The organism is Loktanella sp. S4079, assembly GCF_000967725.1.
Classification (GTDB): Bacteria; Pseudomonadota; Alphaproteobacteria; order Rhodobacterales; family Rhodobacteraceae; genus Yoonia.
In genome coordinates this window covers 1-57,671 of sequence record NZ_JXYE01000003.1, presented here as the reverse complement: position 1 = coordinate 57,671, position 57,671 = coordinate 1, and the positions used below count along the sequence as shown (strand labels likewise).

Below are 57,671 nucleotides of genomic sequence, written 5' to 3'. Positions count from 1 at the left end.
TTGTCATCAGCGATGAGTTCTTCCAGTCGCTGACTGCTGCAGAGCAAGAAGTTGTGGCACGCGCTGCAATCGTTGCAGGTAACATGGGTCGTTCGATCCAACAGTGGACATCTGCACAAGGCGTTCTGGCTGTTCAAGAAGAAGGCATGCAGGTTTATTCCCCAACTGCTGACGAACTGGCAATGTTTGCTGAAAAAGCACAGCCTGCTGTTGTAGAATTCCTACGCGGTGAACTGGGCGACGACGCAGCTTGGATCGACCAACTGCAAGCCGCTGTCGCTGCTACGCAATAAGCAAATCCGACAATCTTGTGGGCCGCGTTTCGGCGCGGTCCACACCTTAAATACCCCGAATGAGGAGAGCCCCGATGGCAAAACTGAATTCAATTGTAAGCCGCATATTCGGTTGGGGGGCTGGCCTTTCGATGGGGTTAGTTTTCGCAATTATCTTCGTCAATTCGCTACGCCGCTACACCATTGGTGAATCCGTGCAATGGGGCGAAGAGCTGCCTGTCTATCTATCTGTCTACGGCGTCATGTTCGGTGTCGCTTTGGCTTATATGCAAGACCGGCACATCCGTTTCACCATCGTCATTGATTTCCTCAACGAGCGTCGCAAAACCATGATGTTTGTGGCTGGCGATATTCTGATGGCTGTGACTGGGGTGATGCTGGTGCTTTCGGCGCTTGCCTTTGTTGAACGTCGCGGTGGCACAATGTCTTCGGGGATGTTCGGTCTGTCGCGCTGGTTGGGTGACGTCACCGGGATCAAGGCATTGAACGCCTTGGGGACACTTGGACCATACCAATACGCGCTGGTTATCGGCGGCGCGATGATCACGCTTGCCGCTGTTCTAAAATTCATCGAGCGCGTGACTGCGCTGCGGGGACAATAATATGATCTATGTAATCCTGATTGCAGGGCTGTTAATTGGTGCGCCGATTGCCTTCGCTATTCTTGCTTCGCTGTCATACTTTATGGCGACGGGCGATGCGCCGTATAATCTTCGGATCGTCGCGACAGAGCTGTTCAACGGTCTCAACTCTTACCCACTGCTTGCGATTCCGCTGTTTGTTCTCGCCGGAGAGCTGATGAACGAAAGCGGTATCACGGGGCGGATCATCGCATTTGCAAACGTCCTTGTTGGGCGTATGCGTGCGGGCCTTGCGATGGTGAACATCTGGGCTTCTGTGATTTTCGCGGGGCTATCTGGTTCGGCGGTTGCGGATACCTCTGCCATTGGCCGCGTGTTTATCCCGGAAATGGAAAAGCACGGCTATGACCGCGCTTATTCTGCTGCACTAACCGCAGCCTCATCGGTGATTGGCCCGATCATTCCACCTTCTATCCCTGTGATTATCTATGCGTTGATCGTGACGGGCGTGTCTGTGCCTGCGCTGTTCATGGCGGGTATCATCCCCGGCCTGCTGTTGGCGGTATTCTTGTCTGTCTACGTCATGATGACTGTCGACATGGACAAAATTAACGCCGCATCTGCTGCTCTGAACGAAGAACCCGTTCCTGCACGTCAGGCGCTGCTCGGTGGCATCCTGCCGCTGTTGATGCCCGTGTTTGTTGTCGGTTCAATCTTGTTGGGCGTTGTCACCCCGACCGAAGCGGCCAGCTTTGCCGTGGCTTACGCGTTGGTCATCGGGGCGTTCGTTTATCGCAAGATTTCATTCGCGTCTTTGCCGCGTCTGTTCACCGATGCGATGCGCGATAGTGCTGTCATCATGATCATCATTGCTGCGGTGTCTGCTGCGAACTGGTTGCTGACATATAACCGCGTTCCAAACATGCTGACCGACTGGGTGCTGGGTAACGTGGATAGCAAGACGACCTTCTTGATTGCAGTGATCATCCTGTTCCTCTTTGTTGGCCTGTTCCTTGAAGGGATCGCCGCGATGTTGGTGCTGGTGCCAATTCTGCACCCCATCGCTGTCAGCCTAGGCGTTGATCCGGTGCATTTTGGTATCTTGGTCATCTTTAACCTGATGATCGGCCTGATCACGCCGCCGCTGGGCTTGTGTCTATTCGTGGCCGAAGGGATCGCCGGTGTCGGAATGGCACGGCTTACCAAAGCAATCCTGCCTTTTTTCCTTGTTGAAGTAGCCGTTCTGCTGGTGCTGACCTTTGTGCCGCAAACCGTCATCTGGCTGCCTACAGTCTTAGGATATTGATATGAAAACCTCGATCGCCACCGTTTCCATCTCTGGTAGCCTACCCGAAAAACTAGAGGCCATTCAAAAGGCCGGTTTCGATGGGATCGAGATTTTCGAACAAGACTTCATCGCGCATGACGGCAGTCCGCGCGATGTGGGCAATATGATCCGGGACATGGGGTTGGACATCACGTTGTTCCAACCCTTCCGAGACTTTGAAAGCCTGCCCGAACCTTTGCGCGCCAAGGCGTTTGATCGGGCCGAACGCAAATTCGACTTGATGCAGGAACTCGGCACCGATTTGGTGCTGATCTGTTCGTCGTGCCATCCCGAGGCAATCGGCGGCATTGATCGTGCCGCTGCCGATTTCCATGAGCTGGGCGAACGCGCTGCAAAACGCGGGTTGCGTGTCGGCTATGAGGCACTCGCCTGGGGGAAACACGTGAACGATCACCGCGATGCATGGGAAATCGTGCGCCGTGCGGATCATGAAAACGTTGGGCTGATCGTCGATAGCTTTCATACGCTTTCGCGCAAGTTGGACCCGAATTCGATCCGCAGCGTACCGGGTGACAAAATCTTTTTTGTCCAACTGGCGGATGCGCCGCTGATTGACATGGACCTGCTGTATTGGTCCCGCCATTTCCGCAACATGCCGGGTGAGGGCGATCTGGATGTGACTGGTTTCATGCAGGCCGTGATGGCGACCGGATATAGCGGGCCGATCAGCCTTGAGATTTTTAACGATCAATTCCGCGGCGGCAGCCCCTTTACCATTGCCAAAGATGGCCACCGTTCGCTGATCGCCCTGATGGATGATGTCCGTCGCGTGGAGCCGACCGTGTCAGTTGATATGCCGCCAATGCCAGCGCGGATCGGTGTTGATGGCGTGTCGTTTGTTGAATATGCATCACGCGGCGCCGAGGCAGAGCAGCTTGAGGCGATGTTGCAAACCCTTGGGTTTGAGCGCGCAGGCGATCACATTTCCAAGCAGGTCGCGTTGTGGACACAGGGCGATGTGCGTATTGTCATCAACCGCGAGACCGAAGGCTACGCAAGCAATGCCTACGCTGCACACGGCACGACCGTTTGTGATATCGGCCTGTCGGTTGATAATGCGGCTCAAACCGTTGCGCGGGCAACTGCGCTGGGTGCAAACCCGTTCAGTCAGCCCGTCGATCCGGGCGAGCTGGACATCCCCGCGATACGCGGGCTAAGCGGCTCTGTCATGCATTTTATCGACACTGATAGCGGTCTTTCGGATGTTTGGTCGGTCGAATTTACCCCAGCTGGCGACACCGGCCCGGGAGCGGGGATCACCCGGATTGATCACCTTGCACAGACCATGAGCTATGACGAGATGCTGAGCTGGTCGCTGTTTTATACGTCGTTGTTTGTGATGGATAAAACGCCGATGTTTGATGTGGTGGACCCTGATGGTCTGGTCCGCAGTCAGGCATTAGAGACCAAAGACGGCAGTTTCCGCATCACGCTCAACGGTGCGGAAACCCACCGGACAATGGCAGGGAATTTCCTTGCCGATAGCTTTGGTGCTTCGGTGCAGCATATCGCGTTGGCGACCGATGATATCTTTGCAACGCGCGATGCGATGGCCGCGCGCGGTTTCAAACCGCTGCCGATGTCGGACAACTATTATGCCGATTTGGCGGCCCGATTTACGCTCTCTGATGAAAAGCTGGCTAAGCTTAAGGCGGGTAGTATTCTTTATGACGAAGACGCCAATGGCGCATTCTATCAGTTCTATTCAGAACCCTACGCAGGCGGTATGTTCTTTGAAATTGTTCAGCGCAAAGGTGGCTACGCGGGATACGGCGCGCCCAACGCCCCGTTCCGCATCGCGGCACAAAAACGACTGATGCGCCCCAAAGGGATGCCAAAGGCCTAGAAATAACACGTCACTGGCAGTCAGGCTAAGAACCTGATTAATTGACGGAAACACTAGGGGGGCGAAATGACAAATCCTTGCATCATATGCGTGGCGATCACTGGGTCGCTGCCGACCAAGGAAAACAATCCTGCCGTGCCGATCAGCATCGCAGAGCAAATCGAAAGCACGCAAGAGGCCTTTGAGGCCGGGGCGAGCATTGCCCATTGCCACGTGCGTGATGACGACGGCAAACCCACATCCGACCCAGAACGGTTTGCACGTCTCAAAGAAGGGTTGGAAGAACACTGCCCCGGTATGATCGTGCAACTCTCGACAGGGGGGCGTTCTGGTGCAGGGCGCGATCGTGGGGGGATGTTGCCACTCCGCCCTGATATGGCTTCGCTGTCAGTGGGGTCGAATAACTTTCCGACGCGGGTTTATGAAAACAGCCCTGATCTGGTCGATTGGCTCGCGTCAGAAATGCAAACCTACGACATCAAACCCGAGATCGAAGCGTTTGACCTAAGCCACATCGTACAGGCCACACGCATGGCTGCAGATGGGCGGCTCAAATCGCCGCTTTATGTGCAGTTTGTCATGGGCGTTAAGAATGCGATGCCCGCAGATGAACAGATTTTCGATTTCTATATTGAAACGCTCAAACGCCTTGCGCCTGATGCACAGTGGTGTGCTGCGGGTATCGGGGCCGCACAGATTAAGATTAATGAATGGTCCATTGCCAAAGGTGGACATACCCGCACTGGCCTCGAGGACAACGTGCGGCTTGATCGCGATACGCTGGCTCCCTCGAATGCGGCCTTGGTCAATCGTGCTGTCGAAATTTGTGAAAAATATGAACGCCCCGTCGCAACGTGGCAGCAGGCCCGTGCGATCTTGGGGTTGCGTGATGTGAATATCTCTTAGAGGACGAAAAATGCCCTTTGCTACAGTAAACGACGTAACCCTGCATTACCGGTATCGGGCGGGCTCTGGCATGGCCGTCGTGTTTTTGAATTCGCTTGGTACCGACTTTCGGATCTGGGATGCGGTAATTGACGCGATGGATTCGCAAACCCCGGTGCTGTGCATGGACAAACGGGGGCATGGCCTAAGCGACGACGCAGAAATCTCGATGGATGCATTGGTCGCTGATGCAGGAGCGCTAATGGATCAGTTGGGGATCAAGAACGCCTTGATCTGTGGCGATTCTGTTGGCGGAATTATTGCCCAAGGGCTGGCATCTGCGCGCCCGGATTTGGTCGCTGGGCTGGTGCTGTGTTGCACTGGCGCCAAGATTGGTGACGCTGATGGCTGGAATGCCCGGATTGAAGCAGTGAAATCTGGCGGCATTGCCCCAATCGCCGATGCCGTGTTGGAGCGCTGGTTCTCACCAAACTATATCGCGACTGAATCCGCCGGGCTTGCCGGGTATCGCAATATGCTCGTGCGGACCTCGGCTGCGGGATATGCAGGTGTCTGTGCTGCAATCCGCGACACGGATTATCGTGACCAATCTGCTCAGTTGACTGTGCCGACCCATTGCGTTGCTGGCACTGCCGATCTGGCAACGCCAGTTCCTTTGCTGCAAGAGCTCGCCACGCTCATCAAAGGTGCCACGCTCGAAGTCATCGAAGATGTCGGACATTTGCCCTGCATCGAAGTACCCACACGGGTGGCAGCAACGGTTACAAACATGCGAGGCGCGCTAAATGACTGACGTATTTGAACACCCTTGGTTGTCTGGCCTGCTGGGGGATGAAACCGCACAAGAGATATTCTCGGCAGAGCGTCAGTTGGCGCATATGATGGCGTTCGAGGTTGCCTATACACGTGCGCTGGGTGCGGCGGGTATCGTCCCCGCAGAAACGGCCGAAACGGTTGCCGAACAATTGCGGGGTTTTCAACCGGATATTGCCGACCTGAAAATTGGTACAGGGCGTGACGGTTTGCCGGTTCCGGCGCTTGTCAAACAGCTCAAGGCATTGGCTGGCGACAATGCAAAAGCCGTCCATAGCGGTGCCACATCCCAAGACGTGATCGACACGGCGACGGTACTTTGTTTGCAAAGCTTTAGCGGATTGTTGGACGAACAGCTTGCGACGCTTGCAGGTGGTTTGGCGCAGTTGATTGAACAATTCGGCGATCAGCCCATGATGGGGCGGACGCGGATGCAAGCAGCCGTGCCGATTACTGTCGCAGATCGGGTGCAAACTTGGATGCTGCCGATCGCAGAACATCGAACGCGTTTGGCGCAAATACGGCCACGCGTCGAATGTCTACAGCTTGGTGGGGCTGCTGGAAACCGGGCAGCCTTGGGCGAAAATGCTACGGCTGTCGCTGCCTTTATGGCGGATGAACTGGGCCTTGGGAATCCGCCGCGCGCTTGGCATGCGATGCGGGATGGCATCGCGGAATATGCCGGGTTGCTATCACTAATCACGGGTACCGTGGGTAAGATGGGGCAGGATGTCTGCCTCATGGCGCAACAGGGCATAGGCGAGATTGGCATTGATGGCGGGGGCGGATCCTCTGCCATGCCTCACAAGCAGAACCCAGTTCTGGCCGAATTGCTGGTCACACTGGCGCGTTTCAACGCGACACAGCTATCTGGGATGCATGACGCCCTGATCCACGAACAAGAACGGTCTGGCGCTTCTTGGACTTTGGAGTGGATGATTCTACCGCAAATGGCGAAGGCGACAGCACGCAGTTTGTCGGCCGCAAATGCCCTTTCTGGGCAGGTCATTCGCATGGGTACCCCGGACTAAGCGGAATCATACCGACACATATGCGGCGAATGTTGATGCTTTCACCGCAATCTCGGGTTGCTGAATTTCCACATCTGACCGCTTTTCTGCACCTGCAGCGGGCATTGCTGCGGTGCAAAAATTATGTCTTGTGGAATGGTGATATTGTCGCTTAAGTTGTTTTTAGTAATAGTAAAATTTAGTATCGCGCTTTTAGGTTGTTACCCTCGCGCCGACGTGCATCGTGTTTCGAGTATAATTGTTCATTGACATAACAATTCGGATGATGAAGCTTTCCGGCAGGGAGGACGATAATGACATTACTGGACGGCTGTGCGGTGGTCACAGGCGCGGGCAGTGGCCTAGGCGCAGCGACGGCAAAGCGATTGGCGCAACTTGGCGCAAAAGTGGCCTGTGTTGACCTAAGCGCCGACGCAGCAAATCAAATTGCATCCCAAATTGATGGCAAGGGCTACGCGGCCGATGTGTCCGATAGCGCGGCGGTCGAAGCCACCTTTGACAAAATTGTCGCCGATTTGGGCACCCCACGTATCGTGGTGTCTTGTGCGGGCATCGGTACAGCCAGCCGTATTCTGCCACGTGACGGCAGCTTAACCATTGATAGCTTTGAAAAAACGCTGCGGGTGAACCTATTGGGCACCTATGCGGTGATGAATATCGCGGCGCGCGTGATGGCTGCTGCTGATCCGGTCGATGACGACAATCAACGTGGTGTGATCATCAATACGGCCTCTGTCGCCTTTGAAGATGGGCAAATCGGGCAGGCCGCCTATTCAGCGTCCAAAGGTGGGATTGCGTCGATGACATTGCCCGCCGCGCGTGAACTGGCGCGCTTTGGTATTCGCGTAATGACAATTGCGCCCGGGCTGTTTGAAACGTCAATGAGCGCAGGTTTGCCAGACGACGTGCGCAGCGAAATCCTAAAGGCTGTCCCGTTTCCATCACGGATGGGTGACGCCGATGAATACGCCCGACTGGTGCAAAGCATCGTCGAAAATCCCATGCTCAACGGTACGGTGATCCGCCTAGATGCCGCTGCGCGTATGCCGATTAAGTAAGGAAATACAGTGTCTAACACGCCGACTGAACCCGTTTTGCTAGTTGATGTAGAAGGCCCGATCGCCACATTGACGATGAACCGTCCGGCCAAGCGAAACGCGATGTGCGATGAGCTATTGGACGAGATTGACGCATTCTTTGCCAAGCCACCCGAAGGTGTGCGGGTCGTGATTATGGTTGGGACCGCCGGGCACTACTGTTCTGGTTTGGACTTGTCTGAACATGTGGCACGCGATGCCGAAGGCACCATGCGCCATTCGCGCAATTGGCATCGGGTCATGGACACCATCCAGTTTTCTGGCTTGCCCGTGGTTTCGGCCATGTTTGGCGCCGTAATCGGTGGTGGGCTGGAAATGGCGGCTTCAACGCATGTGCGGATTGCAGAGCCTTCGACTATTTTTCAGCTGCCCGAAGGGCGCCGTGGCATTTATGTCGGTGGCGGCGCATCGGTGCGGATTGGCCGTATTTTGGGCGCAGACCGCATGTGTGAAATGATGCTGACCGGGCGCAAATACAACACGGAAGAAGGTCTGGCGATGGGCCTTGCCCATTATGCCGTAGGCGAGGGCGAGGCGCTGCCATTGGCCCGTGAACTTGCTGGAAAGATCGCGCGGAACGCGCAGCTTTCTAACTATATGATGATCCAGGCGATTAGCCGGATTTCCGATATGTCTCGTAGTGATGGATTGTTTACCGAAAGCCTTGCTGCGGCGGTCTCTCAGACCAGCGCAGATGCCGAAGAAGGGCTCAAGGCATTCTTAGAAAAAAGAAAACCTGTTTTCCGGTGAACCGGGAGGCACGAATGCTATCTTTTCCAAAACAGGGGGAAATTTAAATGACAACTATGACACGCCGTGGTGCGCTGGCCTCTATGGGCGCGGCTCTTGCCACACCAGCGCTGGTTTCGAACTTGAACGCTGCAGAAGTAACGCTGCGTTTGCACCACTTCCTTCCGCCCGTTGCACCGATGCAAAAGCAGTTCTTTGAAGTTTGGGCTTCTGAGCTGTCCGAAGCAACAAATGGCGCGGTAGAGATCCAAATCTTCCCTGCTATGCAACTGGGTGGTAAGCCGCCTCAGCTGGCTGATCAGGTTCGTCAGGGTATTTGCGATATCGCATGGACGCTGCCTGTTTACACACCAGATCGTTTCCCAGTCGCTGAAACAATGTCATTGCCATTCATGGTCACCAACGCCGAGAAATCTTCGGTTGCGATGCACACATTGATGGATGAATTCGGCCAAGGCGAATACCGCGGGATCAAGCCGCTGGCGTTCCACACACATGATGGTGGTAAGCTGCACACACGCAACGCTCCTGTCCTAAGCAAAGCTGACCTGGACGGTCTGAAGCTGCGCGCGCCAAACCAAGCAACCGGTGACATGCTGAGCGCATTGGGTGCAGAAGTCGTGTTCTTCCCTGTGACAGACATGGTCGTTGGCCTGTCCAACGGTGTGATCGACGGATGCTGTTTGCCCTATGAGGTTGTTCCTGCATTCAAACTGCAAGAGCTGACATCCTACACTGCCGCACCAGCACCTGCATCGCGTGGCCTGTATTCGAACACCTTTGCCTTCATCATGAACGAAGCGAAATACGAGAGCCTTTCTGATGACGTTCGTGCAGCCGTTGACGCTGCATCCGGCATGGCACTGTCGCAGCGCCTAGGCGCACAGTTCGACGTCTTTGAAGCCGGCGGTAAAGCCGCAGTTGAGGCGCAAGGCAACACGATTGTCGAAATTCCAGCCGACGAGATCGCTTCTTGGCAGGAAGAAGCAGCGCCCGTCCACGAAGCTTGGATCGAAAAGCTGAATGGCATGGGCCACGACGGTGCCGCCATTATGGCGCGTGCGAACGAACTGCTGGACGCAGGCTGATCTGATCATGTCTGAGCCGATTGTTCACCAGACAGGAGAGAGTAATTCTCTCCTGTACCGGCTGTTGCATGCCGTTTGCATCTCTAGCGCTGCGATTGGCGGGCTGGTGATTTTCGGCGCAGCGTTTGTTGTTACCTATTCGGTGCTCTCCAGCACCCTTGGATTCGGCGCTGTACGCGGCGAATTCGAACTGGTGGAGCTGGCTTGCGCAGCAAGCGCATCTTTGTTCCTACCCTTATGTCAGTTGAACCGCGGCCATGTGATGGTTGACGTGTTCACGAGCAAAATACCCGGCAAAACGAATGAAATGGTCGATGCCGTCTGGACGCTGCTCTTTGCGGTTGGCTGGGCCTATATCGCGTGGCGTCTGTTTGTCGGTCTCGAAGAAATTCACAGCTATGGCGACAAAACGATGCTTCTGCGTGCTCCGGTCTGGTGGGTCTATGTCCCGGCAGTCTTTGGCACAGGGTTATCCGCGATCGTTGCCGCGCTGATGGGCCTGTCGGTATTCGCGCCACGCCTGTTCCCGATGGAGGCCAAATAATGGATCCCTTTACTCTCGCGATCCTGCTCGTCTTGGGGTTGTTTGTTCTGATCTTTATTCGAGTGCCGATTGCGCTTGCGATGGCGTTGGTCGGTGTGGTCGGATACGTTCAGCTCAGTTCGTGGATTGGTCTTAAGGCCTATCTCAGCACGGCTTGGGTCGACAAGTTCATGTCCTACGATCTGTCGGTTGTGCCGCTGTTTATCCTCATGGGGCATTTGGCGACAAATTCGGGCATCTCGGCATCCATCTTTAACGCTGCACGTGCGTGGATCGGCCATTTGCGGGGCGGATTGGCGATGGCTGCTGTTGCTGGCTGTGCTCTGTTCGGGTCAATCTCGGGCTCGTCTCTTGCGACGGCTTCGACGATGACGCGGGTTGCGATGCCCGAAATGCGCAAACACGGATTTTCTGGCGCGCTTTCGTCCGGATCGCTTGCCGCTGGTGGTACGCTGGGTATCCTGATCCCGCCATCTGTGGTGCTGATTATCTATGCCCTCCTGACCGAGCAAAACATTGTGAAACTGTTCCTCGCGGCGACCGTTCCCGGTGTACTTGCGGTTGTTGGTTTCATGATCGCCATTTCAGTCTACGTTCGCCTCTTCCCCGAAGAGGGCCCAACCAGCGAACGTTCCAACATGAAAGAGCGCCTGCGCGCCCTTGCTGATATCTGGCACGTTTTGGTGATCTTTATCGTCGTTCTGGGCGGGATCTATGGCGGGTTCTTTACGCCGGCGCAGGGTGCTGCGGTTGGTGTGGTCCTGACGCTTGTGCTGGGTACTCTCAAAGGCGGGCTAACACCCAAGACTATCTTGAACAGCTTGATTGATACGGCAGGTTCAACGGCGATGATCTTTGCCATCGTGTTTGGGGCTGATCTGTTTAACGTGGCGCTGGCACTAAGCCGTATGCCGATGGAAGTCGCTCAGTACTTTGCGACCTCTGACATCGCGCCGATGGTGATCTTGATGGGGATCGTTGTGTTCTATCTAGTGATGGGATGTCTGATGGATAGCCTGTCGATGATCCTCCTGACAGTGCCTGTGTTCTTTCCAACGGTGATGGCGCTTGATTTCGGGATGACCTTTGAACAGCAGGCGATGTGGTTTGGGATTATCTCGCTGGTCGTCGTTGAAATGGGGCTGATCACGCCGCCTGTCGGGATGAACCTGTTTGTTATCTCGGCAATGGCCAAGGACATTCCCATGACGCAAATCTTTCGTGGGACGATCCCCTTTATCATTGCCGAGTTTGTCCGGATCGCAATCCTGATTAGCTTCCCAGTATTAAGTTACTGGTTGGTTGATTTGGTCGCTAACTAGAGGTGGGACATGTCTGATAGACGCGATGATAATGTCTCTCGTGATACTGCTGCAGATCGTTTTCTGCAGCAGTTCACCGGATACCGGATCAAGCGTGCGTTGCTGGTCATTCACGAGGATATGACCGAACAGCTGGGGCCTCTGGGGCTTCGGGTTGGGACGTTTTCACCGCTCGCGGTGATTGCGGCTAATCCCGGCATTTCACAAACCCGGCTGTCCGATGTTTTGCATATTAAACGTTCGGGTGTTGTCGCCGTAGTTGATGAGCTGGAGCAGATGGGCGCAATTGAGCGCAAACCCGTCAAAGGGGACCGTCGGACGAACGCGTTATTTATGACGACTGCGGGTCGCAAGCTTTGGAAACAAGCCGAAGCAACTATTCAGGCGCACGAAGATCGCCTTTTTGCAGATTTGAATGATGAAGAAAATGAACGACTGCGTGATCTGATCACGCGTGTGACGCAAAGCGCCGTTCAGGCGAAGGAGTAAGTTCCAATGACTGATGCAACAACTGGCCTCAACTTGCGTGCACATGCAGTTGAGTTGACGAACGTGGGTAATGATCTGATCCTGACGTCGAAAATCCCACTTGATCCGGTTGTCGAACGAACCGCTGATTGGCTGCACAAATGGGCCCAAGATACCCCTGATGCCGTGTTTCTGGCCGAGCGCAAGGGCGACGGCTGGCGCGAGGTAACATTTGCACAGGCACTGAATGATGTACGCAATATCGCGACGTCTTTGGGGGCGCGTGGGTTGGGGCAAGATACCCCAATTGTCATCATGTCCGGGAACTCCATCGACCATGCGCTGCTGTCGTTTGGGGCGCAATACGCGGGCGTCCCGACTGTTCCATTGGCCGAGCAGTATTCCCTGATCCCAGAAGCGCACGGGCGCCTGATTTATGTCCTGAACAAGGTCAAACCAGCGATGGCATTTGTCGATGATGCCGGGCGCTATGCTGCTGCTTTGGCGTTGCCAGAACTCAGCGGTGTTGAAATCGTTGCCTCGACAACGGTTGGCGCACCGGGGAAGGTGACCGCCTTTGCCGACTTGCTTGCGGGTGATGTTACTCAGGATGCGGATGCCTTGCTGGCGGCAACTGGCCCCGACACTGTCGCGAAAATCCTGTTTACGTCAGGCTCTTCGTCTGACCCAAAAGGCGTACTGACGACGCAACGTATGATGTGTGCGAACCAGTCTCAGATGGCATCTGTACTGCCATTTCTCAAGGAACGCCGCCCAAGCATTTGTGACTGGCTGCCGTGGAACCATGTTTTTGGTGGATCGCATAACGTCAACATGATGCTGGCGCATGGTGGCACATTGACGATTGACGCGGGCAAGCCGACGAAAAAACTTTTTGCGGAAACGGCCAAGAGCATCATTGAGCGCCCCGGAACGTTGTCGTTCAATGTGCCTGTTGGGTTTGCCATGCTCGTTGCCGAGATGGAGACAAACCAAGCTTTGCGCGAAGCCTATTTCAAAGACCTCGATATGATCTTTTATGCGGGGGCCTCTCTTCCCCAAGATGTTTGGACCCGGCTCGAGGAAATGGCGCTAGAGGTTCGTGGCAAGCTGCCACTGATGATTTCAAGCTGGGGAATGACCGAAACCGCACCCGCAACGATTATGCTACACGAACCGATTGGGCGGTCTGGCGTTGTTGGTGTTCCATTGCCGGGCGCTACGGTAAAACTCATCCCCGATGATGAAAAACGCTGTGAACTGCGTGTCAAAGGGCCAAACATTATGCCCGGTTATTTTGCTGATGACATCAAAACAGCAGAGGCCTTCGATGCGGACGGTTTCCTTTTGACAGGGGATGCGATGCGCTTTGTTGACGATAATGATCCAGATCGCGGCCTGACCTTTGACGGGCGGGTGTCTGAGGACTTTAAGCTACTGACCGGTACTTGGGTTCAGGCGGGTAAACTGCGTGTCGAGGCGCTTGAGGGCTTGCGCGGACTCGTCCAAGATATCGTGATATGTGGTCATGATCGTGACGCGATTGGTCTATTTATCTTTCCGCGGCCCGACCAAGTGCACGGCGATAACGTATCTAATGGCGCGGTCATTGATCCAGCACTTCAGGCGCAAATCGAAGAGCGTTTGCGCGATATGGCCAAGGCCGCGACAGGCTCTGCGAAACGGATTAGTCGGGCGTTGATCTTGGCAGAGCCGCCATCGCTAAAGGACGCAGAAGTGACTGACAAAGGGTCGCTGAATGTCCGCAAGATCATCACCCGTCGGGCTGACCTGCTAGAACGCCTTTATGACAACGAAGACCCCGCGCTGATCCGCGTTTAAGGAGCAATAGAAATGGTAGATTTTTCCAAAGTTCGCGCGATTGATTTCCACACACATGCAGAAGAGGCCTGCGGTTGTCACGACGATGATGGCTATGATGAACTGCAATCGACGATGGCGAAATACTTTGGCGCCCCATGGGCCCACCCGCCGACGATTGATGAAACCGCCGCGCATTACCGTGAAAAGAACATCGCCGCAGTGATCTTTCCTGTCGATGCTGAGCGCGAAACTGGTTACCGCCGTTATGACAATTACGAGGTGGCAGATGCCTGCGCTAAGAATGACGATATCCTGATCCCATTTGCCTCTATTGACCCGGCAAAGGGTAAGATCGGCGCACGCGAGGCGCGTGATCTGGTTGAAAACCACGGCATTCAAGGGTTCAAATTTCACCCTACAATGCAGGGGTTCTATCCGAACGACCGCAGCGCCTATGTCCTGTACGAGGCGATCGCGGAATCCGGCAAGCCCGCATTGTTCCATACTGGGCAAACAGGTGTTGGTTCGGGAATGCGGGGCGGCAATGGGATGCGGCTGAAATACTCCAACCCGATGTATATGGATGATCTGGCAGTTGATTTTCCTGATATGCCCATCATCCTCGCGCATCCGTCATTCCCATGGCAGGAAGAGGCGCTGTCAGTCGCCACCCACAAACCCAATGTTTACATTGACTTGTCTGGATGGTCGCCGAAATATTTCCCGCCGATCCTCGTGCGCTATGCAAACAGTCTTTTGAAAAAGAAAATGCTGTTCGGTTCGGATTGGCCGATGATTGCCCCGGAAAAGTGGTTGGACGCTTTTGATAAGGCCGAGTTCAAAGACGAGGTGCGCCCGTTGATCCTCAAGGACAATGCGATGCGTTTGCTGGGCGTGTCACAATGATCCCGTTTGTTGCTCCTGTTGATGACATTATGTTTTCGTTGCGGGCAGTCGCCGGTGCGGCGGAACTTCCCAATTGGGATGATGAACTGGCCGAGGGTATCATCTCGCATTTTGGGTCATTTGCCGAAGGAGTGATCGCGCCACTCGACGAAACCGGCGATGCGCAAGGCTGCAGATTGCACGACGGTAAGGTCGCGATGCCGGACGGTTTCGCCGATGCATATGCTGCGTTGGCCGAAAGCGGTTGGCAGGGCCTCACCGCCCCCGAGGCATTTGGTGGCATGGGGCAGGGGCATTTGATCGCGGGTGCCGTGTCCGAGGTTTTCTCGGGCGCGAACCACGCCATGCAGATGGTCTGCAACCTGGTGCCCGGCGCGATTGCCACCTTGCTCAGGTTCGGCAGCGTGGCCCAACAAGAGGCATGGGTGCCCAAGCTTGCCTCTGGTCAGGCGCTTTCGACGATGTGTTTGACCGAACCGGGTGCTGGGTCAGATTTGTCTCGCATCCGGACCAAGGCGGTGCGCGATGACGCGTCGTGGCGGATCAGCGGCGAAAAGATCTTTATCTCGGGCGGTGATCAGGACATGTCAGACGACATCTTGCACCTGATCCTTGCCCGAACGGGTGATGACGGAATCAAAGGCTTGTCCCTGTTCATCGCGGGCAAGAATGACGCGGGCGACACGATCAAGGTCACACGCATCGAGGAAAAGCTGGGGCTTCACGCATCGCCGACCTGTCAAATGGCGTTTGATGGTGCACCTGCGCAGTTGGTTGGCGAAGAGGGTGCCGGATTGCGCGCGATGTTCACCTTGATGAACCACGCGCGTATTGATGTTGCGCTTCAGGGGGTTGCGCATGCAGCCCGTGCGCATGCGATTGCGACCGCCTACGCAGCCGAGCGCAAACAGGGCCGCAGACCCGATGGGCGTGATGCAGTTCTTGCTGATCACGCAGACGTCCAGCGCATGTTGAACGAGCAGCAGACATTGGCGATGGGCGCGCGTTCGATGGCGCATATTGCCTTGGTCGCCATGGAAAAAGGTGACCAATCTGATCTCGTGGATTTCTTGACCCCTATTTGCAAAGTCTTTTGCACAGAAGCGGGCATTCGCTCGGCTGATTTGGGTATGCAGATATTGGGCGGATACGGATATTTGACGGAATACCGGGTATCCCAAACGTGGCGCGATGCGCGGATCACCGCGATCTACGAAGGTGCGAATGGTATCCACGCGCAATCGATCGCAACACGCGGTTTGCGCAATGGTGTCGGGGCGGATGCGTTTGACGCGCTGATCGGCGATCTGGCGGATCAAGCGCAGATTGCTACCCTACATGCCAAATGGCGCGCGGCGCGGCAGTATATGATCACATCACCCAGTCCAGCAGAGCATGCGCATGATTTCATGCAGTTGACTGCGCAGCTATATTTTCGGGCGGTTTGGTGTCGGATTGCGGAACGTGATCCGCAATCCGCTGGTCTACGTGATTTCGCGCTTGCCCAGCCGATCCCTGTTGCGCCGGCTATGCTGGCGCTGGGCTAGCGGCGTTGTACGTAATCCAGCAAGCTTTGCCGGAACAGATGGGCGATGGCGCTAGGTACTTCCTCTGATCGCGCCATTACCCCAATCGCGCCGGTCGTGGCAGACATATCAATGTCGAGAGCAACCAGTCGACCATTCGCCAGATCATTGGCGACAACGCCGCGCGAAATAAACCAAATGGCCTGCGCCTGACCCAAGGCCATCTCGCGACCGAACTCGCCTGATGCGCTTTCGATCCGGTTACTAAACAGCGGCAGGCCAGACGCGATCAGTTTGCCTGCAACCAAGGGGCGGATCGCGGCTGCTTGCGGTGGATAGACGATTGGAAATCCATCAAGCTGTTCAAGCTGCGTTGCCCCAGCCAGCGGATGTCCGGGGGTAACAACGATCACCACCTCTTCGGTGTAAAGCTGGGTAAAGGACAGGCCAACCATGCTTTCGGGTTTGCCAAGCCGCCCGACCGCCAGATCAACCGCACCTGCGCGCAACCTGTCGGTCATGAAATCATGTGGCCCCTCAAGTAGCTGCACAACCGTGCCCGGTGATTTTTGCCGAAAGTCCTGCACCGCCCATGGCAAAAGCTGGCTGGCGACGCTTGGCAATGCACCGACTGTCAGCGTCGGGTTGCCTCCCGCGCCGATACTTGCAACGCTATTCAGCCCCGTTTGCAGGGCTTGCATGCTTTGTTCTGCAAAGGCGAGAAACACCTCGCCCTCGGGGGTTAGCCGCACACCTGCACGCCCGCGATCCATCAGAGGCTTGCCAATGATGGTTTCAAGATCCTTGAGCGTCTTAGAAATCGCAGGCTGCGTTAGGTGCAACTGTTCTGCCGCGCGCTTGAGGCTTTTGGCGCGGGCGATATGCGTGAACGCTTCTAGGTGACGAAACTTAATTCTGCGGTCCATAGTTGCCTATTTGGAAAGTAAAACAGCCCAAATGTCATTTTACATATATAAAAATGATAGGCAAATTGCGCGGATAAGAGACTCGGAGAGACATATGAAAACGCAGGTCCTCATCATTGGGGGTGGGCCGTCCGGCCTGCTATTGTCGCAGCTACTGTACACACGCGGCATCGACAGCATCGTACTAGAGCGGAAAACCAAGGACTACGTTCTAGGGCGGATTCGTGCGGGCGTGCTTGAGCGCGGATTGCTGGATTTGATGCGCGAAGCAGGTGTTGCAGATCGCATGGAAAAAGAGGGCTTCCCGCATGACGGAACGCTGATTTCCTACGATGATGAGATCTTCCGCGTCGATTTTAGCGAGCATACGGGTCATGCCGTTATGGTCTACGGCCAAACCGAAGTAACCCGTGATCTTTATGAGGCGCGTGAAAAGGCGAACGGCAAAATCGAATACAACGTCGAAAACGTTGTGATCCACGATGCCGACAGCGATGCGCCCTATGTGACCTATGACATCGGTGGCGAAGCGCGCCGCGTTGATTGTGACTTCATCGCTGGTTGTGATGGTTTCCATGGTGTGAGCCGTCAGGCGATCCCATTGGACGTGCGCAAAGAATACGAAAAGATTTATCCGTTCGGTTGGCTGGGCATTTTGTCAGAAACGCCGCCAGTGAACCACGAGCTGATCTATGCGAATTCATCACGTGGATTTGCGCTGTGTTCAATGCGGAACGAAAACCTGAGCCGATATTATATTCAATGTTCACTGTCAGATAGTCCCGACGACTGGACAGACGAAGCATTCTGGGAAGAGCTGAAGCGCCGCATCCCAGCAGATCAGGCTGAAAAGCTGGTGACTGGTCCGTCGATTGAGAAATCCATCGCACCATTGCGGTCATTTGTGACTGAACCGATGCGTTGGGGGCGTTTGTTCCTTTGTGGTGACGCGGCACATATCGTGCCTCCGACCGGGGCCAAGGGGCTGAATACAGCCGCCTCTGACGTGCATTACCTGTATAACGGTCTGCGCGATTTTTATGAGAACAACAGTTCCGAAGGGATCGACACTTACTCGCAAAAGGCGCTTGCCCGCGTTTGGAAGGCAGAGCGGTTTAGCTGGTGGTTCTCTTCGCTGATGCACCGTTTCCCTGATCAGACAGACTTTGACTACAAAATCCAACTCGCAGAGCTCGAGTTCTTGCGTGAAAACGAAGCCGCACAAAAGGCGATGGCCGAAAACTATGTCGGCCTACCATACTAAAGGGACCCACGATGGACAGATTTGACACCGGCATGAAAACCCGCCGCGAGGTTCTAGGTGATGCGCATGTTGACCGTGCAGAGGCGAACAAGACCACCTTTGACGAGCCATTCCAAACGATGATTACTGAGGGTGCTTGGGGCACTTTGTGGTCGGATGACACCATCAGCCGCCGTGAACGGTCTATGCTGACGCTTGCGCTGCTGGCGGCTTGCGGGAATTTCGAGGAAATTCCAATGCACATTCGGGCCAGCCGCAACACAGGCGCAAGCCCGCAGGATATTCTTCAGGCCTTTATGCATGTCGCTGTCTATGCGGGCGTGCCAAAGGCAAACCATGCCATCAAACTTGCCAAACAAACCTTCGCCGAATTGGGAGTCGAAGTATGACAATCATCAAAAACACTGGGGGGTTTGTGCCCCGCGACCGAAGCTGGCAGCCCGCCGCGCTGACGCCGCAATATAAGACTTCGGTCAAGCGCAGCCCGCAAGCCGCCCTGTTATCTTTTCCAACAACGCTAAGCGAAGAAACCAATCCAGTCTTTGGTCACAACATGCTGGGCGAGCTGGATAACAACCTGATCCACAACTACGCCGCAGCTGGCGAAAGCGCGATTGGTCCGCGCATTATCGTGCATGGCCGCGTTTTGGATGAAATGGGTCGCCCTGTTCCCGGTGCCTTGCTGGAATTCTGGCAGGCCAATGCGGGTGGTCGTTATCGTCACAAGAAAGAAAGCTATCTAGCGCCGCTTGATCCCAACTTTGGCGGATGTGGGCGCACGATCACAGGCGAAGACGGATCATATGAATTCCGCACCATTCAACCGGGGCCTTATCCTTGGCCCAATGGCATGAATGATTGGCGTCCGGCGCATATCCACTTTAGCGTCTTTGGTCATGGATTTGCCCAGCGTCTGATTACGCAGATGTATTTCGAAGGTGACCCGCATATCTGGTTGTGCCCCATTGTTGGCACCATTGATGATAAAACCGCCGTTGAATCGCTGATTGCGCCACTGGATATGCACCGCACTGTGCCAATGGATTCACGCGCCTATAAGTTTGACATTGTCCTGCGCGGTCGTCGTCAGACATTCTTTGAAAACCGCGTAGAGGGAATGTGATCATGGTTCAAAAGCTAGAGTACCTCAAAGAAAGCCCCAGCCAGACCGCCGGTCCATATGTCCACATTGGTTGTACACCGAACTTTACTGGGATCGAGATTTACGGCGAAGATCTGGGTGCCAAAATGAAAACTGGCCCGGTTAAGGGCGAAGAGATTACCATCAAGGGCACTGTCTTTGACGGTACAGGCACGCCGCTGCGCGATGCACTGGTGGAAATCTGGCAGGCTGACGCGGCGGGGCTGTTTAACTCGGCCAATGAAACCCGTGGTCAGGCCGATCCGAACTTTACCGGGTGGGGCCGTTCGCCGGGTGATATGGATACGGGGGAATTCACTTTTGACACCGTAAAGCCGGGAGCGGTGCCGTTTCCTGATGGCCGGATGCAGGCCCCGCATGTCACATTTTGGGTGGTCGCACGCGGGATCAACATTGGTCTGCACACGCGCATGTATTTCGCGGACGAGGCAGAGGCGAATGCCGTTGACCCGATCCTGACCCGGATCGAACACCAAAACCGTGTGCCAACATTGTTGGCGAAAAAGGATGCCGACGGCGTCTACCGCTTTGATATTCGTCTGCAGGGCGAAGGCGAGACGATCTTTTTCGATATTTGATCGTCAGAAAATGGGCCTGCGCAGCCAAATGTGCAGGCCCTTTATTTAGTGGTCATGAAATACGAACGACCGCATCGAAACCGACCCCAGATCAATCGAATCGGTCATAAAGGTGAGCTGGTCTGTGTCCTTGGACGCTCCGGCAATCGTCAGAGCAGGTAGGTAGTGATCCACCGATGGATGCGCCATTTGCAACAGCGTTCCCAAGCCGTCACGATTGCTAAGTGTCGCGAAATCACGGTGCTCTAGCCTATCAGCGACAAGCGCATCGAACTCTAATGCAAAATCTTGCGGATCGCCGCCATATTGCATGGTGCGCAGATTATGCACGACATTTCCTGATCCAAGGATCAGCACACCTCGGTCTCGGAGTTCAGAAAGGGTTTTCCCGATCTCAAGCTGGTAGTCCAGATCGCGTGTCATATCTATTGAGATTTGAAAAACAGGGACGTCCGCGTTTGGATAGAGGAACTTAAGCACGGTCCATGCGCCATGATCCAACCCCCAGGTGTCGTCTTCTTCGGCGTGGTGACTGGCAAGGATGGAAACCACCTCGCGGGCCAAATCTGGTGCACCCTGTGCGGGATATTGTTGTGCGAATAGCTCTTCTGGAAAACCACGAAAGTCGTGGATTGTGCGTGGCAGTGCAGAGACATCGACCAAGGTTGTTCCCCGCGTCATCCAATGCGCTGAAACCACCAGAATAGCCTTTGGGCGCGGTAGTTTTTGACCCAGTTGAGTCCATGCGCGGCTATAGGCTGTATCCTCAATCGCGTTCATTGGGCTGCCATGCCCCAAGAAAACAAGCGGCATGCGTTCGCTTGGTGCTAGGCTTTCACGCAAATTGCGCAGAGATTGTGCGGTACTCATTTTCAGCGTCCTTTCATCTTATAGCGCAAACATAAGGCTTGATTTGAATCCATAAAATGGCGAAGCTATGGATTGAATTACCACAAAATGTTCTTAATTGGATTTATTATGGATTTACTGGACCAGTTGCGCGCATTTGTTGCGACCGCGCAAACCGGGTCTTTTACGGCCGCTGCCGAGCAGTTGGGCGTGTCGAACCGGTTAACATCGAAATATGTGGCAGAGCTGGAAAGCGAATTGGGCGTGCGTCTATTTCAACGCACGACACGGCGCGTTGGCATGACCCCAGCAGGCGAAGAGTTGTTGACGCGTGCGCCAGCGCTTTTGGACGATTTGGATGCCTTGCTGGGCGATGTGTCCGAAGGATCGCGAGGTTTTTCGGGTGTTGTCCGCATATCGGCCCCAGTGACATTTGGTGAATCCTACATCACCCCGATGCTGGGCCGTTTTGCGCAGCTTCATCCGCATCTGACGTTCGATATGCGTCTGACGGATGATTACGTTGATCTGGCCTCTGACGGAATTGATATCGCCTTTCGACTGGGAAGCAGCGATATGCAGTCGATTAAGGCCCGCAAGCTGGGCGTCGTGCAAAGCGTCGTTGCCGCAAGCCCTGCCTACCTTGCCAAACATGGGACGCCAAAATCTGTCGATCAGCTTGCCGATCATGCCTGTATTATCGACAGTAACCGCCGCGCACCCAAACGTTGGGTTTTTACCCAAGGCAGTCGCGAACGGGTCGTAATGGTGAATGGCCGATTTCAGGTGAACTCTGCACGGGCGGCCTGTGATCTCGCCTTGGCCGGGCAGGGGATCGTCTACTCCCCGTTTTTCGCCATAGCTGCGGCAATGCAAGAGGATGCGCTGGTTCCCTTGATTACTGATGCACGCTGCGAGGACATCCCGATCAGCGCCGTTTATCTAGAGGGGCGCGCATTGCCACGTAAAATCAGGGCCTTAATTGATTTCGCAGTCGAAGACTTTAAGGCGCATCAAAAGACGGCATCCTGATCCCGCACGTTGATGAATTGAATCCAAGACTTTTCCGCCATCCCGCGCTATTGTCTCTGCCGGGAGGAAGATCACTAACCACGGGAGGGGGGAATGGTCATTTCGGAAAAGAAGCTGCACATCGACCGCATTATGGGGGCAGTGCATTCGCGTTCGGCCGCGGCGCGGTCGTCGCTTGCTGCGTCATGGCGGCGTTCGTTGGAACGGCACGGGCTAGATCCTGCGGATGACTTTAGCGCGCATTGTGTTGACGCCCGAGACTTGCAAGACCGACGCAATAAACACGAACGCTTTATGATGGTCGCCGCGCCCAAGCTGGACCATCTGTACGGTTTGGTTGGGAACTCTGGTTGCGGCGTGTTGCTGACAGATGAAACCGGGATTGTGCTGGATCAGCGCTGTACCGACGCCGACGAAGATACGTTTCGCGAATGGGGGCTTTGTCTTGGCGCAGATTGGAGCGAAGCTGCCGAGGGCACGAATGGCATCGGCACCTGCCTGACGGAAAAGCGGCAAGTAACCATTCACCGTCACGAACATTTCCTTGCCCGCAACATTGGCATGAGCTGCATGGACGCGCCGATTTTTGGGACCGACGGTCGCTTGCTTGCGGCACTTGATGTGTCATCCGCACGGGCAGATCAAACCGAAGGTTATAATCAACTGATTGGTGCAATGGTGGGGCAAACGGCCAAGGCAATCGAATCTGACTACTTTCGCGCTTCGTTTCCCAAAGCGCGCATTGTCGTTGCCGACAGCGGAGAGGCTGATCTTGCCACGCTTTTGGCGGTAGATTCGGACGACATCGTTATCGGTGCGACGCGGAATGCCCGCAAAATGTTTGATCTTGAACTGTTAGGCCCGATTAAACCGCGCCCGGCCTCTGACATTTTCGGTCGTGGCGATGGCCCGACGGGGTTTGTCAAAGCTGAACGGGCCGCCGTAGTGCGTGCGCTTGCACGGGCGGGTGGTAATGTGTCAGAGGCCGCGCGCGCCTTGGGCGTTGGTCGCGCGACACTCTATCGTCGGATGAAACGGCTTGGTCTGGGTGACTAGCCGGTTCTTAGCAAGTTAGGCAAAGACAAAGTCGTCGGCCGTCAGATCATTCAGTGATGTGTTCTGGATCACCAGATCAATATCGTTGAGCGCGATCTGCACGTCAGCACCGGATTGATAGGCGCTGTTCATGACGTCGTCAAAACCTGTGGCCTGCGCGCTAGATAGCAAGATCACATCACCATCATCATGTGCCCCAGCATTCAGGTCAGTGATAATGGCGTCACCGGATTGGCGCAGATCAAAGACGTCAGCGCCCAAACCGCCGCTGAGGATGTCTTGACCTCCACCCGCGACCAGCAGGTCATTACCCTTGCCGCCCAGTAGCATGTCGTTACCGTCACCACCGGCAAGCGCATCATGCCCATCACCACCATGGATGAAATCGTCACCAGATCCGCCGACAATCGCGTCATCACCAGCCAGCCCAAAAATCCGGTCGTTGGTGGCTGTTCCTTCGATGCTGTCATTGCCTTGTGATCCTTCGGTCGCGCTGGCGTATCCGCGGTCAGAGGTAAACCATGAAGTTGCGTCAAGCCTGTCATCGGTCAGGCGATATTCGCTCCACCCGAAATCGAGCTCTTCGACGTCGATCAATTCTTTGGTGCCGTATGTACCTGATCGATCAATGGCAAAGACCCGGCCATCCGTAAGCCGGACAAAATCAAAGTCACTGACAGAACCCGCCATATCGACGTGATCAATGCCAGAACCACCGTGTACCGTATCGTTCCCTGTGCTCAGATCAAATCTGTCGTCACCCGCAAACCCATCAAGGAAATCGTCGCTCTCGCCGTCGCGCAGTTTGTCATCATGGTCTGTGCCCAGAATAAAGCTGCGTTCGTTGTGGTCGCGGGTGCTAAAGGACACCTCTTTGTCCTCAACCCAATATTGCGAGGCCTCAAAGCTGGATAGCTGGGATACCACGATCACACTGTCGATCTGCATGTCGGCGGCAAAATGCGATCCGGTCATTGTCGTGATTGGGTTCGTAAAAGCGCCCAAGACATGAGCATACCAGCCTTCGGGAATGTTCAGAATTGACCACGGGCCGAGGTCGTAAAAGGACTGCGCATAGTAACCGTTGAATTGCACCATATTGCCGGTGGTATTGGCGTAATCAGCATCATGATTAAAGCCGCCGCTCAGCGCGAGTTCCCAAAAATCGGTGCCAGTGCTGCCAATCCGATGCACCACGTCATTTTCAAAGCCGATGTTGAGAACATCAGGATTTTCGGTGATTTTGGGCACCGCAAAGGCAAAGTAGTCTGCATCATCAAAGAACCCGCCATAGGCGTCCTCTTTGATTGTGGCCATGTTGTTTACAGCCCCCGCACCAAGACTGTAGCCAGTGACAACAACGTCTTGTCCGGTCATGTTTTGATCTTGGGCAAATGTTGCGACGGCATCTAGCAGGTAATCGAATTCTGCGACGTAGTCGTCAGATAGCATCGCTGGGTAATCAGCGATGTCCAAGACCCCGTTTGTGCCAGCAAAGGTGATCGAGATTTTGATCAGATTCCCATTCTGATCGTATTTGCCGACGATCTGGGCCTCGGCTTCGCTGCTGTTTTGCCCTGTGTAGAACCCTGACCCGTTCATCTTGGCGGGATCAACGCCCAGCGTTTGAGGATCAATCAGCACCCATCCGTCGGGCAGGTCGGGGGCGGACGGCACAAATATGTCCAAGAGCGTTTCAAACTTTGCGACATTGGCATAGCTAGCGAGCTGGTACGCCTCGTTTATATCCGCCGAGGCATCCCGCCCCTTATAGTCAAATAGTCCCACGTTTTCCTCCCTTTACGGTTTCGCAAATAACGATCCGATTTTGTCGGGTATTATCAGTTTAGCGTTGGGTGATTTGTCGATTAGGATTTTTCGTAACGTAGCGTAACAATATTCTGCATAGCGGCATTATTTTGAAATATAATTCCTGAACTGTGCAGGTGCTGAATTTCGCTGTTCACGCCTAAGCCTATGTATTGCATGTGGAAATGATCGGTCATGTTATGACGGTGCGCATTGCCGTGCACGGGGCGATGTCCACTGCCGCATCGCAGCAAGTTTCCTCGCCTAACATCGGGCCAGATGATCGTTTGTTACGTAATCCCGTGTTGTAGCGATTTTCCTGTGGCTCTGTCTCAGTTCTGAGACAGGTATGACCTGTCGATTATGCGCGGTCAGTTTACCGCATGGCGTAGGTCTCGTTAGCTTTGATCAGCCCGGGTGGAGGACCCGGCCTGGAGGAGAAAATTCATGAACGAGATGACACAAACCGAGCAGCAATTCAGCTCTCCGTTTAAGAACCGCTATGACAACTTTATCGGGGGCAAGTTCGTACCGCCCGTGAATGGCAAGTACTTTGATAACATCACGCCGATCACCGGTGGCGTCGTCTGCGAAGTGGCGCGTTCGGATGCCGCCGATGTTGAGCTCGCGCTTGATGCTGCGCATGCGGCCAAGGATGCGTGGGGCCAGACACCCGCAGCAGAGCGTTCGAACATCTTGTTGAAAATCGCAGATGTCATCGAAGAGAACCTAGAGCTGATCGCCACTGCCGAAACTTGGGACAACGGTAAACCGATCCGCGAAACAATGGCCGCTGATATTCCGCTATCGGCAGATCACTTCCGCTATTTCGCAGGGGTCCTGCGCGGCCAAGAAGGCTCGATGTCTGAAATCGACGCGGATACCGTTGCTTATCACTACCACGAGCCACTTGGCGTGGTTGGGCAGATCATTCCTTGGAACTTTTCGGTTCTTATGGCGGCATGGAAATTGGCGCCAGCGCTGGCAGCAGGCAATTGCATCGTGCTGAAACCTGCAGAGCAAACACCTGCCGCAATCATGGTGTTTATGGAGTGTATCGCGCATCTGTTGCCAGATGGCGTGCTGAACATTGTAAATGGTTATGGTCCAGAGGTCGGCGGTCCGCTGGCGACATCGTCACGGATTGCGAAAATTGCGTTTACGGGTTCGACGGAAACCGGACGTATCATCATGAAGGCCGCGACCGAGAACCTGATCCCGGTTACTTTGGAACTGGGTGGTAAGTCTCCGAACATCTTCTTTTCTGACGTGATGGCCAAGGATGACGCCTTTCTTGATAAAGCTGTCGAAGGCTTTGTGCTGTTTGCCTTTAACCAAGGCGAGGTTTGCACCTGCCCATCGCGTGCCCTGATCCAAGAGGACATTTACGAGGCCTTCATCGAACGCGCCATTGCACGTGTAAAGGCGATCAAGCAGGGTGACCCGCGTCTGCCGGACACAATGGTTGGTGCGCAGGCAAGCCGTGAACAGCAGGACAAGATCCTGTCTTATCTACAGATCGGTGTCGAAGAAGGTGCTCAGGTTCTGGCTGGTGGTGCTGCGGCACAGATGTCTGGCGATCTGGAAAATGGGTTTTATATCCAGCCCACGATCCTAAAGGGGCACAACAAGATGCGCGTGTTCCAAGAGGAAATCTTTGGTCCTGTCGTGTCGGTCACAACCTTTAAGGACGAAGCCGAAGCGATGGCAATCGCGAATGACACCATGTACGGGCTAGGCGCTGGGGTATGGTCGCGCGATATGAACACTTGCTACCGTTTCGGTCGCGGGATCGAAGCGGGCCGTGTTTGGGTGAACAACTATCACGCATATCCAGCGCATGCGGCGTTTGGTGGCTACAAACAGTCCGGTATTGGGCGCGAGACCCACAAAATGATGCTGGATCACTATCAGCAGACCAAGAACCTGCTGGTTAGCTATAATCCGAACAAGCTTGGCTTTTTCTAAAGGCTCCCTAGTGTGGCGGCGTTTTGCGCCGCTGCACATTTGACCATCTCTGGCGATAAAATTCGTATGCCGCGGTATACTGTGGACGACTCTTGATGGTTCCGCTATGGAACAGGCAACTCAATTTCAAGAGGTTCCTATGTCAGACATCATCTATACCAAAGTTGACGAAGCTCCAGAGCTAGCATCTGCTTCTTTCCTGCCAATCATTCAGAAATTTGCCGCTGCCGCGGGTGTTTCTGTCGGCACAAAGGACATCAGCCTTGCTGGCCGCATCATTTCAACTTTTCCAGACTATCTGACCGAAGAACAGCGTCAGACTGATGATCTGGCAGAGCTAGGCAAACTGGTGAAAACACCAGAAGCAAACGTGATCAAGCTGCCAAACATCTCGGCTTCTGTGCCGCAGTTGGTCGCCGCGATCAAAGAACTGCAATCCCAGGGCTATGCACTGCCTGACTATCCAGAAACGCCTAGCACTGACGAAGAAAAAGCAGTGCGCGCGAAATACGATGGCATCAAGGGCTCTGCTGTGAACCCAGTGCTCCGCGAGGGGAACTCTGACCGCCGTGCCGCCAAAGCCGTAAAAAGCTTTGCACAAAGCAACCCGCACCGCATGGGTGAATGGACGGCTGACAGCAAAACTCGCGTTGCCTCCATGTCTGGCGGTGACTTTTTCTCGAACGAAGTTTCTGCAACGTTGGCAAACGAAGCGACTGCTAAAATCGTTCTGGAAACCGCAGACGGCGAAACCGTTCTTAAAGAAGGCGTCGCATATCCTGCTGGCACCGTTGTTGACGCCACATACATGAGCGCCGCAGCGCTGGATGCCTTCCTTGCTGACGAAATTGAAAAAACCAAAGCTGAAGGCACTTTGTTCTCGCTGCACATGAAGGCAACGATGATGAAGGTTTCTGACCCGATCATCTTTGGTCACGCGGTCAAGGCGTGGTTGGCACCTGTGTTCGAAAAGTTCGGCGATAAACTGGACGCGCTAGGCGTGACTGGCAACGCTGGTCTGGGCACGCTGCTGGAAAAGATAAAAGGTGAGCCTGAGATCGTAGCCGCGATTGAAGAAATCACAGCGGCACGTCCGCCGATGTACATGGTCGACAGCGACAAAGGCATCACCAACCTGCACGTGCCATCTGACGTGATCATCGACGCGTCAATGCCTGCACTGATCCGCGCTGGCGGTAAAGGCTGGGGACCTGACGGCAAAGAAGCCGACGCAAACTGTGTCATCCCAGACAATTCTTATGCGCCTGTTTACGATGAAACGATCAAGTTCTTCAAAGAAAACGGCAAGCTGAACCCAGCGACGGCTGGCACAGTGCAGAACATTGGTCTGATGGCACAAAAGGCCGAGGAATACGGTTCGCACCCAACGACATTCGAAATCCCTGCGGCAGGCACCGTCAAGATGATCCTTGATGATGGCACTGTTCTGCACAGCCACGACGTGGAGGCAGGCGACATCTGGCGTTCGGCGTCTTCGCGCAAAGCGCCAATCGAAGACTGGGTGAACCTTGCCATTGATCGCCAAAAGGCCGAAGGTTGCCGTGCGATTTTCTGGCTGGATGCAAACCGCGCGCATGACGCGCAGTTAATTGCCTATGTAAAGCCGATCCTCGAAGCAAAAGGCGTGGCCGACAAATTCGAGATCATGGCACCACGCGAGGCAACTCGCGCGTCGCTTGAGACAATCACCAAAGGTGAAAACACAATCGCGATCACGGGCAACGTTCTGCGCGACTATCTGACCGACCTGTTCCCAATTCTGGAACTGGCGACGTCGGCCAAGATGTTGTCGATCGTTAAGCTGATGCAAGGCGGCGGTCTGTTTGAAACAGGTGCTGGTGGTTCTGCGCCGAAACACGTGCAGCAGTTGCAAGGTGAAAACCACCTGCGTTGGGACAGCCTTGGTGAATTCTGTGCGCTGGGTGAAAGCCTGACGTTCCTTGCTGATGCAAAAGGCAACGAAAAGGCGCGCGTTCTGGGTGCTGCGGTTGATGCCGCCACCCAAGGTATCCTTGATAACGACCGCAGCCCAAGCCGCAAAGTCGGCGAGCCCGACAACCGCGACAGCCACTATTGGTTCGCGCGCTACTGGGCAGAGGCGCTTGCCGCACAAACCGCTGACGCTGACTTGGCTGCGCATTTTGCACCAATCGCAGAGGCACTGGTTGCTGGCGAAGAAAAAATCACCGCTGAACTGGCTGCGGCGCAGGGTGCGGCTGCTGATTTGGGTGGCTACTATCGCACGGATGCAGCAAAAACCTCTGCTGTGATGCGCCCATCTGCCACGCTGAACGCGATTATCGGCTAAGGGTCTGAACCCACGAAACATAGGCCGCGCAGTCTGATAGGCTGCGCGGCCTTTTGCGTTTACAGGCTTCGCCGGGTCACTGATGCGGGTGCCAGCGGGCCGATCTCGGTCTCAACAGAGGTGCTGCAGTGATTGAACCAGAATTCTTCGGTTTCGGTACGTCTGATCCGCACGCCGATCGGCAATGCATGCGTTTGAATATTGTTCAGCGTACATAGTTCTTGGATCATCCGGTCCATGCCGTCGGTATCCAACCAGCTTCCAATGTAGCTGCGATTATCACTGGTGATTGCCACGGGCATGCCGGATTCTGTCGACAAAAACGCCGCGATACCCGTTTCGAGTTCTTCGAAATAGCCCTGCACAGCGCCCCCTCCCGCAAGTGGGATTGGACAGTCAGGCCGCAGACTCTCAAGCCGCGCAACGGTGACATCAAGCCCACAGATCGCGGGTGGCAATGGAACAGGCATCCTAAAGTCCTGATCTCGTGCGCCTGTGCGCGGGCCATAGGCGACATGTGCCTTGGTCTGTTCCAATGCGCGTCGCAGCCCGTCAGGCAAATGCATCAATCCCGGTGCGAGGACCAGTTTGTAATCGTCAAAATTCTGCGTATCAGGCGGCAAAATATCGACGTTCAACCCGGCACGCCGCAGGGCGCGGTAATGATCCAGCACGAGGCCAAAATAGCTGAGCTCGGCGCCATGTGGCTGCACGGCCCACGCCCAATCTGCGTCATAGTCAAAGATCAACCCAACGTCTGCGCACGGAATGCTGACTTCGGGGGCGTTTTTGATTTCGGATGCTACCTCGCGGGCTTCGGTCATTGCGGGGGCCTCGACGCTGTCAGGGCGGAGTAGGCCGGAATGTAGCTGCTCTTGGGCAAAGGGGGCCTGACGCCAGCGGAAATAGCAGACAGCCTCGGCACCGTGGGCAAATGCCTCCCACGTCCAAAGGCGAACCATGCCAGGCAATGGTGACGGATTGTGCGGCGCCCAGTTTACGGGACCGGGCTGTTGTTCCATCACCCACCAGCGGCCCCGTCCAACGGCGCGATAGAGATCATGGTGAAACGCCTGAAAATCAGGATCCCCTTGGCGGGCAAAGGCGCGTTGGTGTTCAGGGCTCGCGCCAACGCGATCTTCGAGAAATCCAAGCGGGTAGCTGTCCCATGTCGCGATCTCGAGGTCTTTGCCAACTGCGAAATGATCAAAATCTGTGACGCGACCCATGTAGTTGTGGCTGATCGGCGCGGTAGAGTGCGCACGAATTTCATCGACCTGTTCGCGATTGAATGCGACGACCTGATCCGAACTAAACCGACGGAAGGCCTGCGCATGGGCAGGGTTGGGTTCGGTGACGGTTAGGTTTGGCAGGCCGATTTGATCGAAGCGGTCGTATTCCATGGACCAAAAGATGTTACCCCACGCCTTGTTCAGGGCTTCGACCGTACCATACCGCGCCTGTAGCCAGTCTTGAAACGCGACGCGGGCGGCGTCGGAATAGCTGATGACGGTGTCGTGGCAGCCGTATTCGTTGTCGGTTTGCCATGCAGCGACTTTGTGCCCAAAGCGTTCGGCGATAATCCGTGTGATCCGCTTGGATTCTTCGCGGAAACCAGCGTGGCTAAAGCAATAGTGCCGTCGCGATCCGAAACCGCGCGGTTTGCCATCGGCATCCAGTGCAATCATGTCCGGGTATTTATCCAGCATCCAGCGGGGCGGCGTAGCTGTGGGAGTACCCAAGACCACCGACAATCCGGCGTCATTCAAAACATCAATCGCCCGGTCCAGCCAATCAAGTTGAAGATCACCGGGCGAAGGCTCGAGCCGTGACCAAGCGAATTCCCCGATCCGCACCCACGTCAGCCCAAGGTCAGCCATGCGGCGGGCGTCTTCGACCCAAATTTCTTCGTCCCAATGTTCAGGGTAATAGCAGGTTCCAAGCGTGCGCTTCATCGGGGCTTCCTTTGGATTTAGGCGGGCATAACCGCGTCGTAGGCGGATACGATTTCATCGGCGCGTGTGCGCACTTCTTGGGCGGTCATGCCGGGTTTATATAGCGCAGAGCCGATCCCAAACCCGGTGATGCCCACCTTTGCCCAATCGGCAAAATTCGAAGCATCAGCGCCGCCAACAGCAAAGCAGCGGGTGCCTTTGGGCAGCACCGCAGAAACCGCCTTGAACCCGTCAACGCCGAGTAACGATCCCGGAAAAAACTTTAGCCCATCTGCCCCATTGCGCAGCGCGGCAAAGCATTCTGTTGGTGTCATGACACCCGGATAGCTGGCCAATCCGGCTTTCTTGGTGGCTTGGATGACATTGGGGTTGCAGTCGGGTGATACGATCAGTTTGCCACCCACTTGCGCGACATCGGTGACGTCTTGGGGTGTCAAAACGGTTCCAGCACCGATCAACGCCTGTGCGCCAAAGGCGTTGGCCAATATCCCAATGCTGTCCAGCGGATCAGGGGAATTGAGCGGGACTTCGATCTGATCAATACCCGCGTCGATCAGAGATTGCCCTATAGACAGGACTTCGGATGGGGTGACGCCACGCAGAATGGCGATGATATTGCGGCTCATGATTAGACCTTTGTTTGCGTGTGGGCGGCGGTCAGGCCAGAGATCACCATGTCTTCGCCTGAAACTGTGGGCGCAGTAATACCCTGTAGCGCAAGCGCCCGTTGATAAAGCGTCGTCAGGCTACCCGCGCCGATCAGCGCGATATCACGTCCCAGCCAATAGGGGCGTGCACCAGCAAGTTCGGTGCCGATCAGTAACCCAGATAGCCGCCCGCGCGCCGCGCCTTCGCTAAGAGACCCAAGCAATGTGCCTGCACGTAGCGCAAATAGATCGGCGCCCACTGTTTCAGGTCGGCTAAGCGCATCTCCCACGGCGATATCAAAGGCATCAAGGTCAATCTCGTCTTGGACCGAGAAACGCAATACGGATTGTTTGGTCAAAAGGGCGAACATCTCGCCGGTCATGAACGTGCGAAAGCTAACAATTTCTTTGGCGCTGATGTGTACCCATTTTGAATGCGTGCCGGGCAGGCAGAGAACACCGTCGAAATCGGGGTTCTGGGTCAGATAGCCCGCGATTTGGGTTTCCTCACCACGCATTACATCGGCAGGTTTTTCCTGTTTGACACCGGGCAAAATGGACACTGCGATGCGGGGATCGTTTGCGCGAACCGATACTGCCTCTGCCAACGAAGGCGGGTTGCAAGGCGTTGCGATATAGGGGGCCTCTGCCCAGCCTTGTCGTGATCCGGCCATGCCGCAGATCACCACGGGTGTGACGCCTGTACCTAGATGGTCGTCGATCAACGCCAAAAGGGCGGGTTCAAACCCGTCGGGGTTCAGGCTACTCATACCTTGGTCCGAGGTCAGACAGTGCGAGGTGCCATCAGCGTACATCAGTGAAACGCGCAGGTTCGATGTGCCCCAATCGACGGCGATCCATGCAGGAGGTGTTGTTTGCTGGGTCATCCTGTCACCACCACGCCGCCATCTGCAGCGATTAACTGACCGGTAATTGCCCGGCTCATGTTTGACGAAAGAAACAGAACCGGCCCGACCATATCGGCTGGCTCTAGTTCGGTTTTGATGCATTGCCGGTCAAGATGCCCAGCCAGCGCCTCTGGCGTCACCCACATGTCTTTCTGCTTTTGGGTCATGACCCAACCCGGAGCGATGGCGTTCACGCGCACCCCATCGGGGCCGAATTCGCGGGCGAGCGACCGGGTCATGCCGGTGATCCCCGCATTGGATGTTGTGTATAGCGGATAGCCCGCGTTCCCCATCATATAGCTGATTGAGGACATGTTGATGATCGTCCCGCCGCCCGCAGATTTCATCGCCGGGATCACGGCCTGACAGGCAAAGAAATAGGCCTTGAGGTTAATCGCGATGGACCATTCCCAGAAATCTTCATCGACTTCTGCAGTTGTGTGGCGTTTGTCGTTGGCCGCGTTGTTGACCAACGTTGTGATTGGGCCGTGGGCGGATGCGGCCTGATCTATTGCGGCTTTTAACGCATCGGTATCGGTAATGTCGCACTGTATAAACAACGGGCGGTTGCCCGTCGTGGTCTCCATCTGATCGACAAATGCCGAAGCATCAGATTGCCCGACAAAGGCAACCTTGGCACCCTGGCGCAAGAACCCTTCGGTTAGGGTTGCCCCAATGCCAGAGCCGCCCCCTGTGATAAAGATGGATGCCTCTTTGAGGTCTGGAAAACTGGGGTAACTCATTAGTGGCTCTCCCTTGTGACGGGGCGGGTGTCTTTACCCACCAAGAAATCTAGATCAGCGCCTTTATCGGCCTGAAGTACGGTATCGACATAAAGCTTGGCATAGCCGCGCGTGTAATGTGGTTCGGGTGGTGTCCACGCGGCGCGGCGTTTTTCGAGCTCTGCCTCATCGACCTGAAGCTCTAGCACACCAGTGCTGGCCGAAACCCGGATGATGTCGCCTGTCTGCACCAACGCGAGCGGCCCGCCGGCGTTTGCTTCTGGCGCGACGTGCAAGATGACTGTTCCAAAGGCCGTTCCGGACATCCGCGCATCAGAAACGCGCACCATATCGCGCATGCCTTGCTTCACCAAAACTGCCGGGATGGGCATATCGCCGACCTCTGGCATGCCGGGGTATCCTTTGGGGCCGCAACCTTTGAGCACCAGAATGCTGTCTTTGGTCACAGGCAGATCAGGACGGTCAATATTGGCTTTAAGATCTTCAATGGTTTCGAAAACATAGGCGGGGCCAGTATGTTCCAACAAATGATCAGAGGCCGCTGACGGTTTCACAATTGCTCCATTCGGGGCAAGGTTGCCACGCAATACGCGAAGGCCAGCGGCGGGTTTGATCGGATCATCAATGGGGCGGATCACATCGCGGTTATAGACTTCTGCTCCGTCATGATAGGCGCTGATATCACCGCCCAGGACGGTTTTCGCAGGGCGCAATTTGTCCTTTAGTTCGTTCAGCACGGCGGGCACGCCGCCAGCATAGCAAAAGTCCTCCATCAGGTATTTGCCCGATGGCATACAGTTGACGAGCAGAGGAATTTCGCCACCGATTTCAATATCCTTGAGCGATAAATCCACACCCACGCGCCCCGCGAGCGCGAGCAGGTGCACCACAGCGTTTGTTGATCCCCCGACGGCGGCATTGGTCAAGATTGCGTTTTCAAAGGCTTCTTTTGTCAGGATGTCGGATGGTTTCAGGTCTTCTTCGACCATTTCCACGATCCGTTTGCCTGTCATATGCGCAAGCGCCATACGGCGTGCATCAACGGCGGGCAGGGCGGCGTTGGTTGGCAGGGCCATTCCCATCGCCTCGACCAATGATGCCATCGTGGATGCAGTGCCCATGGTCATGCAAACACCTTTGGACCGGCTCATGCCGGATTCAGTTGCCATGAAGTCTTGCAACGTCATTTCGCCCGCTTTTACGGCGGTCGCGAATTTGCGGACATCGGTGCCGGACCCCAGATCACGCCCTTTCCATTTGCCATTCAGCATCGGACCAGAGGACACAACGATGGACGGCAAATCTACCGATGCAGCCCCCATCAACTGGCCGGGGGTGGTTTTGTCACAGCCGCCCAACAGCACGACACCATCAATGCCATAGGCGCGAATAGATTCTTCTACATCCATTGCCAGCAGGTTGCGGAACAACATCGCGGTCGGTTTCATCTGGGTTTCGCCCAAAGACATCACCGGGAATTCGACGGGGAAACCGCCTGCCTCCCAAACGCCGCGTTTGACGCCCTCGGCCAGATCACGCAGCCCGCTATTGCAGGGTGTCAGTTCCGACCAAGTGTTGCAAATTCCGATAATTGGGCGGCCATCAAAGGCTTGGTCTGGGAAGCCTTGGTTCTTCATCCAAGACCGACGGATAAACCCGTCTTTGTCCATCATCCCATACCAATTGCTACTGCGGCGTGGCTTTTTCATATTTTGTGGCCCTCGATCACCCACATGGTTTCTGGAAAGCTCCACGGAAGGGTTATTCCGTGATGCATCAAATATTGGCCACTGACCTCAATCGGGCCGGTTTTCAAGGGCGACTGCCCCCGAGAGAGCCCTTTGCGCGCAAGTTCGTCACGATTGGCAAGGTCAACGCGGTAGGTCGCATCAGCATCCAGCCCGGTCAGGCGCAACGGTCGTGGGGCGATTTGCGTGGATGTGTCGGCCTTGCCCGCAAAGACGACGAACTGATCCTGACGTAGATGTTGTTCAGCGAGAACCGCCGGATCAGCCGCATCAAGCCGCAAAATATCGGCGCGGCGCATCCAGTCGCGGTTGTCTTTCCACCACTGGGTGACACGGCGCAGGACGTCTGCTTCGTCGTCGGTTAGTTCACGCGGGTCCATTTCAAACCCCATGTGCCGTTGAGCAGCGACCCAAGCGCGGAACCGTATATCCAAGATACGTCCAGACGTGTGACAGACGCGCGGGCCAATATGGCTACCTGTGACGGCTTGGGGCAGGAACAGCGCTGCGTTATGTTGGATTTTCAAACGTTCTAGCGCGTCGTTGCTGTCGGACAGCCAGACGCGTTGGGTGTGTTCCATCACGCCGAAATCAATGCGCCCGCCACCCGACGAGCAGCTTTCGATTTCGACCTGAGGGAATGCGGTGCGCAATCGATCCAATAGGTCATACGTCCCACGTGTTTGATCTGCATCCGGCGACGGTAAAACCCGGTTATGATCCCATTTGATATAGTCGATGTCATAGTCGGTCAGCACTTTGCCGATCCGGTCAAACAGGTAATCACGCACGGCTGGGAGTGCCATGTTCAACACCATTTGATGCCGCCCTAAAATCTGATGGTCATCGCCCAATACCCATTCAGGATGCGCACGATAGGTATCACTGTCAGGGTTGATCATTTCCGGTTCAAACCAAATGCCAAAGGTCATGCCGAGGCCATGAACATGGTCGATCAGTGGGGATAGCCCGTCAGGATATTTACGCGCGTCAATGAACCAATCACCCAGCGAAGTGGTGTCATCATCGCGTTTGCCGAACCAACCATCATCCAGCACAAAACGTTCGGCACCCAGATCAGCCGCGCGATCTGCGATGGCTTGCAGCTCTGGGATTTTGTGGTCGAAATAGATGGCTTCCCAGCAGTTATAATGCACCGGGCGCGGGCGGTCAGGATGCGGCCAAGTCACGACTCGGTCACGTAGATGACGTTGAAAGGCTGTTGCACAACCATTCAGGCCCGTATCCGAGTATGTGACAAAGAGCGGGGCGGTCTTGAAATAGGTCAGCGGTGCAAGTTCGGTGTCTGACGCATTGCTAAATTGGATTTGGCGGCGACCATCGGGCAGTTCCTCGGCGATCATGCGGTGACCGCCAGACCAACCATAGTGAAAACCGTAGGCCTCGCCTTGGGTATTGGTCGCGCCGCGGCAAGGGATAATCAGGCCTGGGAAATGTTCGTGACCCGTGCGCCCAGTACGGTTATCGCGGCTACGCATTCCCGCTGACCACGGGGTGCGGCTCAATTGGAATTCACCACACCAGCGCCCGGCAAAGTCGATCATTTCGTCAGATAATTGCGGTGCTGGAAATACAGGTGCCGCCAGATATTGCAGGTTTATGGGCTGGTCTGCGTCTAGCTCTGCCCAAGTGGTGATCAGGTTCGTTTCCGCATCAATCGCGAAATGGGCGCGGTAAGATAGCCCGTTCGCCTGATCACTATAGCTGAGCGTCAGTGCATTGGTTTCTGCCACGGCCTGATCAAAGACCAGCTTGGGCAGGATTGGTTTGCCGTTGCCATCGCGTAGCGCCATGCCAGCCTGCCCCTGAAAACTGCGCGCGGCAGCGGGGCAAATGGACAGCTCTGGGTGCTGGTCCAGCATCCCGCCCGCAACATCCAACCCATGCGCTGCACAGAGCGTTTCAAGGTTCTCATCTGCGGGCAGGCGCGGCCCCCAATAAACCACTTCGGCCAGTTGTTTGTCGCGCACGCCAATGACAAGGGTCTGTCGCGCATCCTCTAATCGCCAGCATTGGATCATTTGACTGCCCCAAGTGTTAGGCCCGCGATAAAGTGGCGTTGCATCAAAAAGAACATCAGCACAGGGGGCAGGGCCGCAACGATCGAACCCGCCGACAGCATGTGATAGGCCACGCCAAACTGTGCGTTAAAGCTGGTGATGCCTGCGGTCACGGGCTGGGCCTGTGGGCCTTGGGTTAGGACAACGGCCCAGAAATAGTCGTTCCAGATGAACGTAAAGATCAGCACCGATAGGGCCGCAATCGCGGGCTTCATCAGCGGTAAAACGATGTGCCAAAAGATCTGGTACTCTTTGATGCCCTCAACACGTGCAGCTTCGATCAGTTCATAAGGGAGCGCACGGATAAAGTTACGCATGAACAGTGTGCAGAACCCAGTCTGAAAGGCGACGTGGAACAGCACAAGCCCAAGTTTCGTGTTATACAGCCCCGCATCAATGGTTAGATCGCGCACTGGGATCATCAGGATTTGAAACGGCACGAAATTCCCTGCGATAAACAGAAAAAACACCAGCAAGTTAAACCGGAACCGATAAATCCCCAGCGCAAACCCGGCCATACAAGACAGTGCCACAGCGCCAATCACAGTCGGAATTGTGATCATGAATGAATTCAGGATGTAGCGTGGCATGGGACTGTCGGTAAAAACGCGGCCGTAGTTTTCAAAGCCTGCAAAGCGTGACGGCCATGACCAGTAATCACCGCCAGTGAAATCTCCGCTGGGTTTGATCGAAAACATTGCGACGGCGAGTAGGGGCAAAAGCCAAGCAATCACGGCGACAGGCAAGAGCGATTGATAGCCAATCTGCCAAGTCCGAGAGGTGCGTTCGAGTGGGGTAGGGAACATCTTAGCGACCTTTCTCGTCTTGGTACATCGACCATAGGAAATAGGCGATGAAGAACAACATGATGAAGAACAGAACAACTGCGATGGCCGCGCCGTAACCCATGCGGAACCCGTATTCGGACAGCGCCTTTTCAAACATGTAGAACGACAGCACGCGGGTTGATCCGAACGGCCCACCATTCGTCATGATTGAGATGAGATCGAACGACCGTAGCGCACCAATGATGGTGACAACAAAGGCGATGAACGTGGCAGGCTTTAGCTGTGGAATGATGATGTGCCAAAGCATGCGCCAGCCTTTGGCACCGTCAAGACGGGCTGCCTCGATCTGTTCGGGGTCAACGGCGTTGAGGCCGGTGAGATACAAGATCATGCAATATGCGGTTTGCGGCCACAGACCCGCCGCGATGATCCCATAGGTCGCCAATGCCGGATCACCTAGCACGTTGATCGGCCCAAGCCCAACGCTGCCCAAGATCCCGTTCAAAAGCCCAAAGTTAGGATCATAGAACCACGTGAACACAAGGCCAACGACCACTTGAGAGATCACGAAGGGAAAGAAAAATAGCGACTTGTAGATACGAATGCCGCGCACAGTTTGGTTCAGGAACAGTGCGATAAACAACCCAGCGGGGATCGCCAGCAGGTACAGCAAAAGCCACTTGAGGTTGTTGACAAGAGACACAGTAAACGCGCGGTCATTTGCTAGCCGCTCATAGTTTGCAATACCAACATATTCAGCCTCGCCCAGACCGTCCCATTTGTAAAAGGATAGGCTGATGCTTTGGATGATCGGATAGATCACATAGACAGTGAAAAACAGAATGGCTGGTAGCAGGAACAGCCAAGGTGTGATTGTTTTTCGATTTCTATGGAACCAACTGTGGTCTAACGCAGCCGCCGTTGTGTCGGTCATTTTCTACTCCTCGTGTCCCAAGTGCAAAAACCCGCAAAGCAGGTGCTTGCAGTTGGGGCAAAGGCGGGGGCAGCATATGCCGCCCCGCGCTTGTGTTGATTATTGGGCTGTGTCCTGACGAACGAACTCAAGACGCTCAAGGATGTCATCCAGGTTGTCTGGGTAGACCATGAACTCTTGCAGGCCTTCCATGCCGGCCTTTGCCATCTCAGCCGAGAAATCCCGGTCAAAGAATTGTGCAACGCCGCCCGGTGCGTCGTTCGACAACATGCTAAAGCCAGCTTCGAGGAACTTGTCTTCGTCAACGGATGACTCTGCGTTGACTGGCAACTGACCCAGCGCGTCGCCTGCGTTGATCATTGTCTGGTTATCCGCAGAGACAACAAAGCGCAGGAATTCACGTGCGGCTTCTTTGTTTTGCGCGTTCGCAGGAATGTGGAACGTGTCTGTTGGCGCGTCTTCGGCCATTGGCACATCAGGGTTGATCACAGGGAACTGATAGAACCCAAGCTGGTCATCTGTCAGGCCGCCATCACGGAAGTGCGGCACCGAGAAGTTACCCATCAGATAAGCAGTCGCATCGCCATTGATCATGAATGGCAGGGCTTCTTGCCAGCTGTAGGTCTGGTGGTCGTCAATAAAGGCGCCCATGTCGATTAGCTTGCGCCAGTTGGCAAATGTTTCGCGTACACGGTCGTCTGTCCAAGGGACCTCTCCACGGGCGAGTTCCATGTGGAAATCATAGCCGTTTGTACGCATGTTCAGATAGTCGAACCAACCGCCGGCGGTCCAAAGGAACTTGGAGCCAATCGTATAACACGCGCGACCGGAATCGACGATAACCTGACAGTTGGCCAGTTCTTCTTCGAACGTTGTTGGTGCGCTCAGGCCCAGCTCTTCAAAGATGTCCTGACGGTAGTAAACGCCCCATTGGTAGTATGTGTAGGGAACGCCCCACTGCTTATCATCAATGGTCATCGCGCCTTTGGTTGATGCCAGTGCTTCGAACTCTGGCTCTGCCCATAGGTCAGAGATGTCTTCGAATAGGCCGGCGCTGACGTATGGACCCATGCGGTTCGCAGCATACCAGTTCGCAACATCAGGCGCGTCAGCGGACAGGAAGTTGCGGATCTGCGTTTTATAGGCTTCGCGGTCGATGACGGTCAGTTCGATGTCCAGATCGGGGTGCATCGCACCGAAACGCTCGACCATGCCTTCCATCACTGCGCGTGGCGCAGGGTTCGACATGTCAGAGAAAATACGCAGTTCGCCAGACAGCCCTTCGGCGAATGCGGGCGTGCTGAGCATTGTTGTCGTGGCCAAACCGGCCAGCATTAGCTTCTTCATGGAACGCATGGTGTCCTCCCTTTTGTGCTCCCTACGGTTCTGTGGAAACTTTCTGTAGTTTCACATAGTGGAACCGCATTTCTAATATTGAAACCTTAACCCTGATCGGTATAGGCTTGTCAATAGGTTCCTCGGATTGCTCGGGGTAGGGAGGCCACATGCAAACGAACGCAGACGGAACAGTTGGTAAGGCGCTTGCGGTGCTTGAGGAGGTCGCGAGTTTTGAGCGACCCGTGCGCTTTAGTGAACTGCAAGGTAAGAGCGAATACCCTAAGGCAACGCTTTATCGCTTGCTGCAAACACTGACGAAGCAGCGCATGCTGTCATATGACCCCGACAGCGGGACATATTCTATGGGAGTGAGGTTGGTTTGTTTGGCCCATGCCGCATGGCGGACCAGCTCTTTGGCCCCAATCGCGCGGCCATATATGGATAAACTATCTGAAAATACGGGTGAAACCGTCCACCTGGCGCAGTTAGATCATGCGCAAGTGATCTATGTCGATAAACGCAATGCGACCCAGCATCTGCCGATGTATTCAGAAGCGGGCAAAGTTGGCCCTGCCTATTGCACAGGCGTTGGCAAGGCGATGATGGCTTACCTGCCGGACGATCAACTCGCTGGTGTTTTGGCCCAGCAGTCATGGCACCGTTTTACTGACGGGACGATGACCGACGAGGCGGCCCTGCGCGCTGAACTTGTAGCAATTCGTGAACGCGGTCACGCCTATGACCGTGAAGAACACGAGCCGGGGATCATCTGCGTCGCCCTGCCGATTCGAAACGACTCTGGCCGTGTGCTGGGGGCGATTTCGGTCACGTCTTCAACCTTGCGAACATCGCTGGAGAAGCTGGACACATTCGTGCCGCTGATCCGCGAAACCGCACATCAAATCGCGCGAGAGACCCAGAATTGGCGTTTCCCCGAAATCAAAGTCACCGCTTAGGGAGAGTTCAATGACCGGTGTTACGCTGAACAATGTGATTAAAAAGTACGGAGACGTGCAGGTCATCCACGGAGTGGATCTAGAAATCGAAGACGGTGAATTTTGTGTGTTCGTCGGCCCCTCGGGTTGCGGTAAATCCACGCTGCTACGGATGGTTGCAGGGCTAGAGGAAACCACAGGTGGCAAGATCGCAATCGGCGATCGTGACGTGACCCGGATGGAACCCGCCGACCGAGGTGTGGCGATGGTTTTCCAGACCTATGCGCTATACCCGCATATGACTGTTAAGCAGAATATGGGTTTTGGCCTAAAGATGAACGGCTACCCGAAGGCCGAAATTGAAACCAAAGTCGCGGAAGCCAGCCGTATTCTAAAACTGGACGAATACTTGAACCGCAAACCCGCCGCCCTGTCTGGTGGTCAGCGTCAGCGGGTGTCAATTGGCCGTGCAATTGTCCGTGGCCCCGAGGTGTTCTTGTTCGATGAGCCACTGTCGAATCTTGACGCCGAATTGCGTGTCGAAATGCGCGTTGAAATCGCGCGCCTACACAAAGAAATCGGCGCTACCATGATCTATGTAACGCACGATCAGGTCGAAGCCATGACATTGGCAGACAAGATCGTCGTGTTGCGGGCTGGCAAAATCGAGCAGGTAGGCGCGCCGCTAGACCTGTACCGTGATCCCGATAACAAATTCGTTGCGGGCTTTATCGGGTCGCCTTCGATGAACTTTCTTGCGGGCAAGGTCGCTGACGGCAAGGTCTATCTGCCCTCTCTTGAGCAAACCATCACTGTTGATGTGAACCTGCCGCCCGAAGGTAGCGAGGTTTCAGTCGGTATTCGTCCAGAGCATTGCCAGCTGACCGCAGGTGGCGCGCAAAAGGTCGAACTCTCCGAGGCGCTGGGCGGGGTAAGCTATACCCACGTTGTCACCGCCACCGGCGAAAAAGTTGTGATCGAAGAACGCGGTGTCGAACGGATGAGAGAGGGCGATGCTGTCTCTCTTAGTTTTGATACGTCAGAGGTCATGCTGTTTGATGCGCAAACCGAATTGCGTTTGCGTTAGTGCAATGATGCGTGCGGTCACGTCGAACTGATCGCACGTACAATGCTTACTCCCGCCCAGGCTGACATACCGGTCAGTAGGCCACCCCAGATCGTATCAATCACAACCTGCTGAATCGACCAGTCGCGCAGGGTCGCGTAATTCGTGAATTCGTACGTGCCATAGGCCAACAGCCCCAGTAATGCACCGTTCACCAGCGCCGCCATCGGGTCATTTGCGCGAAGGGCAGGCAGTGACACAAACCATAACACCCCGGCCACATATCCAAGATAGAACAGCGCTGCGGGCACCACGCGAAACGGGTCGGCAAACAGGTGGTCAATATGCCTTTCAAAGACGGGTTTGATCAACAGGCGCAGCCCGACGGCGTCGGTGATAAAGAATACCACAGCGGTTGAGAGATACAGAAGTAGCGTTTGCATGGGCGTTGTCTTTCTAGGTGGTCAAGCGGCGCATGATTGGCAGTGACGCCCAATAGGGCAGCGCGCTTAGCAGCTTGAGGAAATAGGTAAAGCGCCGGGGAAAGTGGATTTCGAACCTGCGCTGATTGAGACCCTTAATGATCGCGCGCGCGGCGGCCTCTGGTGTGATCATCGCGGGCATGTCGAATGTGTTCTTTTGCGTTAGCTGCGTATCGACAAATCCGGGGTTGATCAGCCGTACATCGATTTTGCCGGCCATTTCGCTGCGTAGCGATTGCGCGAGATTGATCACGCCCGCTTTGGTGGCGGAATAAATCTGCCCCTGTGGCAGCCCGACATAACCTGCAACCGATCCGCAGAGTGCGAGCTGACCGCCGGGTCGTAGAACTTTGGGTGCGATCTGCGCGATATGAAAGCTACCAGTTAGGTTCACAGTAACAATCTGGGCTGCCGCGTCCGCCGATACTTCGGTGACCTTGCCCGGGTCGTAGAGCGCTGCAAGATGAACGATGCGATCAACCTGTCCGAGCTGTGCAATTTCTAGTGTCGCTTGATCCACGCTATGTCGATCAGCCACATCTATGGGAACAACGTGATGATCAGGGCCAAGGCTTTGGGCTAAATCATTCAATTTGTCTGTCGAACGGGCCGACAGAATAAGATGCGCCCCAGCCGCCGCCCATGAACGGGCGAGCGCCGCGCCAATTCCGTCACTCGCGCCGATGATCCAAATGCGTTCAGGCATGACATAGCTCTACTTGAACAACGTCGGTCTGTTTGGTGGTAAACGATGCGGCGCAGATGCTTAGGTAAAACCGCCAATTGCGGATGAATTTGTCGTCATACCCCAGTTCTTTGACGCGCTCTGACATCCCGGTCAGCCGGTCGTGCCAGATGCTACACGTCTTTGCATAATCTGCGCCAAAGCTGTGATGGTCGCGCATGATCAACCCCGCCCGCGACGCCTGATCCGCAATGACTTGGTCCGACAAGAGCATACCGCCCGGGAAGGTGTATTGGCGGATATAATCCGTGCCGCGTCGATAGATCGGGAAATAGCTGTCAGGCACTGTGATCGCCTGAATCATCGCACTACCGTGTTCGGCAAGCCGTGCTTTGATCGTTGCAAAATACGTCGGCCAATAAGCCTCGCCCACGGCCTCGATCATTTCGATGGAAACGATATTATCGAATTTGCCCGAACTTTTGCGGTAGTCTTGCAGTTTAATATCGGCGCGCCCATCTAGCCGGGCGTCTGCGTAGCCCTTTTGGCTTGGGGAAATCGTAATCCCTGTAACATGTCGCCCGGTGTTTGCGGCGCGCTCGGCAAAGCCACCCCAGCCACAGCCGATCTCGAGGATGCGTTCAGCGTTGTTCAAGCGATTGAGGATACGGTCATATTTGCGGTCTTGCGCCCGCCCCAAATCATCATCGTCTTCGGTAAACATTGCTGAGGAATAGGTCATCCCTTCGTCCAGCCACAGTTGGTAAAATTCGTTACCTACATCGTAATGCGCCCGAATATTGCGTGCCGAACCCCTAAGAGAATTTGCCCGCATGAGCCGATTGACCACACGAAATTTAAGCGTGTTCCAGAAACCTGCATAGGCATAGCCATCGAACTGTTCGAGATTCAGCAGCGCAACCTCGGTCAAGGTTTCGATCGAGGAGGTATCCCACAGACCCTCTACATAAGTTTCGCCCATCCCAATATCGCCGCGTGCAGCAATTGCTGTGATCGCCGCCCAGTCATGGATTTGCATTTCTGCCGCAGGTTGCCCGTGGCCGAAATCATAGATTTCACCTTCTGGGGTTCTCAGACGAAGGCTCCCGCTGTGTATTTGCGCGCAGGTTTCCAGAAAATCATTTTTGACGCGTTTGGTAATAAAAAACATTAGGTAACCTCGGTCTTGGGGGGAGTTGGTCGGGTGCGGTATTGCGCGCCCCTGAGTTTCAGGCGCAGCGCCTGCCAGTAGATGAGTGCAAGGGTGCGCAGGCCGCCAAATGGCCGCCGCAACGCGGCCTTGCAAAGGCTGATGTTGGTCATTGGCCTGCGCGGCCCAGAGAGCGTCGCGACGACGCCTTGGTCATTGTTGGTGTGAATGATCCGAATAGCGATCTGGTCTGGACGGATATCAAACCGAAAATCGTAGCCGCCAGCGATTTCCTGAAATGGTGATACATGCAGCGATTTCGGTTTTGAAATTTTCGAGCTACACGTGATCTCGGTGAAGTCGGGATTATGACAAAGGTAGGAATGTCTGTCACCGAATGGGGTCGATACCTCTGCGATTACGGCGACCAGCGCATCATCTTGAAACGCAAGCCAAAAGCTGACCGGGTTGAATACTTGGCCCCACAATCGGGGTTGGGTGAGCAACAATATCTGGGTTTGCGCGGTGCGTAGCCCATTTGAGGCAAGGATATCGCGCGCCCAGCCGGGGCCGCGACCTTTGCGCAGTTCACCGCCATGATCGCGGTCATAAACTGCAGCAAGATTAAACCGGTTACGCGAAAACAACCTAGGTCCACGCACCGCATCCTCTGGATCAATCAGTACAAAGTCGACGCCATAGCTAAACGCGTTACGGATGTTTCCGCGACGGGCGTGGGTGGTAACGCCTACGATATGTTCGGGGGGGTGCTTCATTGGGGGACGTATTCCATAGCCCGCGCGATCCGCACGGCGCTTGCGAATCCGTCTTCGTGGAACCCATGCCGCGTGTAGGCACCCGCGAACCACGTGTTGTTCAAACCTTGCATTTCGCGCAGTTGCTTTTGCGCGTTCAGGGCTGGGCCGTCAAAGACCGGATGCCTGAACGTTTTTTGATCATAGATCAGTTCATCCGGGATGGCTGCGGACGGGTTCAGCGACACAAAGAGCGGATCGTCATTTGGGATGTTCTGTAATCTGTTCATCCAATAAGTCACGCCAATTGCGGGTTCGGGCTTGGTTGTGTCGGCTTTGTAAACCCAGCTTGACCAGACGGATTTACGCCGGGGCATTTGGTTGACGTCGCGATGCAGGAACATCGCGTTGTTCTGAAAACGAATGGCAGAGAGGGCGGATTGTTCTTGGGGGGTTGGTTGCGTCAAAAGTTGCAGTGCTTGATCCGAGTGACAAGCAAAGATGACTTGATCAAATGTATCTGGCTCGTGGGCGTCGCAGAAAAGCGTTGCACCGTTGGTGCTTCTGGTGACGCTTTGAATAGGTGTTTGCGTGCGGATTGCGACGCCACGACTGCGCAAAAATGCTTCGAGCCGGCTGACGTAGGCGATGCTGCCACCATCGACCGTCCACCATTGATGCTGGCCAGAGGTGCTAAGCAATGCGTGATTGCGGAAAAACTGAACCAATGCGCGGGCCGGAAATGACCTGATCTCGGCCGGGGGCGTTGACCAGATGGCCCCGCAAAGCGGCATCAGATAGTAGCGCTGAAACCAGTCACCAAGTTGAAGTTCGTCCATCATTTCACCGATGGTCGCGTCTGATCGCTCTGCGTTTTCCTCTGCAATTTTGTTGAACCGCAACACGTCACGGATCATCCGCAGATATCCGGGGCGCAGCAAATTGCGCGGTTGCGCGGCCAGAGCACCAAGGTTGCGCAGGCCATATTCAATCTCGCCGTTGTTGATCGATGCTCCGAACGACATGTCGCTCTTGATCACAGGCACATCCAGATCGCGGAACATGCGGGTCAGATGCGGATAATTGGCGTAGTTAAAGACGATAAACCCAGTGTCGACGGGTCGGTCACCGTTGAGCCCTGCATTGACCGTACGTGCATGCCCACCCAAGCGCGCGCTAGCCTCATACAACGTGACGGAATGGTGCGGTGCCAAAAGATAAGCTGCTGAAAGCCCGGATATTCCCCCGCCGATAATGGCAATGCGCTGCGGGCGTGGTGGTTGAACATCAAGTGACATGCGGGCTCCTTTGGGTATTCAGTCTAGGTACGGTGCCAAAGAAAATTCGGATCAATTTTGATCCAACTTTCCTCTGCCAGCGTAAAGTGAGTATGTTGCATGCAGGCCCTGATATAGATCTGATAGAACCAAGCTCTGGGGCAGGGCTGCAGAAGGATATTGTAAAGGTGGCGCCACGAACACCGGAGATTTCGGAGCAGACGGTTTGGATGCTGTCGGTGCGTGACGATCGCGACCGCGAGGCATTTGCGCGTTTGTTTGATTTCTTTGCTCCCCGGCTCAAGGGTTTTGTGATGCGTTCTGGCACTAGTTCAGGTCAAGCTGAAGAGATCGTGCAGGATGTAATGCTGACCGTTTGGCGCAAGGCTGGTCAGTTCGATCCAGCGCGGGCGCAGGTTTCGGCATGGATCTATCAAATCGCCCGCAATCGGCAGATTGATATGATCCGCAAAGAAGGGCGGCCCATGCCCGAAGAATTGCAAGAAGACCCCGAGACCGAAGCAGACGCCAGTCAGATCGTTGCACTTGAACAAGAGGCTGGGCATCTCAAAACCGCGTTAAACAAGCTGGCCCCAGATCAGCGTGAAGTCATTGAAAAAGCATACATGGGGGAATTGACCCATCAGGAAATCAGTTCTCAGACCGGGCTACCGCTGGGGACGATAAAATCGCGTATCCGCCTTGGGCTGGAGCGATTGCGTCACGAGTTGAAGGACATGCGTTAAGATGAACCAGATCGGACATCATATGCCGGATGCGCTGTTGGCATCCTATGCTGCCGGTAACCTGCCACACCCCTATGCGTTGGTTGTCGCTGCGCATATTTCAATGTGCTTGACCTGCCGTGCCGGGTTCGAGGCGCATCAGGCCGCAGGCGGCGCCGTTTTGGAAACGAGCAATGCCGTTGCCATTTCTGGTGGGTTGAAATCCGATGTGATGGCACTGCTTGATGAACCCACTGTGCCTGCGCCCCGTTTTGAGCGGTCAGGCATTTACCCCGGTCCCGTGGTCGAGGCCCTGCGCGGCAAGGCACCGCGTTGGCGGTCACTAGGGCTGGGCGTCAAACAATCTATCTTGTCTGGCGGCAGCGAAGGTAGCGTGCGTTTGCTGTACATCCCACCGGGGCAGGCCGTGCCGGACCATGGTCACAATGGGCTTGAATTGACCTTAGTGTTGCAAGGCAGTTTTAGCGATGAAACGGGCCACTACGGCGTTGGCGATCTCGAGGTCGCTGATCAAGACCTCGAGCATACGCCGATTGCGGATGGTGGTGACCCGTGTATCTGCCTTGCTGCGACGGATGCTCCTTTGCGCTTTACTTCGCTGGTGCCCCGCATTTTGCAGCCGATCTTTGGGATCTAACCCCTAGGCGACAAAGGCATCCGCATAGGTGTCACGCAGGACGTTCTTTTGCACTTTACCCATCGTATTGCGAGGTAGCTCTGGCACAATGATGAGCTTGCGGGGTTGTTTAAACCGCGCCAAAGACTGCTGCATTGTACCGGCAATTGCGTCCAAGTCTGGCGTCGCACCATTTTGGGCAACGATGATCGCAACAGGGCTTTCGCCAAAATCGGGGTGCGGGACACCAATCACAGCGCTTTCCAGCACGCCGGGTTGTTCGTCGATGACCAGTTCGATTTCTTTGGGGTAGATGTTAAACCCGCCCGAAATGATCAGATCCTTGTTCCGTCCAACGATCGTCACATAGCCATCGTCATCGATGGTGCCGAGGTCACCGGTAATAAAGAACCCATCTTCGCGCAGTTCTTCGGCGGTTTTTTCGGGCATTTGCCAATAGCCCACAAAGACATTGGGGCCGCGCACTTCGATTTGACCGACTTCGCCGTTGGGTAGGGTTTCGCCAGTTACAGGGTGGGTGATTTTTAGTTCCACGCCGGGCAAAGGCAGCCCAACCGTTCCCGCGCGGCGGTCTCCATCGTAGGGATTAGAGGTATTCATATTCGTTTCGGTCATGCCGTATCGCTCGAGAATGCGCAGGCCCGTCCGCTGCTCAAACGCGATATGCGTTTCTGCCAACAATGGCGCGCTGCCCGAAATGAACAGCCGCATGTGCTGGGCCAGTTCTTGGGTAAAGCGCGGATCGTCTAAGAGCCGGGTGTAGAACGTCGGTACACCCATCATTGTGGTCGCGCGTGGCAGATTGGCGATGATCTGGTCTTGATCAAATTTCGGCATAAAGATCAGTGAACCACCGGCCAATAGGGTGACATTCACCGCCACGAATAACCCGTGGGTGTGAAAGATCGGTAGCGCGTGCAGCAAGACATCATCGCTGCTAAATGACCACGCCTCGACCAATGTGGTCGCGTTAGAAAGCAGATTGCCCTGTGTCAGCATTGCTCCCTTTGAACGACCTGTGGTGCCAGAGGTGTACAAAAACGCAGCAAGGTCATCACGCGTACGCGCAACCGTTTCAAAGCTGTCATTCTGTTGGTTGGCGATATCGGCAAGGCTGCCTGAATTATCAGTCCCCAGCGTTTCAAGTCGCGTGCCTGTGGCTTTTGACAAGCTATCCAAATTTTCGCGCTGTGCTGGCTGACAAACAAATAGCGACGCGCCGCTGTTGTCGATGAAGTATGAGACTTCGTCAGCGGTGTAGGCTGTGTTCAGCGGCAAAAATATGACCCCCGCCTGAACGCAGGCCGCATAAAGAACCAATGCATCAGCGGATTTATCAATTTGTGCTGCCAGCCGGTCACCGGGCTTTACCCCGAGACTTGTGATCGCGTTGGCAAAACGTGCTGTGCGCGCAAGGAAATCCTTGTGTGTGATTGTTGAACCGTCTGGCAGGTGCAAGAACGGGGTCGTTTTGCCGGCGTGACGACCAAACAATGTATCATAGAGTGGGTTGACCATCGAGAGGTTCCTTATGTGTCCGGTTTTTCCGCGGCACGCGCCAGCGCTTTGACGTCGGATGATGCCGCAATTGCGTTTGATGCTGCAAAGCGCTCATGGTTTTGCGCGATTGCAGCGAGATCGTAAAGATAGTTCACCATCGCGCCGTGCGATTGGGTCAATCCATTGGGCGAGGTATCGGCATTTGCGTGGACGGCGTGCACTTTTGCGCCGTTCCCCAAATGAAATCTGGCAACGGGATCCAGAGGTGCGCCGTTCGGGCGTTTCGCATTGAGCAAATAACGCGCAGCTAGGCTCGCGATTTTATCGTCGGTTGCTGTCTCACTAAGCCCCTCGGCAGTGAGCCATTTGCTTAGCCCCGGTATCGGCGAAAGCGTGACAAATGTCTTAAGGCCGGGCAGTTCGCGCGACAAATCATCCACGACCTGTTTGATCAAAGAGTTGCCAAATGAAATCCCCGCCAACCCGGCCTGACAATTAGAGATGGAGTAAAACACAGCCGTGTCAGCACGATCCGCGCTCAGCGGGTCGCGTTCATCGGCGAGCACGGCTTGAATTGATCCGGGTATCCCTTGGGTCAGGGCAACCTCAACAAAAATGAGCGGCTCATCGGGCATAGCAGGGTGAAAAAACGCAAAGCACCGACGATCCGTTGGTTGCATTCTACCCCTCAGGTCACCCCAGCTATCAATTGCGTGCACAGCTTCGTAGGCAATGATTTTCTCTAGGATTTGTGCAGGGCTGGACCAATTGATTGGGCGCAGCACCAAGAAACCGCGATTGAACCACGACAAAAACAGATGCCGGAAATCGAGGTCCAAAGCGGCCAGCGACGCATCATCCTTGGCCATGGCCAACAGATCATGACGCATTCTGACCAGCCGTTCCGTCGCACCGGGAACTTGGTTTAGGCGGCGGATCAATTCTTGTCTTGGTGGCTCTGCGGCCGCCATAAAACTGCGATAAGTCGCCTTTGACGGGCTTGCCTCATAGTCGGCCAGCGCTGCGCGCACAGTTTCAGGCGCAATGTCCAGACCGCTCGCGAGGTGCAAAAAGAACGCGCGTTTTTCCTCTGCGTCCATTGCCGCGTAGCGATCCAGAATTTGCCGGGCGAGCGTCATGCCCCGTACTTCGCCATGGTTGCCGGTCAAATCCGCAACCAATTCGTTGATCGGTCGATTGTCCCATTGCGTATCGCTTGCGGTACGTGTGGATCGATCGAATACGGATGATAGTAGATCGGCAAGCAGGCTCATCTTGCGGCTCCCATGACAAGGTCGGGCAGCCAAGTCGCGATGCCTGGAAACAGACAGAGCAGTATGATCGCGATCACCATGCAGGCGACATAGGGCAATGAACCCACCAGAATTGTTTTCAGCGGAATATCGGGTGCGATGCCGTTGATCACATAGAGGTTCAAGCCAACGGGTGGGGAAATCAGGCCGATTTCCATGTTGATTGTCAGCACCACTGCGAACCAGATCGGATCAAATCCCGCAGTTACAATGACCGGCAGCAAAATTGGCGCGGCCATCAAGATCACGGCGACCGGTGGCAAAAAGAACCCAGCAATCAGCAGGAATACGTTGATCGCCCCCATCAAGACCCAGCGGTTCACGTCTAGTTCTGCGATCCATGCTGCAATGGATTGTGTGATGAACAGGCTCGACAGCATGTAAGAGAACACGCCTGCCGCAGCGATGATGAACAGGATCATCACGGATTCTTTGGTGCTGTCGCGTAGTACGACCCACAAATCACGCGGGTGCCACAGCTTGTAGATGACCATTGCAATCATCATGCAAAGCAGGGCGCCAACCGCTGCGGTTTCGGATGGCGTCGCAATCCCACCGTACATAGAGTAAAGCACACCCAAGATAATCAGCAAAAATGGTACAACGCGGGGCAGAATTTCGAACTTTTCGCGCCAGCTATAGCTCGTAGTGTTCAACAATGCCCTGTCCCCTGAACGTGCGGTTGAATAGAGCGACCAAGCCATAAACAACCCCACCAGCATCAAGCCGGGCAACACGCCCGCAAGAAAGAGCCGCCCAATCGAGCTTTCGGTTGCGATGCCGTAGACGATCATGGTGACAGATGGCGGGATCAGAATGCCCAATGTGCCCCCCGCCGCGATTGAACCCGCGGCAACGCCATCTGGGTAGCCGCGTTTGCGCATCTCTGGGATGCCCATCTTGCCGATGGCGGCACATGTCGCAGGGCTTGACCCGGACATCGCAGCAAAGAGCGCGCAGGCCCCAAGGTTCGACACAACCAGCCCACCGGGAATGCGGGTGAGCCAGCGCTCTAACGCCTCATAGAGGTCGGCGCCTGCGCGCGTTGACGCAATTGAGGCCCCCATGATGATGAACATCGGGATCGACAAAAGCGCAAAGTTATCAAGCTTACCGAATAGAATTTCAGGCATCAATTCGAGAGAGCGGGTGCCGTCGAAGACGATCAGAAATCCAGCCGATACGATCAGCAGCCCGATAGCAACGGAAACGCCGGAAAAGAGAACGATGATTGTGAAAATAGCGACAAGGCCACTAAGCAAGAGCGGATCCATCAGCGATCCTCCAGTCCGAAAGGTTGATCAATTTTGAGGATAATCGCGACGAGGTCGGCAATAAGTTGAAGCATTAGCAGCCCCAATCCTACTGGCAGGGATAGATATGGTATCCACAACCGCACCCCCCATACGGTGTCAGAACGCCAGCCGCGATCCCACGCAAAGTGCCAGAATTCGTATCCGTACCACAGCATGACGCCAATGATCGCGATCGACATGGATAGGGTTACAATCGACAGATAATACCGCGCCTTGGTTGGCAACAGGATGGGAATGAGGTCCACATTCACATGCCCGCGCAAGCGCTGCACATATGGCAAACCCACGAGCGTCGCAGCGATCACAAGGTAGATCACCATTTCAGTTTGCCAAATCGTTGATTGGTTCAGCACAAACCGCACAAAGATCATCTGGCAGGTCACGGCAACCGCGACCACAATCATTGCCGATGCTGCCCAGCCCGCAAGGGTGGATAAGGCGGCAACTGCCTTGAGAAAGGGGTTATTCCCCGTATGGGATGCACGTGCATCATGGTGGCCAGTCATTACTCACCCTTTTTTGCCTGTATGTCGTCGAAATTGGGCGGCGACTTGCGCCGCCCGTTGCGGTCATTCCACCGCGAGAGCAAGGTCAAGCAGCGCCTGACCATCTGGGGTTTCTTCGACAAAACGTGCGTAAGACGTTTCTTGGGCCAAGGCGCGCCATGCGTCGAAATCCTCTTGGCTCATCGCCGCGATTTCGACACCGGCCTCACGAAACACATCTGCGGATGCAGCGTCTTCTTTTTTGGCTTCAGCAAGATAATAGGCCTGTGCGTTTTCTGCAGCGGCCAAGAGGGCGGCTTGCTGATCTTCGTTCAGGGCCTCAAAGGTGGATTTATTGATCAGCATGGGCTGATACATGAACCACAGGGCGATGTCGCTCGCTGGGGTGTAGCAGGCAACCTGTTCGTAAATCCGATACGAAACAAAGGATGATGACGACGTATTCGCAGCGTCCAAGACGCCAGTTTGCATCGCATTGTAGATTTCAGACGAAGCCATCGAGGCGATAGAGGCACCAGCGCCCGCGAGCATCTGTTCGAATGCTTTACCGGCGGCACGTGTTTGCAGACCATCGATGTCGTCTGGTCCGGTAATGCAGCCGTCTTTGCCAGCGAAACCACCTGCGAGATAACCGTGCACCAACACCATAACATCGTCTTCGGCCATTTTCTCTTCGAGGGCGGCCATAAATGGTGACTCATTCATACGTGCGGCGTGATCGTGATTTTTCACCAATCCGGGCATCAGCGTCAGGTTATATGCGGGCTGCTGGCCGCCTGCGTAGGACAACGGCAAGATGGTCATATCCAACTGTCCACGGCTCAGCGGTGTGTATTGTTCGCGTGCTTTGAATAGTGACTGTGAACCGAAAATCTTGATTTCAAGGTCAACGTCTGCGGCTGCCACTTCATCGGCGACCATCTGTGCGACTTGGTTGCGGATATCCTGGTTTGACCACTGATGCGACAGGCGCAATTCTTCTGCGGTTCCGGCACTTGCTGCCATAGACATGACAGCCGCCGCGGCGGTTAGCGTGAGCTTATTCATTTTTGTTCCTCCCCTGGAATACAGCGCGACTCGAATCGCGCGGTATTGACGCAGGGTTAAGCATCCTGCATCACAAGTCAACAATCTTGTATACAAGAATTACACAATTGTACTTTTGCCTTTCTTAAGTATGATCTGCCCATGACCGTACGCACCGCTGATAAAATCACCAAAGAGCTCGAACATCTGGTTTTCACCGGAGAGCTAAGTGACGGCGAAAGGCTGGATGAAATCAAATTGGCCAAGCGGTTCGGTGTGTCGCGCACCCCAGTTCGCGAGGCGATCCAAAAACTCGCTACTTCGGGTCTTGTCACACAAGAACCCCGGCGCGGTGCATTTGTACGACAACCGGGGCCTGTGGAGCTCTTGGAAATGTTCGAGGCAATGGCTGAACTGGAAGCAGCATGCGGGCGGCTCGCAGCGGCGCGAATTTCCGATGAAGCGCTAGAGCAGTTGGATGCCGCCAATAGCAAATGCCAAGCTGCAATAGATCAGGAAGATCCCGACCTCTATTACCACGAGAACGAGCATTTTCATCACCTGATCTATCGTGCTTCGGGGAACGGTTTTCTTGAGCAAGAGACGCAAAAGCTGCATCGTCGCCTCAAGCCGTTTCGCCGTGTGCAGCTTCATCTGCGCGGACGCATGAAGCAATCAATGGCGGAACACCAAAAGGTTGTGCGCGCCCTACGTGACGGAAATCGTGAAGTTGCCGCGGAGACATTGCGTGGACATGTTGCCGTTCAGGGCGAGAAATTTCACCACCTCATGGCAAAGCTAAAGGAAACTTAGCGGAACTGCCCTTGCAGCCAATACGTTAGCGATTGGCGCCTATATGAAAGCAAGAGTGGATTAATTCGGATTCTTGGGTATTTTAGTAAAAACTGAAATGTAATTTTATGGCGATTGGTCTGCGCTACGCAAAATAATACAATCTGCCGTTGTTAGGTTGGTGCTTTATGTTTGTATCAATATTTCAAAGTCTGACCTCTCTACTTTTCGCGGGCGCGCTGTGTTACGCAATCTTCGTGTCGCGGCATCTGCAATCCAAAAGGCGATTGCAACAGGTCCTGATCGGACTTGTTTTCGGCATCTTGGTCATTTCGCTTGGGATCAACGCTTACATCATGCCTCCACGCAATGTGCCGTTGGATGCGAACGCCGGGCCTCTCATCTTTGCGGGTTATCTGGGTGGACCGATCGGGGGCGTAATCACGGGGCTTATTGCGGCGTGGTATGCGACGATAAATAGCGGGCAAATCCCGATTCTCGGCATCTATATCAATCTTGCGATTCCAGCGGTTGGCGTGCTCGTGCAGTATATTGTGCCACCACAATCCTGGCCGCGCATACCGCTAAAAGCGATCATATATTTGGTGTGCATATTTCCGTTCCTTTTCTCGGTGCCAATCATTGTCGCGGGCAGCCAAATTCCGGTCGGAAACGGATATTTGATAGCTGGAAAGATGGCCTCGATTTTGGCGGCTGTTGGGATCGCTTCCATTCTTTTGACTTGGCAAATTCTGAAGTATGCCGAGCGCTTTGCAAGCGAGGCTTCGCGATCTGCTGAACTGTCCAAACGACTAGATCTCACGTTGCAGAATTCTGGGATGGGGGTGTTTGAACGGTTTGTCGGTAAGACCAACGTGTATTTTGATGCGGGCCTGATCGAGACCTATGGGCTGGATATGTCAGCTGGTCTGGTTCCCGCCGCGATATGGGAAGATCTCATCCATCCTGAAGACCTGCCACGCTTGCAGTCTGACATAAAAAAGGCTGACACGGGCGTCACTGATCGCAGCACGCTCGATTTTCGCGTTATTCGCCCTGACGGGCAGACGCGCTTTGTGCGCAGTTCGTGGGTCGCTGAGTATGATGCTGACGGAAAACCCCTGCGGATTATCGGTGTGCAATCAGACTTGACGGATATACGGCAAGAAGAGCTGAACCATCTGAATACGCAAAAGCGTCTAGCGCTAATGGCTGAAAATCTGCCCGGCGTCGTGATTCAGTCGGATTTGACGGATCGGGACACACCTTTGCTGACGTTTATTAGCCCTAAATGTCAGACGATTTGGGGTTACACAGACCAAGAGTTCTATGCAGATAATTGGTTGCTCTTTAATGCGCATGATCCCGAGGACCTTGATGATTTCATTGCACTATTGTTCGGGGCGCTGGACACGGGCGAACCAATTGCGCACCGCTACCAAACCACGACGCGCGATGGCGAAACCCGTTGGTTGGATTTTCACGGCAGCGCAACGCACATTGAAGGGCGTGACCTCATTGAGGCGATTGTTCTTGATGTCACTTCCGAGGTTCACATCCAAGAGCAAGCCGAAAAAGAACGCGAAATTGCCTATCGCGCGCAGAAAAGCGAAAGCATCGGCCAGCTGACTGGAGGGGTGGCGCATGATTTCAATAATTTGCTCGCTGTCGTGTTGGGAAATCTTGAACTTCTCGCTGATGAAAATGACCCTGAAACGCGCCAAGAGTTATTAGATGCTGCAATTTCAGCCACCATGCGTGGGGCTGATTTGACCAAAAACCTCCTCGCCTTTGCGCGCAAAGCACGGCTGACGCCAGAGGTGTTGGATCTGAACAATGTCGTCCGCGAGGCAAAAAACTGGATGGGGCGCACCTTGCCCGAGAGCGTTTCGGTTGAAACTTCGCTTCTCGCAGGGCTGTGGCCCATTCTGGCGGATCGCAGCTCGCTCGAAAGCGCGCTGCTAAACCTTATCTTGAATGCACGCGATGCAATGGCGTTGCGCGGGAATCTGACGATCGAGACCGCAAACGTTCGCATTGACGAAGCCTATATAGATCAGCGCCAAGAAGAGCTCACCCCCGGTCGCTATGTCATGCTTGCAGTAAGCGACACCGGAGAGGGCATATCCGCCGAAAATCTGGCGACGGTTTTTGAGCCGTTCTTTACGACCAAGCCACCTGGATCGGGTTCGGGGCTGGGACTTGCGATGATCGCGGGTTTCATGAAGCAATCTGGCGGATCGGTGCAAGTCTATTCCGAAGTGGGGGAGGGCACGACGTTCAAACTGTATTTCCCCGTCACCGGAGAAGCCAAAAAGCTTGCTGATCGCGCGATTGCCGAAGGCGTCAAAACCGGCGCTACCGCAAGCCGTATACTGCTGGCCGAAGATGAGGAGGCCGTCCGAGACACGCTTGTGATTATGCTAGAGCGAGCCGGCTATGATGTGACCGCCGCGCAAACCGGTGATCGCGCGCTTGAAATTTTCGAGGATGACCAAAGCTTTGATCTGCTGCTGACAGACATCGTGATGCCCGGCAAACTGCAAGGGACGCATCTGTCAAAGGCGCTTCGCAAACTGCGCTCTGACCTTCCCGTCGTCTTTATGTCGGGCTACGCGAGCGAAGCTACTGTGCATGGCAACGGACTGCGGCCCGAAGATATCAGGTTGATGAAACCTGTGCAGCGCGCAGATTTGTTGTCAGCCGTCGCACAGGCGCTTGCTACGGCTGAAGCTGGGTAATGGTGCTCAGTCAAAGGCGTGTCAGGTTTTAGAGACAGGTGCGCTGAAGCGCTTTGTGTTCACTCAATCCATCTTCGAAAGCCGAGTGCTGAAAGATCAAGTTCGAGGTCAGTCTTCTGAGCTGTTTATCCAGCTTCACCCATGAGATCGTGAAAGCATCCACGGCTCGCGTTGCTCCCAGTCGAGGTAAACGCGTACAAATACGCCTTTCCACAGTGCCTTCGAGCGTGCTTTCTCTGGCACTGTTGCGAGGTATTTCTGCCCATTACTTGCATCCAAACCAAAT

At 54.9% G+C, this 57,671-nt stretch carries 52 protein-coding genes (1 of these 52 running past the window's edge); 30 read left to right on the top strand and 22 right to left on the bottom strand.

All coding sequences use genetic code 11. The annotated features are described in order from the left end of the window. From TW80_RS09535 to TW80_RS09460, 16 genes are all read left to right on the top strand, one after another. Positions 1-293 carry the end of a DctP family TRAP transporter solute-binding subunit gene (locus TW80_RS09535; RefSeq protein ID WP_045997189.1) on the top strand. 715 nt of this gene lie to the left of the window's left edge, so the window shows 293 of its 1,008 coding nt (coding positions 716-1,008); its start codon lies off the left edge, out of view; its stop codon occupies positions 291-293. 74 nt (positions 294-367) lie between these two features. Then, positions 368-895 (top strand): TRAP transporter small permease, encoded by a 528-nt coding sequence (locus tag TW80_RS09530; protein ID WP_045997188.1) that lies wholly within the window; start codon positions 368-370, stop codon positions 893-895. A gap of 1 nt (position 896) precedes the next feature. Further along, entirely contained in the window at positions 897-2,180 is a 1,284-nt protein-coding gene (locus tag TW80_RS09525) for a TRAP transporter large permease (protein WP_045997187.1), read from the top strand. Position 2,181: 1 nt separating this feature from the next. Then, entirely contained in the window at positions 2,182-4,068 is a 1,887-nt protein-coding gene (locus TW80_RS09520; RefSeq protein WP_045997186.1) for a bifunctional sugar phosphate isomerase/epimerase/4-hydroxyphenylpyruvate dioxygenase family protein, read from the top strand. Between the two features lie 66 nt (positions 4,069-4,134). Then, entirely contained in the window at positions 4,135-4,974 is an 840-nt protein-coding gene (locus TW80_RS09515) for a 3-keto-5-aminohexanoate cleavage protein (protein ID WP_045997185.1), read from the top strand. 10 nt (positions 4,975-4,984) lie between these two features. Next, on the top strand, positions 4,985-5,767 hold the full coding sequence (gene pcaD / locus TW80_RS09510; RefSeq protein WP_045997184.1) for a 3-oxoadipate enol-lactonase: 783 nt from the start codon (positions 4,985-4,987) through the stop codon (positions 5,765-5,767). Further along, entirely contained in the window at positions 5,760-6,818 is a 1,059-nt protein-coding gene (locus TW80_RS09505; RefSeq protein WP_045997183.1) for a 3-carboxy-cis,cis-muconate cycloisomerase, read from the top strand. Before pcaD ends, TW80_RS09505 begins: the two co-directional genes overlap by 8 nt. 293 nt (positions 6,819-7,111) lie before the next feature. Next, positions 7,112-7,876 (top strand): SDR family NAD(P)-dependent oxidoreductase, encoded by a 765-nt coding sequence (locus tag TW80_RS09500; protein ID WP_045997182.1) that lies wholly within the window; start codon positions 7,112-7,114, stop codon positions 7,874-7,876. A 9-nt stretch (positions 7,877-7,885) separates the two neighbouring features. Then, entirely contained in the window at positions 7,886-8,665 is a 780-nt protein-coding gene (locus TW80_RS09495) for a crotonase/enoyl-CoA hydratase family protein (protein ID WP_275041304.1), read from the top strand. Positions 8,666-8,712: 47 nt separating this feature from the next. Continuing rightward, complete coding sequence (locus tag TW80_RS09490; protein ID WP_052700949.1) at positions 8,713-9,753, top strand: TRAP transporter substrate-binding protein; 1,041 nt, start codon at positions 8,713-8,715, stop codon at positions 9,751-9,753. A 7-nt stretch (positions 9,754-9,760) separates the two neighbouring features. Next, positions 9,761-10,297: a TRAP transporter small permease gene (locus tag TW80_RS09485; protein WP_045997180.1), complete on the top strand. Its 537-nt coding sequence runs from the start codon at positions 9,761-9,763 to the stop codon at positions 10,295-10,297. After that, on the top strand, positions 10,297-11,619 hold the full coding sequence (locus TW80_RS09480) for a TRAP transporter large permease (RefSeq protein ID WP_045997179.1): 1,323 nt from the start codon (positions 10,297-10,299) through the stop codon (positions 11,617-11,619). Before TW80_RS09485 ends, TW80_RS09480 begins: the two co-directional genes overlap by 1 nt. A 9-nt stretch (positions 11,620-11,628) precedes the next feature. Next, positions 11,629-12,108, top strand: a complete 480-nt coding sequence (locus tag TW80_RS09475) for a MarR family winged helix-turn-helix transcriptional regulator (RefSeq protein ID WP_045997178.1) — start codon at positions 11,629-11,631, stop codon at positions 12,106-12,108. A gap of 6 nt (positions 12,109-12,114) precedes the next feature. Beyond that, positions 12,115-13,929, top strand: a complete 1,815-nt coding sequence (locus TW80_RS09470) for a feruloyl-CoA synthase (protein WP_045997177.1) — start codon at positions 12,115-12,117, stop codon at positions 13,927-13,929. A gap of 12 nt (positions 13,930-13,941) precedes the next feature. Next, positions 13,942-14,817 carry an amidohydrolase family protein gene (locus TW80_RS09465; RefSeq protein ID WP_045997176.1) on the top strand — a complete coding sequence of 292 codons (876 nt, stop codon included), beginning with the start codon at positions 13,942-13,944 and terminating at the stop codon, positions 14,815-14,817. Then, positions 14,814-16,364 carry an acyl-CoA dehydrogenase family protein gene (locus TW80_RS09460; protein ID WP_045997175.1) on the top strand — a complete coding sequence of 517 codons (1,551 nt, stop codon included), beginning with the start codon at positions 14,814-14,816 and terminating at the stop codon, positions 16,362-16,364. Before TW80_RS09465 ends, TW80_RS09460 begins: the two co-directional genes overlap by 4 nt. Here TW80_RS09460 and pcaQ read toward each other — a convergent pair. Then, positions 16,361-17,269, bottom strand: coding sequence for a pca operon transcription factor PcaQ (pcaQ, locus tag TW80_RS09455; RefSeq protein WP_045997174.1), 909 nt, complete (start codon positions 17,267-17,269; stop codon positions 16,361-16,363). The genes TW80_RS09460 and pcaQ overlap by 4 nt on opposite strands. A gap of 94 nt (positions 17,270-17,363) precedes the next feature. Here pcaQ and pobA point away from each other — a divergent pair, with 94 nt between their 5' ends. Genes pobA through pcaG form a run of 4 tightly spaced genes read left to right on the top strand, consistent with a single transcriptional unit; the run spans position 17,364 to position 20,273 of the window. Next, positions 17,364-18,533, top strand: coding sequence for a 4-hydroxybenzoate 3-monooxygenase (pobA, locus tag TW80_RS09450; RefSeq protein ID WP_045997173.1), 1,170 nt, complete (start codon positions 17,364-17,366; stop codon positions 18,531-18,533). Positions 18,534-18,544: 11 nt separating this feature from the next. Next, the gene (pcaC, locus tag TW80_RS09445) at positions 18,545-18,922 is read left to right on the top strand and encodes a 4-carboxymuconolactone decarboxylase (protein WP_045997172.1); all 378 of its coding nucleotides are present in this window, start codon (positions 18,545-18,547) and stop codon (positions 18,920-18,922) included. Then, complete coding sequence (gene pcaH / locus TW80_RS09440; protein WP_045997171.1) at positions 18,919-19,656, top strand: protocatechuate 3,4-dioxygenase subunit beta; 738 nt, start codon at positions 18,919-18,921, stop codon at positions 19,654-19,656. Before pcaC ends, pcaH begins: the two co-directional genes overlap by 4 nt. A gap of 2 nt (positions 19,657-19,658) precedes the next feature. Further along, complete coding sequence (gene pcaG / locus TW80_RS09435; protein WP_045997170.1) at positions 19,659-20,273, top strand: protocatechuate 3,4-dioxygenase subunit alpha; 615 nt, start codon at positions 19,659-19,661, stop codon at positions 20,271-20,273. A gap of 45 nt (positions 20,274-20,318) precedes the next feature. Here pcaG and ygiD read toward each other — a convergent pair whose 3' ends face one another. After that, on the bottom strand, positions 20,319-21,143 hold the full coding sequence (gene ygiD / locus TW80_RS09430) for a 4,5-DOPA-extradiol-dioxygenase (RefSeq protein WP_045997169.1): 825 nt from the start codon (positions 21,141-21,143) through the stop codon (positions 20,319-20,321). A gap of 108 nt (positions 21,144-21,251) precedes the next feature. Between ygiD and TW80_RS09425 the strand changes: the two genes are divergently transcribed. Then, the gene (locus TW80_RS09425; protein ID WP_045997168.1) at positions 21,252-22,154 is read left to right on the top strand and encodes a LysR family transcriptional regulator; all 903 of its coding nucleotides are present in this window, start codon (positions 21,252-21,254) and stop codon (positions 22,152-22,154) included. Between the two features lie 93 nt (positions 22,155-22,247). Further along, complete coding sequence (locus tag TW80_RS09420; RefSeq protein WP_204218489.1) at positions 22,248-23,210, top strand: GAF domain-containing protein; 963 nt, start codon at positions 22,248-22,250, stop codon at positions 23,208-23,210. Between the two features lie 15 nt (positions 23,211-23,225). Here the strand turns inward: TW80_RS09420 and TW80_RS09415 are convergent, their stop codons facing one another. Further along, complete coding sequence (locus TW80_RS09415) at positions 23,226-24,998, bottom strand: calcium-binding protein (protein WP_052700948.1); 1,773 nt, start codon at positions 24,996-24,998, stop codon at positions 23,226-23,228. 468 nt (positions 24,999-25,466) lie between these two features. Here TW80_RS09415 and adh point away from each other — a divergent pair, with 468 nt between their 5' ends. Then, a complete protein-coding gene (adh, locus tag TW80_RS09410) occupies positions 25,467-26,987 on the top strand; it encodes an aldehyde dehydrogenase (RefSeq protein ID WP_045997167.1) in 1,521 nt (506 codons plus the stop codon). Positions 26,988-27,126: 139 nt separating this feature from the next. After that, positions 27,127-29,316, top strand: a complete 2,190-nt coding sequence (locus TW80_RS09405) for an NADP-dependent isocitrate dehydrogenase (RefSeq protein ID WP_045997166.1) — start codon at positions 27,127-27,129, stop codon at positions 29,314-29,316. Positions 29,317-29,375: 59 nt separating this feature from the next. Here the strand turns inward: TW80_RS09405 and TW80_RS09400 are convergent, their stop codons facing one another. The 9 genes from TW80_RS09400 to TW80_RS09360 all read right to left on the bottom strand — a co-directional run bounded on the left by TW80_RS09400 (position 29,376) and on the right by TW80_RS09360 (position 40,476). Further along, positions 29,376-31,271 carry a beta-galactosidase gene (locus tag TW80_RS09400; protein WP_045997165.1) on the bottom strand — a complete coding sequence of 632 codons (1,896 nt, stop codon included), beginning with the start codon at positions 31,269-31,271 and terminating at the stop codon, positions 29,376-29,378. Between the two features lie 17 nt (positions 31,272-31,288). Continuing rightward, positions 31,289-31,897 carry a 2-dehydro-3-deoxy-6-phosphogalactonate aldolase gene (locus tag TW80_RS09395; protein ID WP_045997164.1) on the bottom strand — a complete coding sequence of 203 codons (609 nt, stop codon included), beginning with the start codon at positions 31,895-31,897 and terminating at the stop codon, positions 31,289-31,291. Between the two features lie 2 nt (positions 31,898-31,899). Beyond that, positions 31,900-32,805 carry a 2-dehydro-3-deoxygalactonokinase gene (locus TW80_RS09390; protein WP_045997163.1) on the bottom strand — a complete coding sequence of 302 codons (906 nt, stop codon included), beginning with the start codon at positions 32,803-32,805 and terminating at the stop codon, positions 31,900-31,902. Beyond that, positions 32,802-33,569, bottom strand: a complete 768-nt coding sequence (locus TW80_RS09385) for an SDR family NAD(P)-dependent oxidoreductase (protein ID WP_045997162.1) — start codon at positions 33,567-33,569, stop codon at positions 32,802-32,804. The genes TW80_RS09390 and TW80_RS09385 overlap by 4 nt, the downstream gene beginning before the upstream one ends. Continuing rightward, the gene (locus TW80_RS09380) at positions 33,569-35,278 is read right to left on the bottom strand and encodes an IlvD/Edd family dehydratase (RefSeq protein ID WP_045997161.1); all 1,710 of its coding nucleotides are present in this window, start codon (positions 35,276-35,278) and stop codon (positions 33,569-33,571) included. Before TW80_RS09380 ends, TW80_RS09385 begins: the two co-directional genes overlap by 1 nt. Continuing rightward, positions 35,275-37,359, bottom strand: a complete 2,085-nt coding sequence (locus TW80_RS09375) for an alpha-galactosidase (protein WP_045997160.1) — start codon at positions 37,357-37,359, stop codon at positions 35,275-35,277. The genes TW80_RS09380 and TW80_RS09375 overlap by 4 nt, the downstream gene beginning before the upstream one ends. After that, a complete protein-coding gene (locus TW80_RS09370; RefSeq protein WP_045997159.1) occupies positions 37,356-38,204 on the bottom strand; it encodes a carbohydrate ABC transporter permease in 849 nt (282 codons plus the stop codon). The genes TW80_RS09375 and TW80_RS09370 overlap by 4 nt, the downstream gene beginning before the upstream one ends. A gap of 1 nt (position 38,205) precedes the next feature. Then, positions 38,206-39,120, bottom strand: a complete 915-nt coding sequence (locus tag TW80_RS09365; RefSeq protein WP_045997158.1) for a carbohydrate ABC transporter permease — start codon at positions 39,118-39,120, stop codon at positions 38,206-38,208. Between the two features lie 99 nt (positions 39,121-39,219). Continuing rightward, positions 39,220-40,476 carry an ABC transporter substrate-binding protein gene (locus tag TW80_RS09360; protein WP_045997157.1) on the bottom strand — a complete coding sequence of 419 codons (1,257 nt, stop codon included), beginning with the start codon at positions 40,474-40,476 and terminating at the stop codon, positions 39,220-39,222. A 149-nt stretch (positions 40,477-40,625) separates the two neighbouring features. On the opposite strand from TW80_RS09360, the gene TW80_RS09355 reads away from it, so the two are divergent. Continuing rightward, complete coding sequence (locus TW80_RS09355) at positions 40,626-41,414, top strand: IclR family transcriptional regulator (protein WP_045997156.1); 789 nt, start codon at positions 40,626-40,628, stop codon at positions 41,412-41,414. A 10-nt stretch (positions 41,415-41,424) separates the two neighbouring features. Continuing rightward, the gene (locus TW80_RS09350) at positions 41,425-42,480 is read left to right on the top strand and encodes an ABC transporter ATP-binding protein (RefSeq protein WP_045997155.1); all 1,056 of its coding nucleotides are present in this window, start codon (positions 41,425-41,427) and stop codon (positions 42,478-42,480) included. Between the two features lie 17 nt (positions 42,481-42,497). On the opposite strand, the gene TW80_RS09345 is transcribed toward TW80_RS09350, so the two are convergent. From TW80_RS09345 to TW80_RS09325, 5 genes are read right to left on the bottom strand one after another with little or no spacing between them, the layout of a single operon-like run. Beyond that, a complete protein-coding gene (locus TW80_RS09345; RefSeq protein ID WP_045997154.1) occupies positions 42,498-42,902 on the bottom strand; it encodes a DUF2177 family protein in 405 nt (134 codons plus the stop codon). A 13-nt stretch (positions 42,903-42,915) separates the two neighbouring features. Next, a complete protein-coding gene (locus TW80_RS09340; RefSeq protein ID WP_045997153.1) occupies positions 42,916-43,647 on the bottom strand; it encodes an SDR family NAD(P)-dependent oxidoreductase in 732 nt (243 codons plus the stop codon). Next, the gene (locus TW80_RS09335) at positions 43,640-44,797 is read right to left on the bottom strand and encodes an SAM-dependent methyltransferase (RefSeq protein ID WP_045997152.1); all 1,158 of its coding nucleotides are present in this window, start codon (positions 44,795-44,797) and stop codon (positions 43,640-43,642) included. The genes TW80_RS09340 and TW80_RS09335 overlap by 8 nt, the downstream gene beginning before the upstream one ends. After that, a complete protein-coding gene (locus tag TW80_RS09330; protein WP_045997151.1) occupies positions 44,797-45,552 on the bottom strand; it encodes a DUF1365 domain-containing protein in 756 nt (251 codons plus the stop codon). Before TW80_RS09330 ends, TW80_RS09335 begins: the two co-directional genes overlap by 1 nt. Then, positions 45,549-46,829 carry an NAD(P)/FAD-dependent oxidoreductase gene (locus tag TW80_RS09325; protein WP_045997150.1) on the bottom strand — a complete coding sequence of 427 codons (1,281 nt, stop codon included), beginning with the start codon at positions 46,827-46,829 and terminating at the stop codon, positions 45,549-45,551. The genes TW80_RS09330 and TW80_RS09325 overlap by 4 nt, the downstream gene beginning before the upstream one ends. A 209-nt stretch (positions 46,830-47,038) precedes the next feature. Between TW80_RS09325 and TW80_RS09320 the strand changes: the two genes are divergently transcribed. Both TW80_RS09320 and TW80_RS09315 read left to right on the top strand, forming a co-directional pair. Beyond that, on the top strand, positions 47,039-47,554 hold the full coding sequence (locus tag TW80_RS09320) for a sigma-70 family RNA polymerase sigma factor (RefSeq protein WP_045997607.1): 516 nt from the start codon (positions 47,039-47,041) through the stop codon (positions 47,552-47,554). A 1-nt stretch (position 47,555) separates the two neighbouring features. After that, a complete protein-coding gene (locus tag TW80_RS09315; protein WP_045997149.1) occupies positions 47,556-48,191 on the top strand; it encodes a ChrR family anti-sigma-E factor in 636 nt (211 codons plus the stop codon). A 3-nt stretch (positions 48,192-48,194) separates the two neighbouring features. On the opposite strand, the gene TW80_RS09310 is transcribed toward TW80_RS09315, so the two are convergent. From TW80_RS09310 to dctP, 5 genes are all read right to left on the bottom strand, one after another. Further along, on the bottom strand, positions 48,195-49,709 hold the full coding sequence (locus tag TW80_RS09310) for a malonate--CoA ligase (RefSeq protein WP_045997148.1): 1,515 nt from the start codon (positions 49,707-49,709) through the stop codon (positions 48,195-48,197). An 11-nt stretch (positions 49,710-49,720) separates the two neighbouring features. Continuing rightward, positions 49,721-50,965: a malonyl-CoA decarboxylase gene (locus tag TW80_RS09305; RefSeq protein WP_045997147.1), complete on the bottom strand. Its 1,245-nt coding sequence runs from the start codon at positions 50,963-50,965 to the stop codon at positions 49,721-49,723. Further along, complete coding sequence (locus tag TW80_RS09300; protein WP_045997146.1) at positions 50,962-52,278, bottom strand: TRAP transporter large permease; 1,317 nt, start codon at positions 52,276-52,278, stop codon at positions 50,962-50,964. The genes TW80_RS09305 and TW80_RS09300 overlap by 4 nt, the downstream gene beginning before the upstream one ends. Continuing rightward, entirely contained in the window at positions 52,278-52,826 is a 549-nt protein-coding gene (locus tag TW80_RS09295; RefSeq protein ID WP_045997145.1) for a TRAP transporter small permease, read from the bottom strand. Before TW80_RS09295 ends, TW80_RS09300 begins: the two co-directional genes overlap by 1 nt. 63 nt (positions 52,827-52,889) lie before the next feature. Beyond that, a complete protein-coding gene (dctP, locus tag TW80_RS09290; RefSeq protein ID WP_045997144.1) occupies positions 52,890-53,873 on the bottom strand; it encodes a TRAP transporter substrate-binding protein DctP in 984 nt (327 codons plus the stop codon). Between the two features lie 141 nt (positions 53,874-54,014). Between dctP and TW80_RS09285 the strand changes: the two genes are divergently transcribed. After that, a complete protein-coding gene (locus TW80_RS09285; RefSeq protein WP_045997143.1) occupies positions 54,015-54,665 on the top strand; it encodes a GntR family transcriptional regulator in 651 nt (216 codons plus the stop codon). Between the two features lie 236 nt (positions 54,666-54,901). Beyond that, positions 54,902-57,385, top strand: coding sequence for a PAS domain-containing protein (locus TW80_RS17655; RefSeq protein WP_204218488.1), 2,484 nt, complete (start codon positions 54,902-54,904; stop codon positions 57,383-57,385). The last annotated feature ends 286 nt before the right edge of the window (positions 57,386-57,671 follow it).

Excerpts from the sequence above, each read along its gene's own strand:
- TW80_RS09530 (WP_045997188.1), top strand. The coding sequence starts at position 368 with ATGGCAAAACTGAATTCAATTGTAAGCCGCATATTCGGTTGGGGGGCT.
- TW80_RS09525 (WP_045997187.1), top strand. The coding sequence starts at position 897 with ATGATCTATGTAATCCTGATTGCAGGGCTGTTAATTGGTGCGCCGATT.
- TW80_RS09520 (WP_045997186.1), top strand. The coding sequence starts at position 2,182 with ATGAAAACCTCGATCGCCACCGTTTCCATCTCTGGTAGCCTACCCGAA.
- TW80_RS09515 (WP_045997185.1), top strand. The coding sequence starts at position 4,135 with ATGACAAATCCTTGCATCATATGCGTGGCGATCACTGGGTCGCTGCCG.
- pcaD (WP_045997184.1), top strand. The coding sequence starts at position 4,985 with ATGCCCTTTGCTACAGTAAACGACGTAACCCTGCATTACCGGTATCGG.
- TW80_RS09505 (WP_045997183.1), top strand. The coding sequence starts at position 5,760 with ATGACTGACGTATTTGAACACCCTTGGTTGTCTGGCCTGCTGGGGGAT.
- TW80_RS09500 (WP_045997182.1), top strand. The coding sequence starts at position 7,112 with ATGACATTACTGGACGGCTGTGCGGTGGTCACAGGCGCGGGCAGTGGC.
- TW80_RS09490 (WP_052700949.1), top strand. The coding sequence starts at position 8,713 with ATGACAACTATGACACGCCGTGGTGCGCTGGCCTCTATGGGCGCGGCT.
- TW80_RS09485 (WP_045997180.1), top strand. The coding sequence starts at position 9,761 with ATGTCTGAGCCGATTGTTCACCAGACAGGAGAGAGTAATTCTCTCCTG.
- TW80_RS09480 (WP_045997179.1), top strand. The coding sequence starts at position 10,297 with ATGGATCCCTTTACTCTCGCGATCCTGCTCGTCTTGGGGTTGTTTGTT.
- TW80_RS09475 (WP_045997178.1), top strand. The coding sequence starts at position 11,629 with ATGTCTGATAGACGCGATGATAATGTCTCTCGTGATACTGCTGCAGAT.
- TW80_RS09470 (WP_045997177.1), top strand. The coding sequence starts at position 12,115 with ATGACTGATGCAACAACTGGCCTCAACTTGCGTGCACATGCAGTTGAG.
- TW80_RS09465 (WP_045997176.1), top strand. The coding sequence starts at position 13,942 with ATGGTAGATTTTTCCAAAGTTCGCGCGATTGATTTCCACACACATGCA.
- TW80_RS09460 (WP_045997175.1), top strand. The coding sequence starts at position 14,814 with ATGATCCCGTTTGTTGCTCCTGTTGATGACATTATGTTTTCGTTGCGG.
- pcaQ (WP_045997174.1), bottom strand. The coding sequence starts at position 17,269 with ATGGACCGCAGAATTAAGTTTCGTCACCTAGAAGCGTTCACGCATATC.
- pobA (WP_045997173.1), top strand. The coding sequence starts at position 17,364 with ATGAAAACGCAGGTCCTCATCATTGGGGGTGGGCCGTCCGGCCTGCTA.
- pcaC (WP_045997172.1), top strand. The coding sequence starts at position 18,545 with ATGGACAGATTTGACACCGGCATGAAAACCCGCCGCGAGGTTCTAGGT.
- pcaH (WP_045997171.1), top strand. The coding sequence starts at position 18,919 with ATGACAATCATCAAAAACACTGGGGGGTTTGTGCCCCGCGACCGAAGC.
- pcaG (WP_045997170.1), top strand. The coding sequence starts at position 19,659 with ATGGTTCAAAAGCTAGAGTACCTCAAAGAAAGCCCCAGCCAGACCGCC.
- ygiD (WP_045997169.1), bottom strand. The coding sequence starts at position 21,143 with ATGAGTACCGCACAATCTCTGCGCAATTTGCGTGAAAGCCTAGCACCA.
- TW80_RS09425 (WP_045997168.1), top strand. The coding sequence starts at position 21,252 with ATGGATTTACTGGACCAGTTGCGCGCATTTGTTGCGACCGCGCAAACC.
- TW80_RS09420 (WP_204218489.1), top strand. The coding sequence starts at position 22,248 with ATGGTCATTTCGGAAAAGAAGCTGCACATCGACCGCATTATGGGGGCA.
- adh (WP_045997167.1), top strand. The coding sequence starts at position 25,467 with ATGAACGAGATGACACAAACCGAGCAGCAATTCAGCTCTCCGTTTAAG.
- TW80_RS09405 (WP_045997166.1), top strand. The coding sequence starts at position 27,127 with ATGTCAGACATCATCTATACCAAAGTTGACGAAGCTCCAGAGCTAGCA.
- TW80_RS09400 (WP_045997165.1), bottom strand. The coding sequence starts at position 31,271 with ATGAAGCGCACGCTTGGAACCTGCTATTACCCTGAACATTGGGACGAA.
- TW80_RS09395 (WP_045997164.1), bottom strand. The coding sequence starts at position 31,897 with ATGAGCCGCAATATCATCGCCATTCTGCGTGGCGTCACCCCATCCGAA.
- TW80_RS09390 (WP_045997163.1), bottom strand. The coding sequence starts at position 32,805 with ATGACCCAGCAAACAACACCTCCTGCATGGATCGCCGTCGATTGGGGC.
- TW80_RS09385 (WP_045997162.1), bottom strand. The coding sequence starts at position 33,569 with ATGAGTTACCCCAGTTTTCCAGACCTCAAAGAGGCATCCATCTTTATC.
- TW80_RS09380 (WP_045997161.1), bottom strand. The coding sequence starts at position 35,278 with ATGAAAAAGCCACGCCGCAGTAGCAATTGGTATGGGATGATGGACAAA.
- TW80_RS09375 (WP_045997160.1), bottom strand. The coding sequence starts at position 37,359 with ATGATCCAATGCTGGCGATTAGAGGATGCGCGACAGACCCTTGTCATT.
- TW80_RS09370 (WP_045997159.1), bottom strand. The coding sequence starts at position 38,204 with ATGTTCCCTACCCCACTCGAACGCACCTCTCGGACTTGGCAGATTGGC.
- TW80_RS09365 (WP_045997158.1), bottom strand. The coding sequence starts at position 39,120 with ATGACCGACACAACGGCGGCTGCGTTAGACCACAGTTGGTTCCATAGA.
- TW80_RS09360 (WP_045997157.1), bottom strand. The coding sequence starts at position 40,476 with ATGCGTTCCATGAAGAAGCTAATGCTGGCCGGTTTGGCCACGACAACA.
- TW80_RS09355 (WP_045997156.1), top strand. The coding sequence starts at position 40,626 with ATGCAAACGAACGCAGACGGAACAGTTGGTAAGGCGCTTGCGGTGCTT.
- TW80_RS09350 (WP_045997155.1), top strand. The coding sequence starts at position 41,425 with ATGACCGGTGTTACGCTGAACAATGTGATTAAAAAGTACGGAGACGTG.
- TW80_RS09345 (WP_045997154.1), bottom strand. The coding sequence starts at position 42,902 with ATGCAAACGCTACTTCTGTATCTCTCAACCGCTGTGGTATTCTTTATC.
- TW80_RS09340 (WP_045997153.1), bottom strand. The coding sequence starts at position 43,647 with ATGCCTGAACGCATTTGGATCATCGGCGCGAGTGACGGAATTGGCGCG.
- TW80_RS09335 (WP_045997152.1), bottom strand. The coding sequence starts at position 44,797 with ATGTTTTTTATTACCAAACGCGTCAAAAATGATTTTCTGGAAACCTGC.
- TW80_RS09330 (WP_045997151.1), bottom strand. The coding sequence starts at position 45,552 with ATGAAGCACCCCCCCGAACATATCGTAGGCGTTACCACCCACGCCCGT.
- TW80_RS09325 (WP_045997150.1), bottom strand. The coding sequence starts at position 46,829 with ATGTCACTTGATGTTCAACCACCACGCCCGCAGCGCATTGCCATTATC.
- TW80_RS09320 (WP_045997607.1), top strand. The coding sequence starts at position 47,039 with ATGCTGTCGGTGCGTGACGATCGCGACCGCGAGGCATTTGCGCGTTTG.
- TW80_RS09315 (WP_045997149.1), top strand. The coding sequence starts at position 47,556 with ATGAACCAGATCGGACATCATATGCCGGATGCGCTGTTGGCATCCTAT.
- TW80_RS09310 (WP_045997148.1), bottom strand. The coding sequence starts at position 49,709 with ATGGTCAACCCACTCTATGATACATTGTTTGGTCGTCACGCCGGCAAA.
- TW80_RS09305 (WP_045997147.1), bottom strand. The coding sequence starts at position 50,965 with ATGAGCCTGCTTGCCGATCTACTATCATCCGTATTCGATCGATCCACA.
- TW80_RS09300 (WP_045997146.1), bottom strand. The coding sequence starts at position 52,278 with ATGGATCCGCTCTTGCTTAGTGGCCTTGTCGCTATTTTCACAATCATC.
- TW80_RS09295 (WP_045997145.1), bottom strand. The coding sequence starts at position 52,826 with ATGACTGGCCACCATGATGCACGTGCATCCCATACGGGGAATAACCCC.
- dctP (WP_045997144.1), bottom strand. The coding sequence starts at position 53,873 with ATGAATAAGCTCACGCTAACCGCCGCGGCGGCTGTCATGTCTATGGCA.
- TW80_RS09285 (WP_045997143.1), top strand. The coding sequence starts at position 54,015 with ATGACCGTACGCACCGCTGATAAAATCACCAAAGAGCTCGAACATCTG.